This window comes from Actinomycetospora sp., from assembly GCF_036497585.1.
In the GTDB taxonomy this organism is placed as follows: Bacteria; Actinomycetota; Actinomycetes; order Mycobacteriales; family Pseudonocardiaceae; genus Actinomycetospora.
Genome location: NZ_DASXJD010000227.1, coordinates 1 through 57,671, shown reverse-complemented (window position 1 = coordinate 57,671; position 57,671 = coordinate 1). Strand labels below are relative to the sequence as shown.

General features: G+C 74.4%; 46 protein-coding genes, 1 tRNA gene and 2 pseudogenes (1 of these 49 running past the window's edge). 26 read left to right on the top strand and 23 right to left on the bottom strand.

The window, feature by feature from the left end; genetic code table 11:
- The 8 genes from VGH76_RS24160 to VGH76_RS24125 all read right to left on the bottom strand — a co-directional run.
- A protein-coding gene (locus VGH76_RS24160; protein ID WP_331559296.1) for an ankyrin repeat domain-containing protein crosses the window boundary here: on the bottom strand, positions 1–220 show its 5' portion. It extends 185 nt beyond the left edge of the window; the window shows 220 of its 405 coding nt (coding positions 1–220); it begins with the start codon at positions 218–220; its stop codon lies beyond the left edge, outside the window.
- A 33-nt stretch (positions 221–253) separates the two neighbouring features.
- On the bottom strand, positions 254–820 hold the full coding sequence (locus VGH76_RS24155; protein WP_331559295.1) for a hypothetical protein: 567 nt from the start codon (positions 818–820) through the stop codon (positions 254–256).
- A 111-nt stretch (positions 821–931) separates the two neighbouring features.
- Positions 932–2,155, bottom strand: a complete 1,224-nt coding sequence (locus tag VGH76_RS24150; RefSeq protein ID WP_331559294.1) for an alkaline phosphatase family protein — start codon at positions 2,153–2,155, stop codon at positions 932–934.
- A 94-nt stretch (positions 2,156–2,249) separates the two neighbouring features.
- Entirely contained in the window at positions 2,250–2,906 is a 657-nt protein-coding gene (locus VGH76_RS24145) for a DedA family protein (RefSeq protein WP_331559293.1), read from the bottom strand.
- A 116-nt stretch (positions 2,907–3,022) separates the two neighbouring features.
- Positions 3,023–4,684, bottom strand: a complete 1,662-nt coding sequence (gene mctP / locus VGH76_RS24140; protein ID WP_331559292.1) for a monocarboxylate uptake permease MctP — start codon at positions 4,682–4,684, stop codon at positions 3,023–3,025.
- Positions 4,681–4,995 (bottom strand): DUF3311 domain-containing protein, encoded by a 315-nt coding sequence (locus tag VGH76_RS24135; RefSeq protein WP_331559291.1) that lies wholly within the window; start codon positions 4,993–4,995, stop codon positions 4,681–4,683. Before VGH76_RS24135 ends, mctP begins: the two co-directional genes overlap by 4 nt.
- Before the next feature lie 151 nt (positions 4,996–5,146).
- Entirely contained in the window at positions 5,147–6,973 is a 1,827-nt protein-coding gene (locus VGH76_RS24130) for a phosphoenolpyruvate carboxykinase (GTP) (RefSeq protein WP_331559290.1), read from the bottom strand.
- 221 nt (positions 6,974–7,194) lie between these two features.
- Positions 7,195–8,097 (bottom strand): NAD-dependent protein deacetylase, encoded by a 903-nt coding sequence (locus VGH76_RS24125; RefSeq protein ID WP_414637803.1) that lies wholly within the window; start codon positions 8,095–8,097, stop codon positions 7,195–7,197.
- A 103-nt stretch (positions 8,098–8,200) separates the two neighbouring features.
- Between VGH76_RS24125 and VGH76_RS24120 the strand changes: the two genes are divergently transcribed.
- On the top strand, positions 8,201–9,769 hold the full coding sequence (locus tag VGH76_RS24120) for an FAD-dependent oxidoreductase (protein WP_331559288.1): 1,569 nt from the start codon (positions 8,201–8,203) through the stop codon (positions 9,767–9,769).
- 8 nt (positions 9,770–9,777) lie between these two features.
- Here VGH76_RS24120 and VGH76_RS24115 read toward each other — a convergent pair whose 3' ends face one another.
- The 6 genes from VGH76_RS24115 to VGH76_RS24090 all read right to left on the bottom strand — a co-directional run bounded on the left by VGH76_RS24115 (position 9,778) and on the right by VGH76_RS24090 (position 16,858).
- Positions 9,778–10,143, bottom strand: a complete 366-nt coding sequence (locus VGH76_RS24115; protein ID WP_331559287.1) for a hypothetical protein — start codon at positions 10,141–10,143, stop codon at positions 9,778–9,780.
- Positions 10,144–10,219: 76 nt separating this feature from the next.
- A complete protein-coding gene (locus VGH76_RS24110) occupies positions 10,220–11,659 on the bottom strand; it encodes a metallopeptidase TldD-related protein (RefSeq protein ID WP_331559319.1) in 1,440 nt (479 codons plus the stop codon).
- Between the two features lie 5 nt (positions 11,660–11,664).
- Entirely contained in the window at positions 11,665–13,236 is a 1,572-nt protein-coding gene (locus VGH76_RS24105) for a TldD/PmbA family protein (protein ID WP_331559286.1), read from the bottom strand.
- Between the two features lie 50 nt (positions 13,237–13,286).
- Positions 13,287–13,676, bottom strand: coding sequence for a DUF6802 family protein (locus VGH76_RS24100; protein ID WP_331559285.1), 390 nt, complete (start codon positions 13,674–13,676; stop codon positions 13,287–13,289).
- 77 nt (positions 13,677–13,753) lie between these two features.
- Positions 13,754–14,644 (bottom strand): hypothetical protein, encoded by an 891-nt coding sequence (locus VGH76_RS24095; protein WP_331559284.1) that lies wholly within the window; start codon positions 14,642–14,644, stop codon positions 13,754–13,756.
- Between the two features lie 720 nt (positions 14,645–15,364).
- A complete protein-coding gene (locus VGH76_RS24090; RefSeq protein ID WP_331559283.1) occupies positions 15,365–16,858 on the bottom strand; it encodes a dynamin family protein in 1,494 nt (497 codons plus the stop codon).
- Positions 16,859–17,070: 212 nt separating this feature from the next.
- On the opposite strand from VGH76_RS24090, the gene VGH76_RS24085 reads away from it, so the two are divergent.
- The 6 genes from VGH76_RS24085 (at position 17,071) to VGH76_RS24060 (ending at position 22,846) form a co-directional block, all read left to right on the top strand.
- Complete coding sequence (locus VGH76_RS24085; RefSeq protein WP_331559282.1) at positions 17,071–17,502, top strand: hypothetical protein; 432 nt, start codon at positions 17,071–17,073, stop codon at positions 17,500–17,502.
- A 150-nt stretch (positions 17,503–17,652) separates the two neighbouring features.
- Positions 17,653–18,351 (top strand): tRNA (guanosine(46)-N7)-methyltransferase TrmB, encoded by a 699-nt coding sequence (gene trmB, locus VGH76_RS24080; RefSeq protein ID WP_331559318.1) that lies wholly within the window; start codon positions 17,653–17,655, stop codon positions 18,349–18,351.
- Between the two features lie 44 nt (positions 18,352–18,395).
- Positions 18,396–19,106: an NYN domain-containing protein gene (locus VGH76_RS24075; protein ID WP_331559281.1), complete on the top strand. Its 711-nt coding sequence runs from the start codon at positions 18,396–18,398 to the stop codon at positions 19,104–19,106.
- A 149-nt stretch (positions 19,107–19,255) separates the two neighbouring features.
- Complete coding sequence (locus VGH76_RS24070) at positions 19,256–19,531, top strand: hypothetical protein (RefSeq protein ID WP_331559280.1); 276 nt, start codon at positions 19,256–19,258, stop codon at positions 19,529–19,531.
- Positions 19,532–19,589: 58 nt separating this feature from the next.
- Complete coding sequence (locus VGH76_RS24065; protein WP_331559279.1) at positions 19,590–20,906, top strand: amidohydrolase family protein; 1,317 nt, start codon at positions 19,590–19,592, stop codon at positions 20,904–20,906.
- A gap of 59 nt (positions 20,907–20,965) precedes the next feature.
- The gene (locus VGH76_RS24060) at positions 20,966–22,846 is read left to right on the top strand and encodes a propionyl-CoA synthetase (RefSeq protein WP_331559278.1); all 1,881 of its coding nucleotides are present in this window, start codon (positions 20,966–20,968) and stop codon (positions 22,844–22,846) included.
- A 70-nt stretch (positions 22,847–22,916) separates the two neighbouring features.
- Here the strand turns inward: VGH76_RS24060 and VGH76_RS24055 are convergent, their stop codons facing one another.
- Together VGH76_RS24055 and VGH76_RS24050 are read right to left on the bottom strand one after the other, a co-directional pair.
- Complete coding sequence (locus VGH76_RS24055) at positions 22,917–23,843, bottom strand: transglycosylase SLT domain-containing protein (protein WP_331559277.1); 927 nt, start codon at positions 23,841–23,843, stop codon at positions 22,917–22,919.
- Between the two features lie 453 nt (positions 23,844–24,296).
- Positions 24,297–25,232, bottom strand: a complete 936-nt coding sequence (locus VGH76_RS24050) for an alpha/beta hydrolase (RefSeq protein WP_331559276.1) — start codon at positions 25,230–25,232, stop codon at positions 24,297–24,299.
- Between the two features lie 99 nt (positions 25,233–25,331).
- On the opposite strand from VGH76_RS24050, the gene VGH76_RS24045 reads away from it, so the two are divergent.
- Both VGH76_RS24045 and VGH76_RS24040 read left to right on the top strand, forming a co-directional pair.
- Positions 25,332–25,568 carry a hypothetical protein gene (locus VGH76_RS24045; RefSeq protein ID WP_331559275.1) on the top strand — a complete coding sequence of 79 codons (237 nt, stop codon included), beginning with the start codon at positions 25,332–25,334 and terminating at the stop codon, positions 25,566–25,568.
- A gap of 177 nt (positions 25,569–25,745) precedes the next feature.
- A complete protein-coding gene (locus tag VGH76_RS24040) occupies positions 25,746–27,182 on the top strand; it encodes an FAD-binding oxidoreductase (RefSeq protein WP_331559274.1) in 1,437 nt (478 codons plus the stop codon).
- Positions 27,183–27,262: 80 nt separating this feature from the next.
- On the opposite strand, the gene VGH76_RS24035 is transcribed toward VGH76_RS24040, so the two are convergent.
- Positions 27,263–27,336, bottom strand: a tRNA-Gly gene (locus VGH76_RS24035).
- 269 nt (positions 27,337–27,605) lie between these two features.
- Between VGH76_RS24035 and VGH76_RS24030 the strand changes: the two genes are divergently transcribed.
- Both VGH76_RS24030 and VGH76_RS24025 read left to right on the top strand, forming a co-directional pair.
- On the top strand, positions 27,606–28,253 hold the full coding sequence (locus VGH76_RS24030) for a UDP-N-acetylglucosamine 2-epimerase (protein WP_331559273.1): 648 nt from the start codon (positions 27,606–27,608) through the stop codon (positions 28,251–28,253).
- Positions 28,254–28,508: 255 nt separating this feature from the next.
- The gene (locus VGH76_RS24025) at positions 28,509–30,224 is read left to right on the top strand and encodes a GGDEF domain-containing protein (protein ID WP_331559272.1); all 1,716 of its coding nucleotides are present in this window, start codon (positions 28,509–28,511) and stop codon (positions 30,222–30,224) included.
- A gap of 70 nt (positions 30,225–30,294) precedes the next feature.
- Here the strand turns inward: VGH76_RS24025 and dcd are convergent, their stop codons facing one another.
- The gene (gene dcd, locus VGH76_RS24020) at positions 30,295–30,867 is read right to left on the bottom strand and encodes a dCTP deaminase (protein WP_331559271.1); all 573 of its coding nucleotides are present in this window, start codon (positions 30,865–30,867) and stop codon (positions 30,295–30,297) included.
- A 210-nt stretch (positions 30,868–31,077) separates the two neighbouring features.
- Positions 31,078–33,708 carry a 4Fe-4S dicluster domain-containing protein gene (locus tag VGH76_RS24015; protein WP_331559270.1) on the bottom strand — a complete coding sequence of 877 codons (2,631 nt, stop codon included), beginning with the start codon at positions 33,706–33,708 and terminating at the stop codon, positions 31,078–31,080.
- 431 nt (positions 33,709–34,139) lie between these two features.
- Between VGH76_RS24015 and VGH76_RS24010 the strand changes: the two genes are divergently transcribed.
- The 10 genes from VGH76_RS24010 to VGH76_RS23965 all read left to right on the top strand — a co-directional run bounded on the left by VGH76_RS24010 (position 34,140) and on the right by VGH76_RS23965 (position 46,736).
- Entirely contained in the window at positions 34,140–34,451 is a 312-nt protein-coding gene (locus VGH76_RS24010; protein ID WP_331559269.1) for a hypothetical protein, read from the top strand.
- 5 nt (positions 34,452–34,456) lie between these two features.
- A complete protein-coding gene (locus VGH76_RS24005; protein WP_331559268.1) occupies positions 34,457–35,239 on the top strand; it encodes a hypothetical protein in 783 nt (260 codons plus the stop codon).
- On the top strand, positions 35,220–38,390 hold the full coding sequence (locus tag VGH76_RS24000; RefSeq protein WP_414637802.1) for an ATP-binding protein: 3,171 nt from the start codon (positions 35,220–35,222) through the stop codon (positions 38,388–38,390). The genes VGH76_RS24005 and VGH76_RS24000 overlap by 20 nt, the downstream gene beginning before the upstream one ends.
- Positions 38,387–40,432 carry a hypothetical protein gene (locus VGH76_RS23995; RefSeq protein WP_331559267.1) on the top strand — a complete coding sequence of 682 codons (2,046 nt, stop codon included), beginning with the start codon at positions 38,387–38,389 and terminating at the stop codon, positions 40,430–40,432. Before VGH76_RS24000 ends, VGH76_RS23995 begins: the two co-directional genes overlap by 4 nt.
- A complete protein-coding gene (locus VGH76_RS23990) occupies positions 40,416–40,997 on the top strand; it encodes a hypothetical protein (RefSeq protein WP_331559266.1) in 582 nt (193 codons plus the stop codon). The genes VGH76_RS23995 and VGH76_RS23990 overlap by 17 nt, the downstream gene beginning before the upstream one ends.
- 87 nt (positions 40,998–41,084) lie before the next feature.
- On the top strand, positions 41,085–42,089 hold the full coding sequence (locus VGH76_RS23985) for a C40 family peptidase (protein ID WP_414637801.1): 1,005 nt from the start codon (positions 41,085–41,087) through the stop codon (positions 42,087–42,089).
- Positions 42,090–42,257: 168 nt separating this feature from the next.
- Positions 42,258–44,108 (top strand): molecular chaperone DnaK, encoded by a 1,851-nt coding sequence (gene dnaK / locus VGH76_RS23980; RefSeq protein ID WP_331559264.1) that lies wholly within the window; start codon positions 42,258–42,260, stop codon positions 44,106–44,108.
- A 68-nt stretch (positions 44,109–44,176) separates the two neighbouring features.
- Entirely contained in the window at positions 44,177–44,860 is a 684-nt protein-coding gene (gene grpE, locus VGH76_RS23975; RefSeq protein WP_331559263.1) for a nucleotide exchange factor GrpE, read from the top strand.
- 98 nt (positions 44,861–44,958) lie between these two features.
- Complete coding sequence (locus VGH76_RS23970; RefSeq protein ID WP_331559262.1) at positions 44,959–46,227, top strand: DnaJ C-terminal domain-containing protein; 1,269 nt, start codon at positions 44,959–44,961, stop codon at positions 46,225–46,227.
- Positions 46,224–46,736: a heat shock protein transcriptional repressor HspR gene (locus VGH76_RS23965; protein ID WP_331559261.1), complete on the top strand. Its 513-nt coding sequence runs from the start codon at positions 46,224–46,226 to the stop codon at positions 46,734–46,736. Before VGH76_RS23970 ends, VGH76_RS23965 begins: the two co-directional genes overlap by 4 nt.
- A gap of 12 nt (positions 46,737–46,748) precedes the next feature.
- On the opposite strand, the gene VGH76_RS23960 is transcribed toward VGH76_RS23965, so the two are convergent.
- Positions 46,749–48,398, bottom strand: coding sequence for an FAD-binding oxidoreductase (locus VGH76_RS23960; protein WP_331559260.1), 1,650 nt, complete (start codon positions 48,396–48,398; stop codon positions 46,749–46,751).
- Between the two features lie 358 nt (positions 48,399–48,756).
- Here VGH76_RS23960 and clpB point away from each other — a divergent pair, with 358 nt between their 5' ends.
- Positions 48,757–51,354 (top strand): ATP-dependent chaperone ClpB, encoded by a 2,598-nt coding sequence (gene clpB / locus VGH76_RS23955; RefSeq protein WP_331559259.1) that lies wholly within the window; start codon positions 48,757–48,759, stop codon positions 51,352–51,354.
- A 149-nt stretch (positions 51,355–51,503) separates the two neighbouring features.
- Here the strand turns inward: clpB and VGH76_RS23950 are convergent, their stop codons facing one another.
- A complete protein-coding gene (locus tag VGH76_RS23950; RefSeq protein ID WP_331559258.1) occupies positions 51,504–53,153 on the bottom strand; it encodes an ABC-F family ATP-binding cassette domain-containing protein in 1,650 nt (549 codons plus the stop codon).
- Between the two features lie 119 nt (positions 53,154–53,272).
- On the opposite strand from VGH76_RS23950, the gene VGH76_RS23945 reads away from it, so the two are divergent.
- The 4 genes and pseudogenes from VGH76_RS23945 (at position 53,273) to VGH76_RS23930 (ending at position 56,441) form a co-directional block, all read left to right on the top strand.
- Positions 53,273–54,373 (top strand): hypothetical protein, encoded by a 1,101-nt coding sequence (locus VGH76_RS23945; RefSeq protein ID WP_331559257.1) that lies wholly within the window; start codon positions 53,273–53,275, stop codon positions 54,371–54,373.
- Positions 54,370–55,166: pseudogene (locus VGH76_RS23940) on the top strand (SDR family NAD(P)-dependent oxidoreductase). The gene VGH76_RS23945 and the pseudogene VGH76_RS23940 overlap by 4 nt, the downstream one beginning before the upstream one ends.
- Positions 55,167–55,203: 37 nt before the next feature.
- On the top strand, positions 55,204–55,791 hold the full coding sequence (gene pyrE / locus VGH76_RS23935; protein WP_331559256.1) for an orotate phosphoribosyltransferase: 588 nt from the start codon (positions 55,204–55,206) through the stop codon (positions 55,789–55,791).
- On the top strand, positions 55,788–56,441 hold the full coding sequence (locus tag VGH76_RS23930; RefSeq protein WP_331559255.1) for an RNA methyltransferase: 654 nt from the start codon (positions 55,788–55,790) through the stop codon (positions 56,439–56,441). Before pyrE ends, VGH76_RS23930 begins: the two co-directional genes overlap by 4 nt.
- 2 nt (positions 56,442–56,443) lie before the next feature.
- Here the strand turns inward: VGH76_RS23930 and VGH76_RS23925 are convergent, their stop codons facing one another.
- A complete protein-coding gene (locus tag VGH76_RS23925) occupies positions 56,444–57,190 on the bottom strand; it encodes a DedA family protein (RefSeq protein ID WP_331559254.1) in 747 nt (248 codons plus the stop codon).
- 42 nt (positions 57,191–57,232) lie between these two features.
- Positions 57,233–57,671, bottom strand: a pseudogene (locus VGH76_RS23920) (hypothetical protein); the annotation flags it as partial.

Sequence of the window (57,671 nt, the reverse complement as noted above, 5' to 3'; positions counted from 1 at the left end):
TGACGTCGGCCCCGCGCTCGACGAGGGCACGGACGGCGTCGGCGTGCCCGTGGTACGCGGCGAGCATGACGAGAGTGTCGCCCGCGTCGTTCGTCAGGTTCACCGGGACCCCGGCGTCGACGTAGGCGGCCAGCGACGCGGCGTCGCCGTCACGGGCCATGTCGAAGAGCCGACCGGCCAGCTCCGCGACCTCCGTCGGCGTCCCGGCGTCGTCGCTCATGCCCGACAGCGTAGGTCGACCGGCCGGACCCGCTCAGCGCGTGAGCGGTGCCGCGACGTCGGGGTCGGGCGTCGGCTCCGGCGCGTCCTCGTCGTCGTCGTCGCGCCCCCACCCGCAGTAAGGGCACCACGGCTCGATGCGGCGGTGCACGACGGTCAGCGCCATCGTCGCCAGCGGCAGGACGAGGACGAGGTCGCCCCACCCGGGCCGGATGAGCAGGCCCGCCGTGACACCGATCGCCGCGACGACGACCAGCACGACGACGCCCGCCGTCGTCGTCGCGGAGTGGAACAGCCGTAGCCAGGGCTTGCGGTTCTGGACGGCGCGGGCGGGGTCGGCCGGGCTCTCGGCGATGCAGCGCAGGCAGAGCCGGTCGTCGTGGGCGAGGGTGAACAGCTGCACGACGATGAAGACGACCACGGCGACGAGCGAGACGACGCTGCTCTCGCGCTCGCCGGCGAAGCCGGCCCCGATCGCCACGGCGATGAGCGGCCCGCCCAGCAGCAGCGGGTGGTGGGCGATGGCGGAGCGGGCGCGGACGAGGCGGGAGGGCCCCTCCGCGTCCGGCGTGGGCGGGACCCGGTGGTCGTGCCTGCTCATGCACACCCCCTCCTCGCGGCGGACCGCGAGACGTCGTGAAGGAAGCGTATGGCGCTGCCGGGCCGGATGCGACCGGCCGGGCCGGATCCGTCCCCTCGGCGCAGCGAGCGGTCAGCCGCGGGCCACCAGCAACGGCACGAGCTGCTCGGCAGACGTCAGCGACCCGTGGTGCCCGACGAGCGCCGTCTCGCGCGGCTCGATGCGCGACCGGACCAGCGTCCACTGCCCCCGGGCCGCGGCCACGACCTCGCCGATCCGTCCGCGGGCCACGTCGGAGACCGTCGGGCCGAACCAGCCGGCGTCGATGGCCTCGTCGCGGGCCAGCACCCACGCCCGGTCCCCGAGCTCGCCGCGCCAGGTGTCCAGGACGTCGCCGGCCGCGCCCGGTGCCGCGTGGACGTGCCGGACGCGGGTCTCGCCGGCCAGCCGGCGCACCCCGGAGAGCAGCGCCGGGGTGGTGTCGAGGTCCACGTGCCAGCCCCGGTCGGTCGCGACCATGCCGTGGTCGGCCACCACGAGCAGCACCGCGCCGGGGCGCAGGCACTCCGCGATCGCGGCGACGAGCCGGTCGACGATCTGCAGCTGCATCCGCCACGGCAGGCTGCCGGGCCCGTGCTGGTGGCCGATCATGTCGAGGTCGCCGTGGTAGGCGTAGCAGAGCGCGCGCTCCTCGTGCTCCACCGCGAGGCCATGCAGCAGTTCCGCGGCGAGGTCGCCGAGGGCCGAGACGCCGAGGAAGCGCCCGCCCCGCAGCGCCGCGCGGGTCAGCCCCGAGCGCCGCTGGACCTCGGGCGCCACCCGGGTGACCGCGACCCCCGCGTGCAGGGCGCGCTGCAGCACGGTCGGCTGCGGCTGCACCTGCTCGGGCGGGAGGTCGGCGAGCAGGTCGACCGGGTCGGCGGCGCCGTGGGCGCACCAGCGCAGCGTGTTGAGCACGACGTCGGCCTCGGCGGTCGGGTCCGCCGGCGGCGGCACGGCCATCGAGTAGCCCTCGATGCCGTGCCGGCCCGGGGTGAGGCCGGTGCCGAGCGAGGTGATGCTGACCGCGGTCGTGGCGGGGAAGCACGAGGTCAGCCGCCGCGAGTGCGGGGAGGTGGCGAGCTCGGTGAGGGCGGGCGCGTCGTGCGGGTGCGCCGCGAGCAGTTCGGCGCCGAGCCCGTCGACGAGCAGCACCCCCGCCGCGGTGACGTCCCCGCGGTGGCGGGCGACGCCGAGGGTGTCGGTGAACCCCTCGACGTCGAGCGCCGCCGCGGTGGAGGGCAACACCTCGGCGAGGGTGCCGTGGCCGTAAGCCGGGAGGAACGGCTCGTCAGCCGTGATCCGGCGCTCGATCATGGCGGGAGATCGTAGGGCGCCCGACGTCGGGACGACCCCCCGAAGCGCGGGGTGCCACCCGTGTCCCGACGACGAGGGCACCCCGGACCCCTTCTCAACGCTCCGAGGCGTTCTCCGTGGGCTCCGGCGCGGGGTCCCCGGGCGGCTCGCGGCGGCGCCGACGCCGCAGCTCGCGGACGGCGACCACCGCGGCGACCAGGACGACGACCGGGATCGGTCCCCACGCGAGGTAGCGCGCGACCTGGTGCAGGCTCGCCGCGAAGACGTAACCGAGCACCACGCAGGTGCCGCCCCAGACGATGCCCCCGACGGCGTTCCAGGGGAGGAAGGTGCGCAGGTAGGGCATGCGGGCCATACCGGCGAGGCCGGGGACCAGCGCGCGGAGCAGCGCGGTCCCGCGACCCAGGAGCACGGCCTTCCCGCCGTGACGGTGGAGGAACTCCTCGCCCGCCTCCCAGCGCTGGGGGCCGACGAGGCGTCCGAGCCGCGACCCCTGCAGCCGGGGACCGACCGCGCGCCCGACCTCGTAGCCCACGGAGTCACCCGCGATCGCGCACACGATCGCGACCACGATCATCGGGACGAGGGAGATGACGCCCTCGTGGGCCGCGAACCCCGCCACGAGCAGCGCCGTCTCCCCGGGCAGCACGACGCCGACCATGATCGCCGCCTCGGCGAAGGCGAGCCCGCCCGCGATCACGTACAGCCAGCCGCCGACGCTCTCGCCGATTGCGCGCAGGAAGTCGAGCACGCGGTCCATGGTGCCCGCTGCGGGTGCCGCGCGGACGAGGACCGTGGCACCCCCGGCCCCCGGCGCGACGACGTGGCCACGGAGCCGACGCGGTCCCCGACGCGCCGGTGGCCTGCTCACACGCTGGGGACGGTCTCCGGCGTGGTCGACTCGGGGACCTCGGTCGCGTGGTAGTCGTCGCCGCGGGTCGCGTCGCTCCCCTCGTCGACCCCGGTCGCCCGCAGCACGAGCGTGCCGACGACGGCGACGACGAGGTTGAGGATCAGCGCCACGAAGCCGACGTAGATCTGCACCTTGGACCCCTGCCACGGCGCCCAGCCGAAGAACGACAACTTGTCCAGCGCGAGCGCCGAACCGCCGAAGTGCTGCTTGCCGTTGGCCGGATTGGGGATCAGGAAGAGCAGGTACATCCCCCACGCCATGCCCGCGGCCCAGCCCGCGACCAGGGCCCAGCGGTGGAACCAGCGGGTGTAGAGACCGATCGCCACCGCCGGCAGCGTCATCAGGATGATCACGCCGCCGATGAGCTGGAGATCGATGGCGAACTGCGGGTCGACGGCGACGATGAACAGCACGGCGCCGACCTTGACCACCAGCGAGGCGTACTTCGCCTGCCGGGCCTCGTCGCGTGGGGTGGCGCCGGGGCGCAGGTACTCCTTGTAGACGTTGCGGGTCCAGAGGTTCGCCGCGGCGATCGACATGATCGCCGCGGGCACGAGCGCGCCGATGCCGATGGCGGCGAAGGCGATGCCCGCGAACCAGGACGGGAACTGGCTGCCGAACAGGACCGGGACGATCGTGTTGGAGTCCGCGCGTCCGGTGGAGCCGTTGACGAGCGGCTTCACCCCGGCGGCGATGGCCACGTAGCCGAGCAGCGCGATCAGGGCCAGCAGGAACGAGTACGCCGGCAGGGCGGCCATGTTGCGGCGGATCGTGCCGCGGCTCTTGCTGGAGAGCACGCCGGTCACCGAGTGCGGGTAGAGGAACAGCGCCAGCGCGCTGCCGAGCGCGAGCGTGGCGTACTGCAGCTGGTTGTTCGCGGTCAGCAGGATCGAGCCCGACGGTTGCCCGGTGGTGGGCGACGGCTGGGAGAGCTTCGCCTGGCTCGCGCTGAAGATCGGGCCCCAGCCGCCGAGCTTGAGCGGCAGGTAGATGATCGCGACGATGATGACGATGTAGATCAGCAGGTCCTTGACCACCGCGATCAGGGCCGGTGCGCGCAGGCCCGACTGGTAGGTGTAGGCCGCGAGCACGACGAAGGCCACGAACAGGGGCGCGTGCCCCCAGAACCCGCTCCCGTTGAGGCCGATCGTGCGCAGCACCGCCTCGAGCCCGGCGAGCTGCAGGGCGATGTAGGGCATCGTCGCGACGATCCCGGTGAGCGCGATGAGCAGCGCCAGCAGCGGGGAGCCGAAGCGGGCGCGCACGAAGTCGGCCGGGGTCACGTAGCCGTGCACGCGCGAGACCGACCACAGGCGCAGCAGCGGCAGCAGGACCAGCGGGAACGCGATGATCGTATAGGGCACCGCGAAGTACCCCAGCGCTCCGGAGGAGAAGAGCAGCGCGGGGACCGCGACGAAGGTGTAAGCGGTGTAGAGGTCCCCGCCCAGCAGGAACCAGGTGACCCACGAGCCGAACCTCCGCCCGCCCAGGCCCCACTCGTCGAGGTGCTCGAGATCCGTGGCGCGGCGCCACCGGCTGGCCGTGAAGCCCATGACCGCGACGGCCACGAAGAGCACCACGAAGATGACGAGCTCGACGATCTGGGAGGAGCTCATCGCCGGCCCTCCTCATCGGTGTGGCGGGTGAGCAGGTGGACCGCGAGCGTGCAGAGGACACCGACGGGGATGATCGCGAGCTGGAACCAGTAGAAGAACGGCATCCCGCCCAGCGTGGGGTTCTGCTGGTTGAACAGGAACGGCAGGATCGTGACCAGCGGGACGAGCACCAGGAGGTTCACCCAGCGGAAGCGGACATCGGTCCAGCCGGTCGACGGGTGCGACCCCGCGCCGCGGCCGGCCTCGGGCGCCCGCGACGTCTCCTCCGATGGCCTCGAGGGCTCCCCGGGTGGCGGGGTTGACGCCGTCATCGCCTACCTCCTCGTCATCGAGCGGTCACGCAGAGCCGCGTCATGCTAGTCCTCTGTCACACGGACGTGAAGTGATCGACGGCCGACGAACGCGAACGGCCCGTCCGTCACCTTCCGAAGGTGACGGACGGGCCGTCCGGGGGCTCTGCGGTCAGGCGCCCAGGCGCTGCTTGAGTGCCTCGAGCTCGTCACGCATCGACGTCGGCAGGCCGTCGCCGATCTTGTCGAACCACTCCTCGATCAGCGGGAGCTCCTCGAGCCACTCGTCGCGGTCGAACCGCAGCGACGCCTCGATGTCCTCGAGCGGCTCGGACAGCCCCTCGACGTCGATCTGGTCCGCGGCCGGGACGTGGCCGATCGGCGTCTCCGTGGCGGCCGCGTGGCCCTCGAGCCGCTCGATGATCCACTTGAGGACGCGGCTGTTCTCGCCGAACCCGGGCCACAGGAAGCGGTTGTCCTCGCCGCGGCGGAACCAGTTGACGTAGAAGATCTTCGGCAGCTGGGTGGCGTCGGCGCTCTTGCCCACGTTCACCCAGTGCTGGAAGTAGTCGCCGACGTTGTAGCCCAGGAAGGGCAGCATCGCCATCGGGTCGCGGCGGACCTGGCCCTTGCCGCCCTTGGCCGCGGCCGTCATCTCGCTGGACATCGTGGCGCCCATGAAGGTGCCGTGCTGCCAGTCGAAGGACTCGGTGACCAGCGGCACCGTCGTCTTGCGGCGGCCGCCGAAGAGGATCGCCGAGATCGGCACGCCCTGCGGGTCGTCCCACTCGGGCGCGACGACGGGGCACTGCGAGATCGGCACGGTGTAGCGCGAGTTCGGGTGCGCGGCCGGCTTGGCCGAGGCGGGCGTCCAGTCGTCCCCGGTCCACGAGGTGAGGTGCTCGGGGTCGCCCTCCAGGCCCTCCCACCAGACGTCGCCGTCGTCGGTCAGCGCCACGTTGGTGAACAGGGCGTTGCCGTGCTCGATGGTGCGCATCGCGTTCGGGTTGGTCTTCCAGTTGGTGCCGGGGGCCACCCCGAAGAACCCGAACTCCGGGTTCACCGCGTAGAGCCGGCCGTCGTCACCGAACCGCATCCAGGCGATGTCGTCGCCGACCGTCTCGGCGCGCCAGCCCGGGATGGTGGGCTGCAGCATCGCGAGGTTGGTCTTGCCGCAGGCCGACGGGAACGCCGCCGCGACGTAGTACGCCTTGTCCTCCGGGCTGATCAGCTTGAGGATCAGCATGTGCTCGGCGAGCCAGCCCTCGTCGCGCGCCATCACCGAGGCGATGCGCAGCGAGTAGCACTTCTTGCCCAGCAGGGCGTTGCCGCCGTAGCCGGAGCCGAAGCTCCAGATCTCCCGGGTGTCGGGGAAGTGGCTGATGTACTTGGTCTCGTTGCACGGCCACGCGACGTCGGCCTGGCCGGGCTCGAGCGGCGCGCCGATCGAGTGCAGCGCGGGCACCCACTCGGAGTCGCCGGCCTCGAGGCGCTCGTACACCGCGGGGCCCATGCGGGTCATGATGTGCATCGAGGTGACGACGTAGGCGCTGTCGGAGATCTCGACGCCCAGCTTCGGGTGCTCCGCGTTCGTCGGGCCCATGCAGAACGGGATGACGAACATCGTCCGACCACGCATGCAGCCCCGGTAGAGCTCCGACATCGTGGCCTTCATCTCGGCCGGGTCCATCCAGTTGTTGGTGGGCCCCGCGTCCTTCTCCCGGACCGAACAGATGAAGGTGCGCTCCTCGACGCGGGCGACGTCGTCGGGGTCGGACGCGGCGTGGAACGAGTTCGGCTTCTTCGCGGGGTCGAGACGTGTGAACGTCCCGGCCTCCACCAGCTCATCGGTGAGGCGCGTCCACTCCTCCGGCGAGCCGTCGCACCACACCACCCGGTCCGGAGTGGTGAGCTCGGCGACCTGAGTGACCCAGTCCAGGACCTCCTGGCGCTGCAGCGGCGGGTTGTCGAGCCCAGGGATGGTCGGTGCGGCCGTCATGCGTCGTGTCACTCTCCGATCGTCTCGCCGGTCTCCGAGCGACGACCGTCCGGTCGCCAGGTGACGGGGGCACGCCGCGTCGGCGGACCGAACACGGGTGACGGTCTGCTGCACCACGCCGTGAGGCCCCGTCGGGAGTACTCCGACGTTAACGACAGATGTTGCCGACGGAACCGCTCGACGGTGTCGAAGGCACCACTTCCACGATCAAGCTGAACGATTCAGGCCCGGAGCGCGCTGACCAGCGCCGGAAGGGCCTCACCCAGGGGAGACGCGAGCCGCAGGGAGGCCAGGTCGTCGCCCCGGCTGGGCCCCGCAGTGATGATCGTTACGGGCGTGCCCGCCCGGTGCGCGGCGCGGGCGAACCGCAGGCCGGACATCACCGCGAGGGAGGAGCCGAGCACGAGCAGCGCGCGGGCTCGCGCGACCCGCTCGAAGCACGCGGTGACCCGCGGGCGCGGGACGGACTCGCCGAAGAACACCACGTCCGGCTTGAGCGGGCCCTCGCCGCAGGTCGGGCACGCGACCATCGTGAACCGCTCGACGACCTCGGCGGGGAGCTCGGCGTCGCCGTCGGGGTTGACCTGGGTCGAGCGCAGCGCGGCCACGTCGGTGTCGAAGGCCCGGTTCACCGCGGCCAGCCGCTCCTGGACCTCGGTGCGGTCGTGGGTCGCGGCGCACCCGAGGCACACCACCCGGGCGAGGGCGCCGTGGAGCTCGACGACGTCGCGGGCGCCCGCGGCCTGGTGCAGCCCGTCGACGTTCTGGGTGATGACGTCGGTGACCAGGCCGGTGCGCTGCAGCGCGGCCACGGCGGCGTGGGCGTCGTTGGGCCGGGCCCGCGCGATCTGCGGCCAGCCGACGTGGCTGCGGGCCCAGTAGCGGTGCCGGGCGTCGGGGTCGGAGACGAAGGAGGCGTAGGTCATCGGGGCGTGCCGCCGGGCCGCGCCCGACGGGCCGCGGTAGTCCGGGATGCCGGAGTCGGTGGAGATGCCGGCCCCGGAGAGCACGCACACCCCACCGGAGCCCACGAGGGTCGCGACGTCGCCGAGGTCGCCTCGGCGGGGGACCTCGGCCTCCCAGGCGGCCTGGGTGACGGTCCCGGGCGCGCCGGGGTAGCGCATCACCACTCGTCCCACGGTTCCATGGTGCCCGTGGGCCGGACCCGCGTGCTCCTTGCGGAAGAGCCGTCGTTTGTCCCGCTCACCCCGGTGGCACCACCAGCCCATGCCCGCCACCACACCGCAGCTCCCGGCCCGCCACCGTTCGGCGTGGCTGGACCGCGCCGGGTCCGCCGCCAGCCACCCCGAGCTGCTCGGTGAGCTGCGGGTCGACGTCGCCGTCGTCGGCGCCGGGATCACCGGCCTGACGACGGCGGTCGCGCTGCACCGCGCGGGCCTGTCGGTGGCGGTCCTCGAGGCGCGCCACCTCGGCGCCGTCGCTTCGGGCAACACCACCGCGAAGATCTCCATGCTGCAGGGCACCCGCGCGGCCACCCTGGCCCGCAAGCACCCGCGCGAGACCGTCGAGGCGTACTTCGCGGCGCACCGCGCCGGGTTCGACTGGATCGCCGAGCGGGCCGCGGGCGTCGACTGCGGCTACGAGCGCGCCCCCGCGGCGACCTTCTCGACGGCAGGTCGTTCGGGCTCGGCCGCCGAGCTGGTGCGGGAGGAGGCCGAGGCGCTGCGCGCGGCCGGCCTCCCCGCGACCCTCGACACCGACCTCGGCCTGCCCTTCGGCGTCTCCGAGGCGGTCACCCTCGCCGACCAGGCGCAGTTCGACCCGGTGCCCTACCTGCACGACCTCGCCCGCGAGCTCGTCGACGGCGGCGCCGCGGTCTTCGAGGGCACCCGGGTGCTGGGGGTCTCGCTGTCCGCCTCGCTCGGCGCGTCGCCGCGGCTGCGGACCCCGCGCGGCATCGTCCACGCCGACCGGGTGGTCCTCGCCACCGGCCTGCCCGTGCTCGACCGCGGCCTCTACTTCGCGCGCGTCGAGCCCGCCCGCTCCTACGCCCAAGCCGTCCGGGTGCACGACGAGGACACCCTGCCGGAGGGCATGTACCTCTCCGCGGACTCCCCGACGGTCTCGATCCGCACCGCGGTCCTCGACGGCGAGCGGCGCCTGCTCACCGGCGGCTTCGGCCACCGCGTCGGCACGAGCGCCCCCATGTCGCACCAGGAGCACGAGCTCGCGGCGTGGTCCGCGGCCCGCTGGCCGGTCGCGGAGATCACCCACCGTTGGTCCGCCCAGGACTACGAGCCCGAGGACGGGCTGCCGTTCGTCGGACCGATGCCGCTGCAGCCGCGGGTGCTCGTCGCCACCGGCTTCGCGAAGTGGGGCATGACCGGCGGCACCGCGGCCGGGCTCGCCCTCGCCGACCACGTGCTCGACCGCGACAACGCGTGGGCGCCGACGTGGGCGGCCGACCGGGTGCCCCGGCTCAACTCGGTGCCCTCGCTGGCGAGCTTCAACGGCCAGGTCGTCCGGTACATGGCCACCGGGTGGGCCAGCCCGGACCTACCGTCGCGCCGCCCGCTCGCCGAGGGCGAGGGCCGGGTGGAGACGACGGCCCGCGGCAAGGTGGGGCGCTGCCGCGTCGGCGGCGTCGAGCACGAGGTCGGCGCGGTCTGCCCGCACCTCGGCGGCATCCTCGAGTGGAACGACGCCGCGGCGAGCTGGGACTGCCCGCTGCACGGCTCCCGCTTCGCCCCGGACGGCGACGTGCTCGAAGGGCCGGTCACCGAGGGCCTCGGCACGCCCCCCGGGCTGAGGCGGGTCGTGGCGCCGCGCGGCTGACCGCCGCGTCAGGCGAGCCCGGAGCGCGGCCGCGTGAGCAGGCGCAGGAGTCCCACGACCACCCCGCCGGCGATCAGCCACACCAGCGCCGGCAGCCCGTAGGACACGACGACCTGCACGGTCGGGTTCGCGAGCACGAACAGGTCGCCCAGACCCAGGGTCAGCGAGTCCGCGAGCCCGGCGATCGCCCGGGCCACCGCGTTCGCGGGGTTCGCCCCGAGGACGACCAGCACGATGTGCACGACGAGCACGGCGACGATGAGGCCGATCACCAGGCGGGCGAGCACACCGAGGACGCCGAGGACCCCGCGGACGAGGCCCCCGGCCCGCTGCCCCACCGTGGGGTGGAGGGAAGGACGCCCGAGATCTGCCATACCGACGACGGTCCACGCTCCGTGGCGCCGAATCGGCCTCGCCCCGGTCACGGTTCGATCGAGGGGCCGGGGCCGCTCAGCTCGCCTGCGACACCGACGACATGTTGAAGTCCGGGATTCGCAGCGGCGGCATCGCCGCGAGCGTGAACCAGTCCTTCCACTCGCGCGGCAGCGTGCGCTGCGTGGCCCCGGCCTCGGTGGCGCGGCGCACGAGGTCGAGCGGGGACTCGTTGAACCGGAAGTTGTTCACCTCGGCGGTGACCTCGCCGTCCTCGACGAGGTAGACACCGTCGCGGGTCAGCCCGGTCAGCAGCATCGTCTCGGGGTCGACCTCGCGCATGTACCAGAGGCATGTCAGGAGCAGCCCGCGCCCGGTGGACGCGACCATGTCCTCGAGCGTCGCGCCCGACCCGCCGGTGAGCAGCAGGTTCTCCGACGGCGGGGCGAAGCGGGCGCCGTCGTCGGCGAACTCCGCCGCCGCGGCGCGCGGGTAGGCGAGCTCGCCGACCCGACCCTCGCGCAGCCACTCCACCCGCCGGGTCGTCGCGCCGTTGTCGAATACCGACACCTCATCGCCGGAGCTCGTCGTCGCGAGCACCGGTTCGTAGGCCAGGCCGGGGAAGCCGGGTGCATCCGGGTCCCCGGCGAGGGTGAGCGGCAGCGTCGTGAGCTGTTCGCCGACCCGGGTGCCGCCGGCGCGGGAGAGCGCGCTGCGGCCCTCCTGGGCGGGCCGCCCGCCCATCGACCAGGCCAGGTAGATCATGAAGTCGCTCACCGCCGACGGTGGCAGGATCGTCTCGTAGCGGCCCGGCTCGGCCGCGACCCGCCGCCGCCCCCACACCAACCGGCCGCGCAGGTCGGTGAGCAGGCCGGGCAGGTCGACGTCGGTGAAGTCCCGGGAGCTCCGACCGCTCCACACCGACGAGCCCGTGGCCGGGTCCTTGAGGTTGATCTCCACCGCGCCGCCCGGGCTCTCCCAGCGCCGCCGGACCCCGGCCGTCGTCCCGAGCCAGGTGGTGATCACGTGGTGGTCGGCGAACCCCGCGGAGCGGTCGGTCCCGAAGGACCCGCCCAGCGCCGCCGCGAGCGTGGTGAACACCGCCGCCGAGGTCTCGCCGGCCCCCGCGTCGAACGTGGTGTCCGCGGGGCCGGCGGGCGATGGGAGCTCGGCGGCGTCACGGGCCGGACCGGAGCGCTCGGCGGCGACGACGGCCTCCCGGACCGCCGCAGTGAGGGCGGCGTCGGCGGCGCCGTGGTCGTCGGACGGGCCCAGCAGCCGGTCGGGCGCCGAGAGGCGCACGACGCCGGCCCCGGTGCCGCCGGTGGGGAGCGGGAGGAGCAGGACGATCCCGACGGTGCGGTCGGTGGTCGCGCCGTTGGTGGTCATCGTGGAGTTCGCCCAGCGCAGCACCGCCTCGGACGTCTCGCGTACCAGCACGGCGGCTCCGGCGTCGGGACGCACCCGGCGCGCAATCTCCAGGGTCCGCTCGACGAGGGCCCCCGGGCTCGTCGTCATCGTGGTCACCGGCCCGCCTCCTCGGCCGTGTTGAGCACGCTGATTCCGCGGAAGAGGGCGCTCGGGCAGCCGTGGCTCACCGGCGCCACCTGCCCGGGCTGGGCCTTGCCGCAGGTGAAGGCGCCGCCGAGTCGCCACGTCGACGGCCCGCCGACCGCCTCCAGCGCGCCCCAGAAGTCGGTCGTCGTGGCCTGGTAGGCGACGTCGCGGACCTGTCCGGCGAGCTCGCCGCCGGAGATCCGGTAGAAGCGCTGGCCGGTGAACTGGAAGTTGTAGCGCTGCATGTCGATCGACCAGGACCGGTCCCCGACCACGTAGATCCCGTCCTCCACCCGCGAGATCAGCTCCGCGGTGCTGGTGTCGGCGGCGCGGTCGGGGGAGAGCGACACGTTGGCCATCCGCTGCAGCGGCACGTGGCCCGCCGAGTCGGCGTAGGCGCAGCCGTTGGACCGGGGCAGGCCCAGGCGCGGCGCGAAGGACCGGTCGACCTGGTACCCGACGAGCACGCCGTCGCGGATCAGGTCGAAGGGGCCGGTCTCGGCGGTGGCGACGCCGTCGTCGTCGTAGGCGACGCTGGCCAGGCCGTGCGGCTCCGTGCGGTCCCCGGTGACGTGCAGGACCTTGCTGCCGTAGCGCAGCGTGCCGAGCTGGTCGGGCGTGGCGAAGCTGGTGCCGGCGTAGTTGGCCTCGTAGCCGATCGCGCGGTCGTACTCCGTGGCGTGGCCGATCGACTCGTGGATGACCAGCCAGAGGTTGGTCGGGTCGATCACGAGGTCGGTCGGGCCCGCCGTGACCGTGGGCGCCGCGAGCTTCTCGGCGAGCAGGCCCGGGAGCTCGGCGAGCTCGGCTCCCCAGTCCCACCCGGTGCCGGTGAGGTACTCCCAGCCACGTCCGGCCGGGGGGGCGACCGAGCGCAGCGACTCGAAGCCGCCGCCCGCGCGGTCGACCGCGGTGATGGTGATCCCCGGGTCGACGCGCACCCGCTGCTGGGTGGTGACGGTGCCCGCGAGGTCGGCGTAGAAGACCTGCTCCTTGACCTGCAGGCACGTCGCCTCGACGTGGTCGACCCCCGGGGCGGCGAGCAGCGCGGCCGACCGGTCGGTGAGCAGGCCGATCCGCTCGCCCGGGTCGACCTCGAAGGGGTCGAGGACGTGGGGCGAGACCCACGTGACGTCGGCATGGACGGGCTCGGCCGCGAGGTTGACCGACTCCCGGGCCACCGGCGCGAGGGTGGCGGCGACGTCGAGGGCGCGGCGGGCGGTGGCGGCGGCGCTCCCGGCGGTGAGGTCGACGTGGGCGGCGAACCCCCACACCCCGTGGCGGAGCACCCGGACGGCGAGCCCGACCTCGTCGGTGTCGGAGGAGGACACCACGCGGGCGTCGCGCAGCTCGAGCGCGGCGCTGCGGATCCGGTGCACCCGGACGTCGGCGTGCTCGGCGCCCCCGATGCGCGCAGTCTCGAGCGCGGCGGCCGCCAGCTCGCGCAGGGGCAGGGCGAGGAAGTCCGCGTCGACCTCGCGTGACGGGCCGGTGCGACCGCCCTCGGGGCGGCCCGCGCGCACCCTCTCGATCGGCACGGCCGGACCGTACCCGAGAGCCCCGACAGCGTCCGGCCGCCGAGCGAGGGCTACCCGCGGGTCCACGCGCCCGTGCGCGGGTCCACCCACGACGGCGGGGGCGGCGGCGCGTCCCACGGGGGCTCCAGCTGCTCCTCCGCCTCCCCGGCCCGCGCGGTGACGACGGCGTCCGGGCCGATGCGGGTGACCGCGTCCGCCCGGCCGTCGTGGTCGAGGTCGGTGGCGAGGACGAGCTCGTCGGAGACCTCGGCGACCGTCGTGTCGGTGACGCCGTCGGCGTCGGAGTCGACGGTCGGGCCGCCGAGGACCGGCGCGCCGGGCACCAGTTCGTCGGTGAACATCGCGGTCCTCGCGAGGGATTGGCCAGGCGGCGCGGGGTCGGGGACGGCGACGTCGGGGTGGTCCGGCATTGGCAGGTCCGGGGCGGCGAACTCGGGCACGTCCGGGACGCTAGGCGGCTCCTGTCGGCCGTGGGTGCGGTTTCGGGGATCCGCCCACCCGCTCCCGGCGAACCGACCTACGTCCGGTCCCGGGCCAGGGCGAGGCGGGCCAGCACCGCCTCGCCGCGCGCGGCGACCCGGTGGGCGTGCTCGGCCCGGGCCGCCTCCCGGGCGCGGACGTCGGCCTCGCGGCGGACCTGCTCGCCCGTCCCGCGCAGCGCGGCGTCCACCTCGGCCGCCCGCCGGTCCAATGCGCGGTCGAGCGCGAGCGTGATCTCCCGGTCCGCGGCGATGAGCGCCTCGCCGAGCACCCGCTCGAGGTCCCCGCGCGCCTGGGCCAGCGCCTCGGACAGCCAGGCGCGGGCGTGCGCACGCTCCGCCGCCCGCCGCCGCGAGCGCGCGAGCCAGCCGGCCGCCCCGAGCCCGATGCCCACCGACACCGGCACGAGGGTGGCCCCGACGACCGGCGCGACCGGCACCGCGAGCAGCGGCAGCAGGGCCAGCCGGGAGAGCCCGAGCCCGCCGGAGGCGCCGGCCACGACCAGCAGCCGGTCGGGCCGGCGCGGGCTCGGCACCGGGAGGTCCGGGCGCACCTGCGGTGGCGGGATCCGCAGCGCGGCGAGCTCCTCGGGCGGCAGCAGGGACCCGAGGGTCCCGACGACGAGGCCCCGCAGCCGCTCCCCGAGCCCGGCGACCACCGCCTCGGCCTCCGCCGCGACGTCGGCCGCGACGGTCCCGGGGAGGTCCGCGAGCTCGGCCCGGGCGGCGCCCTCGAGGCGGTCGCGGTGGCGGACCCCGAGGGCGCGCAGCCGCCGGGCGAGGTCGTCGACGACGGCGAGGCGGACCGCCGCCAGCTCCGAGCGCCACCGCACGTGGTGCTCGCGGCGCCAGGAGGAGCGGGCGGCAGCGAGGGCGGCACGCCGGGCACGGAGCCCGTCGACGGTCGGGCCCGCCGCGGGAACCGGCACCGCCGGCCGTCACGCCCGCCCGCAACGCGTTCGCCTCGTCGAGCATCCGGCGCCGCCGCGCGAGGAGGGCCTGCAGGTGGCGTTGCAGCGGGGCGATCCCGGCCCGGCGGCGCAGTGGCTCGCCGTCGGTGCCGGTGCCGCGGGCCCGGGCGGCCAGCACCGGCGACACCGGGAACCACGCCGCGTCCGCGAAGCGCGGCACCCGCTCCGCGACGAGCTCGCGGTCCGCCCCGAGCACGGTCCGCCAGCCGCGGTGGGCCTCGGTGCCGACCAGAGCGAACACCGCCGACTCCACCTGCCCGGCCGCGGCCGCGAGCGCGTCCAGCTCGGCCGCGTCCATCGGCGACCCGGCCCCGACCACCACGAGGAGCGCCGACGCGTCCGGGCCCGGGTCCCAGCCGCCGTCGCGCGGGCGGGGCGGCACGGTCAGCGCGAGCTCGTCGAGCAACGGCACGTCGACGAGCAGCAGCCCCGGAGCCGGCGGGCCGGCGCCGATCCGTGTCACTGCCGGCCCGACGCCGTCGGGCGGGAGGTCGACCAGCGCCGCGGCGACGGCCCGCCTGCCCCGCCCGGGGGCGCCGACCAGCGCGGCGACCGGCGGCCCCACGCCGGGTCCGGATGGGCGCACGGGGACCCCCGCCGCGGTGAGCGCCCGCTCGACCTCGCGCCGCGCGTCCGCCACCTCGGCGGGCAGCGACTCCGCGGCCGCGACGGGCCCGCTCACGTCGTCAGCTCCCCCCACACCCGGGCCCAGCCGCGGTGGACGAGCCCGGCGACGTCGGCGCGCGCGGGCGGGCTGCCCCAGGTCGCGTCGGACCGGCAGGCCGCGGCACGACGGGCGGCGTGCCCGCCGACCTCGCCCGCCCCCGCCGCGGCACCGAGCCCGACCCGCCCGGCGAGGGCCGTGAGCCGCGCCCGGTCCGGGTCGGCGAGCCGGGCGCCGGCGAGGAGGTCGAGGTCCGCGGCCAGGTCCTCGGGGAGCTCGACGGCGCCGCTGCGGGCGCGGTCGGCCGCCTCGACGACGGCGAGCTCGAGGTGCAGCGGGCGGGCCCGCAGGTCCTCGAGCAGGTCGGTGAGCCGCGTGAGGTCGCGCGTCCCGGCGCCCGGCGTCCGGCCCGCCCGGCGGTCCGCGCGCACCGCCGCCCGCTCGGCCCCGAGCAGCTCGGCCACGCGTCGCTCGCCCGCGGCCGCGGCCAGCAGGTCGGCGCGCGCGCGGACCTCGGTGCGCAGCCGCGCGACGACCGCGTCGAGACCGGACGCGGCGAGCAGGCCGGCACACAGGTCGCCGACACCGGCGTCCGGGCGCTCGCGCAGCATCCCGACCGCGAGCGCGATTCCCCGCCGATCGAGCAGGTCGAGCAGGCGTGCCCGGACGGCGGCGGGGACACCGAGGTCGGCGTGGGTGAACAGCTCGGGGTCGGCGAGCGCGTCGTCCACCCCCGCCGCGTCGGCGCCGGCGAGCGCGGCCAGGGCGTGCCGATCCTCGGCCCGCAGGGCACCCGTCGTCGCGGTCTCCGCCAGCAGGCCGACGACGGGGGTCACCTCGCCCAGCCGCGCCCCGAGCCGGCGTCCGAGGGTCGCGGCCACCGTCTCGGCGTCCGCGGCCGAGCCGACGGTGTCCGCCCGGCCCAGGACCGCGACGATCCCCGCCGGGCCGTGCCGCGCCGGCCCGGCGAGCTGCTCCACCTCGTCCGGGCGCGCCGAGGCCGGCAGCACGACCAGCGCGGCCACGGCGTCGTCGGCGGGGCTGCGGCCCCCGACGGGCGGCCGTCGCCGCGCGGAGCCGGTGCCCGGGGTGTCGACCACCGTGAGCCCGTCCAGGGCGTCGCTGGTGAGCGTGACGAGCAGGTGGTCGACGTCGGCCGGGTCGACCCCGAGCCGGTCCCCGACGGCGGCCGGCACCCGCCCGCCGTCGGCCAGCGGCAGCGGGCGCCGGGCACCGTCGGCGAGGACGACGTCGAGGCGGTCCACCGGCCCCCGCACGTAGCGCGCGACGAGCCGGGTGCACTCGCCGGCGCCGGTGGGCGCGACACGGCGTCCGACCAGGGCGTTGACCAGCGTCGACTTCCCCGAGGACACCGGGCCGGTGACGACGAGGGCCGGTGTCGCCCCGGCGCGGGCCGCCGCCGCGTCCAGGGCATCGGCGGTGGGGAGCGCGACGCCGGGCGCGACCTCGCGGCAGGCCCGCGCGGTGTCCTGCGCCCAGTGGCCCACCCCGCCACCTCCCTCGTCGTCGGCGTCGTGCGGCAGCGTAGGGAGCGGATCCGGGCCGCAGGGCCCGTTCCGGGGAACCCGTGACCACCCCACACGCCGCACCCGTCACCGGCGTCACGTGGGCTACGGGGTTTCGCCCGATCACCGATCCGGGGATGCTGGATACCGCCGGGACGTCACCGGCGTTCACGGGACCGCAGAAGGGGCCGAGTGTGACCACGCCGGACACGGGCACGTACCTGCTCATCGTGGTGATCGGGCTCATCGTCACGGTGATCGTCGGACGCATCCTCATGCGGACCGGTCTGGGCTTCCTGCGCGACGTCTTCGGGGATCAGGACGTCGCGCAGTCGATCACGCGGCTGCTCGGGGTCGGCTTCCACCTGGTCGCGCTGGGCTTCCTGGCGCTGATCTCCACGTGGCAGCCGTTCACGGTGCAGGGCACCGTCCAGCTCGTCGTCACCCGCGTCGGGGGCATCCTGCTGTTCCTCGGGGTCCTGCACGTCATCACGCTGATCGTCCTCACGCGCGTGCGGAACAACGCCCGGGCCCGCCAGGTGGCCGCGTCGCTGCGCGGCGGCGGCCGGCGACCCCCGCCGGAGGGTCGCGACCAGACGAAGGTCATCGAGTCGGGGTCCGGCTGACCGCCGGCCGCCGCCTCCCCGACGCCGCCGTGTGAGGATCGGGCGGTGGGTCAGGAGCACACGGGACCGGTCGCCGTCGCGGCCGGGATCGAGGAACGCGCGACGGCGGCGCGGCGAGGCATCGTCAGCTTCGCCGACCGCGGCGGGCGGATGACACCGGGGCAGCAACGGGCCTGGGACCGGTCGTGGGAACACCTCGGCGCGGATCTCGCCGACCTCGCGCCGGGCGGGCGCCGCGCGAACCTGCTCGAGGCCGACGGCCGGCTCGACCCGGCGGCGTGGTTCGGGCGCGACGCGGGCCTGCGCGTGGAGATCGGGTCCGGCATGGGGGAGACGACGGCGGCACTCGCCGCCGCCGAACCGGAGGTCGACCACGTCGCGGTCGAGGTCTACCCGCCGGGGCTCGGGCAGCTGCTGATGCGCATCGAGGCCGCGGGGCTGGAGAACGTGCGCCTGCTGCGCGGCGACGCCGTGGTCGTCCTGCGCGACCGCATCGCGCCCGGCTCGCTCGACGGCCTGCGCGTCTACTACCCCGACCCCTGGCCGAAGCGCCGGCACCACAAGCGCCGCCTCGTCCAGCCCGAGACGGTGGCGCTCATGGCCTCGCGGCTGCGCCCCGGGGCGACGCTGCACCTCGCCACCGACGTCGCCGACTACGCCGAGTGGATGCTCGAGGTCACCGACGCCGAGCCGATGCTCGAGAACCCGCACGGCGGCTTCGCGCCCCGACCCGCCTGGCGACCGCGGACGAAGTTCGAGACCCGCGCCGAGGCCGGTGGACGCCCGAGCCGCGACCTCCTCCTCGTGCGCCGTGCCGGCGGCCCCGCGACCACGGACGGGGGCTCGTGATCGCGAGGCGCACCCGTCACCGCCGGGCGGTTAGAGTCGGCCCCGTGGCGCCCTCCCCCTCGCCGTCCCCGGCCGACCTCGCGCACGCCGCGACGCCGCCGGACACCCTGGCCGGGGGGTCGACCGACGTCGCCGACGTCCCCGTCGTCGAGCCCACGGGCCCGCCGCGCACGCTGCTGGTCTGGGACGCGCCGAACATGGACATGAGCCTCGGCTCGCTGCTCGGGACGCGCCCGACCTCGGCCTTCCGGCCGCGGTTCGACGCCGTCGGTCGGTGGCTGCTCGGGCTGGCCGGGCCGGCGGGCGTCGCCGAGGCGACGGTGTTCACCAACGTCGTGCCCGGCTCCACCGAGATCGTGCGCCCGTGGGTCGAGGCGCTGCGCAACGTCGGGTTCGCGGTCTTCGCGAAGCCGAAGTCGACGGACGACTCCGACGTCGACGAGGACATGCTCGCCCACATCGAGAGCCGGCAGGCCGAGGGCACGCTGACCCACGTCGTCGTCGCCTCCGGGGACGGGCGGGCCTTCAAGGAGCCGCTCGAGGAGCTCGTCGAGCAGGGCGTCCGGGTGACCGTCATCGGGTTCCGGGAGTACGCGGCGTTCGCGGTGGCCTCGGACGTCGTCGCGTTCCTCGACCTCGAGGAGATCGAGGGCGTGTTCCGCGAGCCGCTCCCCCGGGTCAGCCTCGACACGCTGCCTCCCGGTGGTGCCTGGCTTCAGCCGCTCCGGTCGCTGCGCTCGCTGCTGGACCGGTAGGACCCTTCCGAGCGAAGGGCACCTTCGGTCGACTAGATCGGCCGTGGGCGCCCCTCGCCGGAACGCCGCACACTGCACGGCGTGGACGCGCCGGAGCACGGGGGACCTCGTCGACCGAGCGCGCCCGCCCCACGCCCGCCGACGCCCTCGTGCCCGCCCCCGTCGCCCGCTGGACCCGCGCGACCACGAGCCCGCGCCTGCTCGTGCTCTTCGTGATCGACTCCTTCGCCCACGGCGAGCACGTGACGATCCGTCGACGCCGTCGCGGCGCCGCCGGCCCCGTCGCCGAGTTCGCGATCACCTACGCCGTGCGTCCCGACGGCCCGGCCGCACCCGCCTCGTCGCGACCGTCGTGCTCGACGGGACCCGCGGCGTCGTCGGGACCCTGCTCCGGTACGCCCTCGCGTGGGGTGACCTCGTCATGATGCGCCGACAGCTGACCCGTCTGGCCGCCCTCGCCACCGACTCACCAGACTGGGACCCATGAGCGCCCGGCGACTCCACGCCCCGATCGTCCTCACCTGTGCGCAGGGCGCGGGGATCCGGCGCGACGCCGTCGTGGACGTCGACGACGCCGGTCGCATCACCCACGTCGGCCCCCGCGCCGACGCCCCCGCCACCGACGTCCCGACGACGACGCTGTCCGGCCTGCTCATGCCCGGCCTGGTCAACACCCACGCGCACACCCCGCTGGCGCTGCTGCGCGGGATGGGCGGCGACCTGCCGCTGATGCGCTGGCTCACCGAGGTCGTCTGGCCCGCCGAGGCCCGCCTCGAGGCGCCCGACGTGCGCGCCGGGATGCTCGCCGGCGGCCTGGAGATGCTGCGCCACGGCGTCACCACCTCGACCGAGATGTACTTCTGGGCCGACACCGTCGTCGACGCCGTGCTCGAGCTCGGCTCCCGCGTCGTCATGACCCCCGGGATCATCACCGCCCCCGGGATGGACCGGCTGGGCACCTGGGAGCAGATGCGTGACGCGATCTCGGCCTGGATCGACGCCGACGGGCTGCGGTTCGGGCCCGGCGAGCGCGTCGAGCTCGGGTACGGCGCCCACTCGGCGTACACCCTCAGCGCCGATGCGGTCGCGACGACGGCGGCCGCGGCCCGTGAGCGCGACGCGCTGCTGCACATCCACGTCGCGGAGGCGCAGGGTGAGGACGACGAGGTCCGCGCCGTCTACGGCTCGGTGCCCGCGATGCTCGAGACGACCGGGAGCCTCGACGGGCGGGTCCTCGCCGCGCACGCGATCCAGCTCTCCGACCAGGACCTGGAGATCTTCGCCCGGCACGACGTCGCCGTCGCCCACTGCCCGGGCTCGAACGCGAAGCTCGCGGCCGGTGTCGCGCGGGTCGCCGAGATGCTCACCGCGGGTCTACGGGTGGGTCTGGGTACCGACTCGCCGGCCTCGAACGACGACCTCGACCTGTGGGAGGAGCAGCGGCTCGCGTCGCTCTTCGCCCGCCAGCGCGGGGCGGACGCCACCGCGCTGACCGCCGCCGACGTGCTGCACCTGGCCACCGCGGGCGGCGCCGAGGCCCTCGGCCGCGACGACCTGGGCCGGCTGCGGCCGGGTGCCTGGGGCGACGTCGTCCACGTGGACCTCGACGACCCGGCGTTCGTCGATCCCGACGACGACGCCCAGCTCGTCTCCAACCTGGTGTGGTCGGCGGGTGCCCGGGCGGTGCGCGACGTGTGGGTGGCGGGCGAGCCGGTGCTGGCCGACCGCGCCCCGACCCGGGTGGACCCGGGGGAGATCCTGGCCGCCGCCCGGACCTCGGGGCGCCGCATCAAGGGTTGATCGACGACGTCCGTCCGGACGGGTGCGCCACGTCACCCGTCGTGGCAGCCTCGTCGTCCATGAGCGGCGAGTACCGGCAGGCCTACCAGCGGAGCATGACGGACCCCGACGGGTTCTGGCGCGAGGCCGCGTCCCTCATCGACTGGTACACCGAGCCCGAGACGATCATGGACGCCTCGGCACTGCCCTTCTCGCGCTGGTTCGCCGGCGGCGAGCTGAACACCTGCCACAACGCGCTCGACCGCCACGTCGACGCCGGCCGGGGCGACCAGGTGGCCCTGATCCACGACTCGCCGGTGACCGACAGCCGGCAGAAGTACACGTACTCAGAACTGCGCGACCTCGTCGCGCGCTTCGCCGGGGTGCTGCGCTCGGTCGGTGTCGGCAAGGGCGACCGGGTGATCATCTACATGCCGATGGTCCCCGAGGCGGCGATCGCGATGCTCGCGTGCGCGCGGCTCGGCGCGATCCACAGCGTCGTGTTCGGCGGGTTCGCGGCGCGCGAGCTGGCGGTGCGTATCGACGACGCCACACCGTCGGCGATCGTGTCCGCCTCCTGCGGCATCGAGGGCAAGCGGGTCATCGAGTACAAGCCGCTGCTCGACAAGGCGATCGAGCTCGCCGAGCACGACCCCGGGCGCTCGATCGTCCTGCAGCGTCCCCAGGCGCAGGCGGCGATGACCGACCGCGACGTCGACTGGGCGCAGGCCATGCAGACCGCCGAGCCCACCGAGTGCGTCTCCGTCGCCGCGACCGACCCGCTCTACGTCCTCTACACCTCGGGCACCACCGGCAAGCCCAAGGGCGTGCAGCGCGACAACGGCGGGCACGCGGTGGCGCTGCGCTGGTCGATGGAGGCCATCTACGACGTCGGGCCGGGCGAGGTCATGTTCACCGCGTCCGACGTCGGATGGGTCGTCGGCCACTCCTACATCGTCTACGCGCCGCTGCTCACCGGGGCGACGACGGTGCTCTACGAGGGCAAGCCCGTCGGGACCCCCGACGCCGGCGCCTTCTGGCGGGTGATCCAGGACCACGGGGTGAAGGCGCTGTTCACGGCGCCCACCGCGTTCCGCGGCATCAAGAAGGAGGACCCGGACGCGGTCCTGCTGGCCGACTACGACATCTCCTCGCTGCAGACCCTCTTCCTCGCCGGGGAGCGCCTCGACCCGGAGACGTGGACCTGGGCCTCCGAGAAGCTCGGCGTCCCGGTGGTCGACCACTGGTGGCAGACCGAGACCGGCTGGCCGATCGCGGCGAACCTCCGAGGGCTCGAGCCGATGGAGCTCAAGGCCGGCTCGCCCTCGGTGCCGGTGCCGGGCTACCAGGTGGAGATCCTCGACGTCGATGGGTCCAAGCTCCCCGCCGGCGACGAGGGGGCCATCGTCATCAAGCTCCCGATGCCGCCGGGCTGCCTGCAGACCCTGTGGAACGACGACGAGCGGTTCCGCGAGTCCTACATGTCGCGCTACGAGGGCTACTACCTCACCGGCGACGGCGGCTACCTCGACGAGGACGGCTACGTCTTCGTCATGGGCCGCACCGACGACGTCATCAACGTCGCCGGCCACCGGCTCTCCACCGGGTCGATGGAGGAGGTCCTCGCCGGGCACCAGGACGTGGCCGAGTGCGCGGTCATCGGGGTGGCGGACTCGATGAAGGGCCAGGTGCCGCGCGGGTTCGTCGTGCTCAAGGCGGGCGTCACCCGCGGCGAGGACGAGATCGGGCCGGAGCTCGTGGCGCTCGTGCGCGACGAGGTGGGCGCGGTGGCCTCGTTCAAGGACGTCTCCGTGGTGCCGGCGCTGCCAAAGACCCGCTCGGGGAAGGTGCTGCGCAAGACGATGCGCCAGATCGCCGACGGGCAGGACGCGATGGTCCCCTCCACGATCGACGACGCGACGGTGCTCGACACGCTGCGGCCGATGCTGCAGAAGGGGTAGGTGCGCTGCGCGCAGGTGAGCACTTTCCGGGGTTATAGCCCCGGAAAGTGCTCACAAGGCCGAAGGCCACCTACGAGGCGCGACCCAGCCCGTCGTCGGGGAGCTTCGCCCCGCCGTAGCCCATGTAGCTGCCCGAGGAGTTCGTGAGCCCGCCGTTCTCCACGGCGCTGATCCCGTGGTTGGCGATCATGGTGCGCACGCCCGCGGTGATGTTGGCGACCGGGTCGAAGATGCCCTTGTCGGCCAGCGACGGGAGCACCGAGTTGCGGAACGTCGTGTCGATGAGCTGCATGAGGCCCTTCGACGGCGTGCCGGCGGCGGCGTTCGTGTCCCACCCGTTGACGGCGTCGGCGTTGCCCGTCGACTCCCGCATGATGATCTGCTTGACGCCGGGGGCGAGCTTCTGCGGCAGCCCCATCAGGCCGAGGGCCTTGGCGATCTGGCCGTTGAGCGTGCTGTCGTTGCCCGCGGAGTAGGGGCGGCCGAACTCCAGGGGCCCGTTCTCGCGCGCGATCGACATCGCCTTGCTGATGTCGTCGACGCCGGACGCGGCCGGCTTCGCGGCCGCCGCGAGCTCGTCGGACGACATCGCGACGGTGGAGACGTCGCTGATCGCGTGTCCGCCCGACGACGCCGACGGCGCCGACGGCGCGGAGGCGGCCGACCCGGCGGCGCCGTGCTGCGCCGCCAGCGACATCTGCGCCGCTGAGAGCTGCGTGGTGGCGGACTCGGCGTCGGCACTGTGCGAGTTGTCCATCATCTGCACGGCCGGGACGACGGCGCCGGCGGCCACGGCCGCGACGAGGATCTTGCCCGAGGTGGCCGGGGAGAGGGAGCGCGGCGCCGACCGGGGCGCGGCCGGACGGGGGTCGTGGACGGTGACGCGGGACGGCATCGCGCGGGTGGGCGCGGGCGCGGCGAACGCGGGCGTGTAGCCGTAGGCAGGGCGGGTAGCCCAGGAGCCAGGGGTTCCGGCCGGGATGCCGTGTCGCGCCACGTGGTCGCCCTTCGCCGCAGGGGGATCGCATCGACGCGGCCGCTGGGGAGCGTGACAACCGGCGGGATGTCGTGACCTCGTCGTGATCTGGACCGCTGGAACATAGCGGGGTCCTGCTCGGCGGCGACGGCGAGGGCCCGCGTCCGACACGTTTCCCGACGACGTGGTCGGACCCGCCGTGTTCGGCGGCGAGGTCGGGCGGCGAGAGGGCGCCGCCCGGCGCATCGATCGGCCGGGAACCCCCCGTTCCGGGGCGGTGAACGGTCAGGGCTCCTGCGCGTCCGGCCGGTGGGCGGGGTCGATGGCGGACCAGTCACACGTCCCGACCTCTCGGCGACCCGAAGAGGCGACTCGTCGTGGTCGGCGCGTCCGGGTGTGTCACGCACGGCATCCGGACGATCCGCCTCAGCTACGGCTCAGGTCGACGGGCCCGATGGCGGGAGGTGGCCGCGATCAGCCGGTCGCGGCGAGGAGCTCGGCCAGGGCCGCCAGCGCCCGGTCACCCTCCGCCCGCGCGGCGGCCGAGGCCGCCGCCAGTCCGAAGTAGCCGTGCACGAGGCCCTCGCCGTGCAGTACGCGGACCGGCACGCCCGCGGCGCTCATCGCGGCGGCGTGCGCGAGGCCCTCGTCGCGCAGCGGGTCGAACTCGGCCGTGGCGACCACCGCCGGCGCCAGCCCGTCGAGCTCGCCCAGGCGCGCGGCCTCCCCGAGGTTCACCGACGGGTCGAGCCGCGCGTGCTCGTCGGGCACGTAGCGCTCCCAGAACCAGCGCATGTCCTCAGCGGTGAGGAACGGGCCGTCGGCGTTCTCGACCACGCTGGGGTGCGACATCGTCGGGTCGACGCCCGGGTAGAGGAGCAGCTGCGCGTCGAGCTGCGGGCCCCAGTCGCGGGCGAGCAGGGCGGCCCCGGCGGCGACCCCGGCGCCGGCGCTGTCCCCTCCGACCACCAGGCGCCCGCCGACGTGCCCCGACGCCCAGCGCAGGGTGGCGTGGGCATCCTGCAGCGCCGCGGGGTGGGGGTGCTCGGGTGCGAGCCGGTAGTCCGCCGACACCACGGTGGCCCCGAGGGTGGTGCAGACGCGGCGGGCGGCGGCGTCGCCGGTGTCGAGGTCGCCGACCACCCAGCCCCCGCCGTGCAGCCAGACCACCGTGACGTCGCGGGGTGCGTCGGGCGTGTACACGCGGACCACCACGTCGGCGTCGGGGCCCGTGACCACGTCGTCGTGCACCGCGGCGACCGGCTCCTGGCCCGCGCCCCGCCGGATGAGCGCGAGGTCGCGGTAGTTCCGCCGCGCCTCCTCGACCTCGGGGCGGGTGATCGGCAGCCACCCGTCGGCGGTGAGGCGCTCGATGGCCGCGGCGAGCTCGGGGTCCAGGACGCTGGTCACATCGGGAGAGCCTGGCACCGACCTCCGCGATCCGCTCCCTGGTCGATCACGCGCAGGAGCGGGCACCCCGGGGACGATCACACGGTGCCGGGAGGTCGGATGGCCGACGACGACGTCGAGGGCGGGGCGGGTGGCGACGACGCCGAGCTGGGTGCGGCGGTCGACGACGCGGTGGCCGACGAGGTGAAGCGGATGCGGGCACGGTTCGTGGCCCAGATCCTCGGGGTCGACCGCGCCGAGGGCGTGGGGCGGGGCGAGGAGCACTGGAACGAGAGCCTGCGCCGGGACACGCACCGCGACGTCGGGGTGGAGCCGCCGGACGACGCCGAGCAGTGACCTCGCGCGAGGGCCCTGTAGGTGCGCTTCCCATCTGAGGCCGCCACGTGACGTGTCGGTTCTCCTGCGTCAAGCGGCCGAAAGGGGGACGTATCGATCTCGCGGCGGCCCCTACCGTCACTACGGGTGGTCGACGACGACCGCCATCGCGCTGGGGGCGAGGAGAGGTGACGGGTCATGACGGTGACGGCGGTCAGGCCGGACGGGTCTCGGGAGCAGCTTCCCGAGAACGTGCTGGAGGAGCTCCGGGCGCACCTCCGGGGCCAGGTCGTAGCTCCCGACGGCGCCGACGTCGCCACGGAGCCACGCGTGGCCTGGAACGCCATGCACCCGGAACGGCCCTCGATCTCGACCCGGTGCACCGGCACCGCGGACGTCGTCGACGCGGTGGGCTTCGCCCGGGAGCACGGGCTCCTGGTCGGGGTCCGGGGTGGCGGGCACTCGGTGGCCGGCCTGTCCTCGGTGGGCGAGGGCATGCTCATCGACCTGTCGCTCATGCGCGGCGTGCAGGTCGACCCCGAACGCCGGCTGGCCCACGTCCAGGGCGGCGCCCTGCTCGGTGACGTCGACCGCGAGACCCAGGCCTTCGGGCTGGCCACCCCGCTGGGACGGGTCTCCGAGACCGGCGTCGCCGGCCTCACGCTCGGCGGCGGCTACGGCCACCTCAACGCGAAGTACGGCCTGGCGTGCGACAACCTCGTCGAGGCCCAGGTGGTCCTGGCCGACGGCCGGGTCGTCACCGCCTCCGCCGAGCAGAACCCCGACCTGTTCTGGGCGCTGCGCGGCGGCGGTGGGAACTTCGGGGTCGTCACGTCCTTCACCTTCCGACTGCACCCCGTGGGACCGGTCGTCGCCTTCGCCGGCGCGTTCTACCCCCTCGGAGAACTCGGCCGGATCGAGCGCGGCTGGCGCGACTACGTCGTCGGGGCACCTCGGGAGGTCACCTCGTTCATCGTGACGATGACCTTCCCGGCCGCACCGGGCATGCCCGAGGTCATCCACGACCGGCCCGTGGCCATCGTCGGCGCGGTCCACTGCGGGGACGTCGACGACGGGATGACGACGCTGCAGCCGCTGCGGGAGCTCGGCACCCCGCTGTTCGATCTGTCCCAGCCCATGCCCTACACCGCCGTGCAGACGGCGTTCGACCCCTTCTTCCCGCGGCAGGCGCTGCGCGCGTACTGGAAGTCGCAGTACCTCGATGAGCTCACCGACGACGCGATCGACGCGATCGCGGCCCGCGCCGCGGACCGGCCGGGGCCGATGAGCCTCGCCAACACGTTCCACCTCGGCGGCGCGGTGCACGACGTCGGCGCGGAGGAGACGGCGTTCCCCGAGCGATCGGCGCCGTTCATGGTGTCCTTCGACAGCATGTGGAGCGACGCCGCCGACGACGCCTCCGCGATCGCGTGGACCCGGTCGGCCTGGCAGGAGATGACGCGCTACGGGAACGGCACGCCGTTCCTCAACTTCACCGGGCGGGACGACGAGCCGCTCGACGCCGACGTAGCGACGGCCTTCGGGCGCAACCTGCGGCGGCTCGCCGAGATCAAGGCCGTCTACGACCCGGAGAACTTCTTCCGGCTGAACAACAACGTGCTGCCGCGCGCCTGAGGTCGGGACCGCGCAGGCCTGAACGACGACGGCCCGCCTCCGGTTCACCGGGGGCGGGCCTGTGACCTGCGCTTTCCTCGTGGAGCGAGTGACGGGAATCGAACCCGCGTTCTCAGCTTGGGAAGCTGATGTTCTACCATTGAACTACACTCGCCTGATCGTCGACGACGATACACCGGCTTCCGCGGCGGTTGATCCACCCCCTGCCCGCCGCGACGTCCGAAGCCGCATACCGCAACGACATGTGTGCAACTCACTCGGATCACGTCGTGGTCTCGGTGAGATCGCAACCCTGAGGGTGACACAGCGTGAATCTGATTGCGCCCAAGCGGTAATCCTGGAGCAGTCGTCTGTCCCGCAGGGACGATGTGGTGTGTGCTGGGCCCGTGGGTGAACCGCGACGGACGGCGAGGTAGGTGAATCATGACCCAGCGTGAGCACGCGGTCGGCGGACTTGCCGACGGGACCGCGACGGTGACACCGGAGCTCGTGGTGGTCGTCGCCACCGCCGAGGACGCTGCGGTCCTCGCGCCGCTCGGACGCGCCGCCCACGCCGGTCACGAGCAGGAGATCGATGGTCCGGTGCAACCGGTCCTCGTCGCCACCGGCCCGGATCCCCTCGGCGTGGACGAGGCGCTCGACGACCTCGGCGCCCCCGCCGGACGGCTGCTGCTGCTCGACGGCCCGTGCGCGACCTGGGCCGAGGAGGCCGCCCGGATGGTCGTGCGCCTCGACACGCTGCTCGCCGAGGAGCCCCCGGCCGGTGTCGTCGTCCGGGGTGGCACCGAGGCGGCCCTCGCCGCGGCCCGCAGTGCGGTGCGGCTCGGCGTCCCGGTGCTGCACCTGGCCGCGGAGCAGGAGAGCTCGGAGCGGGCCGCCACCCAGGCCGCCGTCGCCGAGCTCGCGGCCTGGCAGACCTCGCCCTCGGGAGGCGTGCCCTACCCGACCGAGATCGACCTGCTGGTGCACCGTCTCCTCACGCCGCAGCAGCCGAGCCGGCACCGCGCGGCCGACCCGACGGTCGTCCGCATGCCCTCGGGGCGGGGTCCCCGCGGGTCGATGACCGCCTGACCGAGCACGCTTCCTCGGCCGTTCGGCCTACGCACTACCCCTTACGGGTCCCGTCCGGGGAGGACGGTCTCAGCTCGGGCACAAAGAACCTGTGCCCTGTTCCCCGAACCGGCTAACGTCATGCCTCCGAGTGGTGATGTGCAGGGGGAAGGTTCCGGACATCCGTCCGGAGCCGCGTGGGGCTAGGACCCTCGGAGGGGCGTGGGCGGGTTGAGACGGGCACCGAGGTTGATCACCGAGGTCCAGCGTCTCGGCATGACGGTCTCCGTCGCCGCCCTGCTCATCGTCCTCCTCGTCGTGTTCCGGGTCCTCTACAGCGCCGCGGTGACGCAGCCCGCGGACGACCGGCTGCAGGCCGGACTGCTCGCCGTCGAGGACTCCCACCAGGCGATGCTCGAGATGGACTCCGCGCTGCGGGGCTACCTGGCGACCGGGGACCGGTTCTTCGCCGACGAGGCGACGAAGGCGAGTCCCGCGCTGGCGTCCGCGGACACCCAGATGGTGAACCTGCTCGAGGAGCCGGCGCTGCGGCAGAGCGTGCTGCAGCTCCTGCTCGCCCAGCAGCGCTGGCGCACCGAGTGGGCCGACTCCGCCCGCCAGATCCCGCCGCCGGGTGGCACGGAGGCGTTCCTGCTGCAGGGCAAGGCGCTCTTCGACTCCTACCAGGGCCGCAAGGCGGACACCCGCGCCGCGACGCTGGAGGCGATCGACGACAGCCAGCGGACGTCGACGATCACCCAGTGGGGTGTGGGGGTCCTGCTCGTGCTCGTCGGGCTGGCCACGCTCGGTGTCGCGCTGCGTGGTCGGAGACGGCTCGAGCGCCACGTCGTCGCGCCCGTCGACGGCCTCCTCGCCTCGGTCCGGGGGATCTCCGAGGGACGGCTCCATCCTCCCGAGCCGGTGGCGGGCTCGGCCGAGCTCGTCGCCCTGCGTGACGGTCTGGCGGACATGACCGTGGCGCTGCGCCACCAGCACGAGGAGACCACCGCCCAGGCGGAGCGCCTCCAGGCCCAGACGGACCGCCTGCGCACGATCCTGATCATGACCCGTGAGATCGCGGGGTCACTGAACACCCGCTACGTCGTCGACTCGACGGTGCAGGCCGCGGTGGCGGTCACCGACGGGCGGGTGCTGCTCTGGCTGCTCGACGAGGACGGCGGCGGGCTGGAGCTCGCCTACGACTCGGACCGTGGAGCCGTGCCGCCGCTGGAGTCGCACTGCAACCTCGGGGTGGGCGTCGTCGGCCGCTCCGCGCGCTACGGCCAGATCTCCCGGGGCGACCCCGATACCGACGACGAGCCGGCGGTCGCCGTCCCGCTCGTGGTCGGTGCGCGCGTCATCGGGGTGCTCGAGTGCTTCGACGGCGTCGAGGGCGAGGTCGACGGGCAGGCGCTGTCCGCGGTCGAGATGCTCGCGACCCTCGCCGGGTCGGCCATCGAGGCCAGCCGGCTGCACGCCGCCACCGAGCGGCTCTCCCAGTTCGACCCGCTCACCCAGCTGGCGAACCGTCGTCGGCTCGGCGCCGATCTCGACGCCGCGGTCGCGAACGCCAAGCGCCACGGCCACCCCATGTCGGTGATCATGCTGGACCTGGACCACTTCAAGGAGCTGAACGACCGCTACGGCCACCAGCAGGGCGACGTCGTGCTCCAGGAGGTCGCGAGCACGCTGCGCGCCTCGATGCGCGAGGGCGAGACGGCCTACCGCTACGGCGGTGAGGAGTTCGCCATCCTCATCACCGAGGGGGCTCCAGACGACGCCGCCGCGCTCGCCGAGCGTCTCCGTGAGCGGGTCGAGGCCGACTTCAAGCGGAGCGGGCGCCAGCTGGTGACAGCCTCGTTCGGCATCGCGACGCTGCCCGAGCACGCCGGCGACGGGGAGGGCCTGGTCTCCGAGGCCGACCGGGCGCTCTACTCGGCGAAGAACTCCGGTCGGAACCGGGTGCACCGCGCCGGCCAGCTGGTCGGGTAGGTGCGCTTCGCGCTCGTGAGCACTGATCCGTGTCATAGGGCGGATGAGTGTTCACGGGGGCGAAGCGCACCTAGAGACCGCGGCGGAAGTTGACGTACGAGCGCGACGGCGTCGGGCCCCGCTGGTCCTGGTAGCGCGAGCCGTACACCGGCGAGCCGTAGGGCTGCTCCGAGGGCGACGAGAGCCGGAACAGGCACAGCTGCCCGACCTTCATCCCCGGCCACAGCCGGATCGGCAGGTTGGCCACGTTCGAGAGCTCCAGCGTCACGTGGCCGGAGAAGCCGGGGTCGATGAAGCCCGCGGTCGAGTGCGTCAGCAGGCCCAGACGGCCGAGACTCGACTTTCCTTCCAGCCGACCCGCGACGTCGTCCGGGAGCGTGATCACCTCGTAGGTCGATCCGAGTACGAACTCGCCGGGGTGGAGGACGAACGCCTCGTCGTCAGGGGGCTCGACCATCCGTGTCAGGTCGTCCTGCTGCAGCGCCGGGTCGATATGGGTGTAGGCGTGGTTGTTGAACGTCCGGAAGTGCCGGTCCAGCCGCAGGTCCACGCTCGAGGGCTGCAGCAGCGTCTCGTCGTACGGGTCGAGCGCGACGCGTCCGGCGGCGATCTCAGCGCGGATGTCGCGGTCGGAGAGCAGCACCAGCGCACACTATCGGCGCCGTCGGGCCGAGCACCCGGGCCGGGCATGATCGCGATCTCGGGAGCGACACGCCCAAGGTTCGATGCGACACGCTCACGACGTTCGGATCTTCTTCCGGGACTGCGAGGGTCCGGAACGAACGAAGGGCCCCTTCGGTCGATCTACTCGACCGAAGGGGCCCTTCGCTCAGAACAGCATGGACGCGGCTCGCTACTCGCCCGGGTTCTTCACGTTCGCCGAGGTGGCGGCCGTCGACGGGTCGGAGTCGCCGGGACCGTCGGTCTCCGCCTCCGGCGTGGGCTCCGAGCCCTCGCCGACCTCCGACACGGCCGTGGTCTCCGCGTCGACCGACGAGACCGCGGTGGTCTCCGCGTCGACCGACGAGACCGCGACCGTCTCGGCCTCCACGTCGGCGGCGGGCGCCGGCGTACCCCGCTTCACCGCGGCCAGGAGCATCTGGGAGACGTCCATGACCTCGGTGCCGACCGCCTTCGACTCGCTCTGCCGCTCGGTCAGCCCGTCGGTGAGCATGACGCGGCAGAACGGGCAGCCGGTCGCGATCGTGTCCGGCTCGGTGGAGATGGCCTCGTCGACGCGCTCCATGTTGATGCGCTTGCCGATGTTCTCCTCCATCCACATCCGCGCACCGCCGGCGCCGCAGCACAGCGCCCGGTCCGCGTGACGCGGCATCTCCTTGAGCACGGCACCCGCGGCCTCCACCAGCTCGCGCGGCGGGGTGTACACCTCGTTGTGGCGGCCGAGGTAGCACGGGTCGTGGTAGGTCACCGTCTTCGGGCCGGACCCGCCGTGGCCGCTCGAGGGGCGGTTCGAGTGACCGTTCGACGACGACCCGTCCTTCTCCGCGAGCGCGACGGCGGCCGGCGCGGCCTGGTCCTCGGGGTGCGAGCCGGTGCTGTGGCCGTTGGCCTTGACCAACCCGGGCTCGGTGCCGTCGTTGTGCGGCCCGTGGTACTGCAGGTTGGTCGAGGGCCGGATATCGAGCTTCGCGGTGGGCACCGGCGAGGGCTCCGGCGCCACCGGCACCAGCTTCTTCTCCCGGACCAGCTGGTTGAGCAGCTGGGTGTGGTGGACCACCTCGTAGTGGCCGTCGAGCTGCGGGTACTCGCGGCCGAGGGTGTTCATACAGTGCGGGCAGGTGGTGACGATCTTGCGCGTCCCCGGCCCGCGGCCCTCGAAGACGCTGTCGAGCATCTCCTTGGTCTGCATGGCCATCATCTGGAAGAGGAACTCGTTGCCCGAGCGCCGCGCCGGGTCGCCGGTGCAGCTCTCCTCCTTGCCGAGCACGACGTAGTCGACGCCGGCGATGTGCAGCAGCTCGGCGGTCGCGCGCACCGTCTTCTTGGCGTTGTCGTCGAACGCGCCCGCGCACCCGATGAAGAAGAGGTACTCGGTCTCGGGACGCAGCTCACCGTCGAACTCCGGCACCTCGAAGGGCAGGTCCTTCGCCCAGTCCATGCGCGAGGAGTTGTTCTGGCCCCAGGGGTTGCCCTTGTTCTCCAGGTTGCGGAAGAGCACCCCGAGCTCGCCGGGGAACTCCGACTCGATCATGACCTGGTTGCGGCGCATGTCGACGATGTGGTCGACGTGCTCGATGTCGACCGGGCACTGCTCGACGCAGGCGCCGCAGGTGGTGCAGGACCAGAGGACCTCGGGGTCGATGACACCGAGCTGCTGGGCGGTGCCGACCAGCGGGCGGACGGCCTGGACGTCGTCCGTGCCGGGGTGGCGCTCGTACCCGGACTCCGGCACGCCGTGGCCGCCGTGCTCGTTCTTGCCGAGGCTCGCGTCCATGTCGACGCCGCCCTCGTCGGGCATGTCCTTGCCGCCGATCATGTACGGCGCCTTCGCGAGCATGTGGTCGCGCAGGTCCATGATCAGCAGCTTCGGCGACAGCGGCTTGCCGGTGTTCCATGCGGGGCACTGCGACTGGCAGCGGCCGCACTCGGTGCACGTCTCGAAGTCGAGCATGCCCTTCCACGTGAAGTCCTCGATCTTGCCGCGACCGAACGAGGCCTCCTCGGGCGGGTCCTCGAAGTCGATCGGCTTGCCGTCGTGCTCGAGGGGCTGCAGCGGGCCGAGGGCCTTCGGCAGGCGCTTGGCGGCGACGTTGATCGGCGCGATGAAGATGTGCAGGTGCTTGGAGTAGAGCACCTGCACCAGGAAGATCAGCGCGACGCCGATGTGGAGCAGCACCATGATCGTCTCGAGGACGAACAGCGTCGACGGGGAGAGCCCGGTGAACAGCTGACCGACCCCGATCGAGACCCAGGCGCCCGAGGTGTAGGGCAGGTTGCCGGCCGCGGACTCGATGCCGCGGAAGACGAACAGCGTCCACACCACGTTGAAGATCAGGAAGAGGACGATCCAGGCGCCGCTGGTGTGCGAGCCGTAGAAGCGCGAGGACCGCTCCTTGCGCTCCGGGTCCTGGCGAACGCGCATGATCGCGAAGGTGATGATCGAGACGAGGACCATCACGGCGATGAAGTCCTGCAGGAAGCCCAGGATCGGGGAGTGCCCGATGCCCGGGATCGCGAAGTCGTCCACGAACAGTGCGCCGTAGGCCTCGATGTAGACCGTCAGCAGGATGATGAAGCCCCACATCGTGAAGAGGTGGGCGAGACCGGGGATGGACCAGCGCAGCAGCTTGCGCTGGCCGAAGACCTCGACGAACTGCGCGCGTACGCGGCCCCCGAGGCCCTCGGCGCGCTTCGCGTCGGGCTGGCCCGAGCGGATGAGCGTGAAGAGCCACCACGCCCGCCGGGCGGCGATGGCCCCCACGGCGACCGTGAGCGCGAGCCCCAGGATCAATCGGACGAGCACTGTTCGACCTCCCAGCGGACCCCTGCCCGGGCGGCACGGGTCGACAACCGTCGTTCGGCGCACTGTATCGGCTGGTCGTGACGGCGTCCCGACGAGCGCGATGAGAAACTACTCATCGGTAACCACCGACCCACGAACGCCCGTCGCCGACACCCGGTAGCCGCCCGTGCTCACCCTGTGGTGACCCCTGGACGACGTCCGGCGGTGCGGTCGGGCGCGCGTCCCCCCACACGCCTCATCTTGGGGCCACCATGAGCCGCGGTCGTCGTGACCCGCGCGCGGGGTCCACGGCACACGGTGACCCACCGTGTGGCAGTCGGTCGCACCCCGCGACGAGAGGGGGTGGTCAGGTCCGGCGGCCGCCGTGTTTACTCGACCGGTCGAGATCGGCCGAGGACAGTGCCATCGAACGTCCGGGGAGGACCACCGCCATGACCGTCACGACCCTCGGCGCGCAGGTGGTCGGCGCGGTACCGATCCCCGATCTGCACGCGTACGGGTCGGCCGTCGTGGCGCAGGGGCTCGGCACCAACGGCCTGCAGGGCTGGATCCGCGACAACATCGTCCCGCTGATCCTGTTGGGCATCGCCGTCATCATGCTGTGGATCGGTGGTCGTGGCGACAACGCCGGCGTCGCCCGCCGCGGGGTGGGGCTCCTCGTCGGTCTGGTCGCCCTGGGTATCGCCGTCTCGGGCCAGGGCCCGGCGGTCGGCCAGTTCCTGGCCCAGTTGATCACGGGGTGACGCGGGTGCAGATCCGCACCGACGACGACGTGTACCGGGTCGACGCCGTCTGGCTCGGCCCGCCCCGCGCGACGTTCCCGTGGCGTGCCCGGTACTCCAGCTACGGCGTCGGGCTGATCGTCATGATCGTCGTGATGTTCTTCCAGCGGCGCCTCGGCATCCCGATCGGCTTCTTCTCCGTGGCGTGGGCGCTGCTCATCACCGTCGTCGTGGTCCGCTTCGTGGCCAAGCGCATCGACGAGGACCGTCCGCTGCTCGAGTGGCTCACCCTCTTCTTCCACGAGCTGCGCGGCCCGCGCCGGCGCACCCGGGGCCAGGGCAGCCGCGTCGGCACCGGCCACGTCGCGATCGAGGCCGCCCGCCCGCGCCGCGCCCTCCCGGCCGGCCGCACCGACCCGCACGGCGCGCTCGCCGTCCGCGATCGTGCCGCGAGGCGCACCGGGACGCCCCCTCCGGAGGACCCGGAGGCGCGCCGGCCCCGGCGTCGCACCCGCCGCTCCTGGACCACCCGGGGCGGCCGGACCGTCCCGACCCCACCCCCGCGCCCGACGACGGGTGCGGGGTCGCCGCCCGGCGACGACGACAGCGTGCTGCACGTCACCGCCCGGCGCGCCGACCGCCCGGGGGCCACCACCCGGACCCGCCCCGCGCGCTCGCGCCCCGCCTCCGGCCCCCGTCGCTACGGCCCGAGCGCGACGGCGGCCTCCCCGACGTCCCCGCCCGAGCGCCCCGAGACGCCCCTCCCGCGCGACGAGGAGGGCGACGGTGCTGCGCCGGCGCGGTCCTGACGCCGGCCGCCGGCCCGAGTCCGGCCGCCGTCGCTCGTCGTGGTCCACGCCATGGCCCGAAGCCCGGGAGGATCGGCCGGAGCCCGGGGAGCCGGGCTGGGGGACCTTCCCGGGGTGGTCCGCGTCACGGCCGGCCGAGATCGTCCCGGTCGACCGTCCGGAGCCCGACGACGATCCCGGCGACGACGACCTGCTCGACGCCTTCGGCGACGCCGCGGAGCCGGAGCGCCCCGAGCGGGACGAGCACGACGACGCCGAGGAGCACCCCCGCGCCGCCGCCGGGCTGCGCACCGGCCCGACCCGCCGTCGTCGGGGACGGGCCCTCGCGGGCGCCTCGTCCACGCCGTCGTTCCGCTCGGACATCGCGCTGCGCTCGATCGACGGCAACATCGCGCGCACCGCGTCCACGGTCACGGCCTGGTACCGCCTGGCCCCGCAGCCGTGGAGCTTCCGGTCGGACTCCCAGCGCGAGGCGCTCATCCGCCGCATCGCCAACCAGCTCGGCGAGCTGCAGGGCCGCTGGTGCCACCTACGCGTGACCAGCCGCCCCTACCCGGTCGCGCGGTGGGCCGAGGCCTTCGACCGCAACTCCCCGGGACGCCTGCCCGACGTCGGGGGCGCGCTGGGCTGGGAGGACTTCCTCACCGGCGAGCAGACCCACCTCATGGGCCTGTCGATGGCCGACAAGGAGGTGTTCCTCGGCGTCGAGGTCTCCGGGCGCTCGCTGGTGGACCGCTGGCTGGAGTCCGCCTCGCCGCTGCTGCACCGCGTGCTGCCCTCCGCCGCGACCGCCGAGCTCACCGCGCTCGAGACCGAGATCGCGCACGTGGACGCGCTGGTCTCCGGGCCCGGGCTCGACGGCGTCCCCTGCACCGCGGAGGACATGGCCTGGCTCATGCACCGCTCCTGCGCGCTCGGGCTCCCCGCGCCGCGCTCGGTGCACGCCGAGGCCGGGGTGGCCTGGGAGAACGAGGACCTCGCCGCGTTCACCGACGGCGTCGCCATGTACCAGGAGCCCTACGCGCCCACGGTCACCGTCCAGGGCCGGCACGGCCTGCAGCCGGTGTCGCGCCACGTCGCGGTGCTCTCGGTCGGGCTGATGGACTCGCTGCGCATCCCCGAGGCCGACGACCCGTGGATGCAGCGCAGCGACCGCCTCCCCTTCCCCGTCGAGTGGTCCGCGCGCATCTACGTGCGCCGCCCCGAGGAGGTCACCGGGGAGCTGCAGCGCCAGATGGGCAAGGTCCGCAGCCAGATCCGGCACTACACCCACGACCACGACCTCGACCCGCCGAGGTCCCTGGAGCGCCAGGCCGACCGGGTGCTCCAGATCGAGGACGAGCTCTCCGGCGGGCTCACCCAGCTCAACACGCGCGTCTACGGCTGGTGGCGGGTCGCGGTGTCCGGCCGCGACGAGTCCGAGGCGCTCACCCGTGCCCAGCAGGTGCTCGACCTCTACCGGCCGCGGGTGGCCCTCGAGCACCCCGAGGCCCAGTACGCCTACGCGCGGGAGTTCATCCCGGGCGAGCCGCTGGCCTCCACCGCCTACCGACGCCGCGGCTCGGTGACCTGGGTGGCCGCCGGGGTGCCCGCCGCGTCGGCGAGCGTGGGCGACCGGCGCGGGGTGCTGCTCGGCGAGACCTGCACCGCGACCCGCCGCCCCGTCGCGTGGGACCCGTGGATGGCGCAGGAGGTGCGGCGCGCGTCCGGCCTCACCGCGGTCGTCGGTGGGCTGGGCTCGGGGAAGTCCTTCCTCACCGGGCTGATGGTCTACAAGACGCTGCGGGCCGGGGCGCGCTGGACCGTGCTCGACCCGTCAGGGCCGCTGGCCGAGCTCACCCGGCTGCCCGAGCTCGCGCCGTTCTCACGGCACATCCACCTGCTCGGCGCCGACCCCGGCATCCTCAACCCGTACCGCGTCGTCGCCGAGCCCCGCCGCGACCACTTCCTCGACGAACCCGACCCGGAGAAGGCCTGGCGCCGCGAGCGCTCGCTCGCCGCGGCCACCCGGCGCCGGCTCGTCCTCGACGTCCTCACCGGTCTGCTGCCCTACGACGTGGCGCGCCTGCCCCACACCCGCATCGTCCTGCTGCGCGCGGTCCGCGAGGTCGGCGGCGGACAGCACCGCGACCCGGGCCAGGTCATCGCGACCCTGCGCCGGCACGCCCGAGAGGGCGAGGAGCACGCCGACGTCGTCGCCGACTTCCTCGAGGAGCGCCGCGAGCTGCCCCAGGCCGCGCTGCTCTTCCCCGAGCACACCCCGGACCCGGCCGACCCGCGCGGCCCGGACGAGAGGGCGGGCGGGGGAGCGACCGGCGATCCCTCGATCCTCGACGAGGAGGACTACCGGCTCACCGTCCTGACGATGCAGGGGATGTCGCTGCCCCGCCCCGGCAGCCCGCGCGAGGAGTGGACCGACGGTGAGTCGCTGGCCGTGGAGCTGCTCAACCTCGCCTCGTGGCTGACCCAGCGCACCGTCTACACCGCCGACCGGGACCTGCGGAAGGGCGTCGCGCTCGACGAGACGCACTTCCTGTCCCAGATCCCCACCGGCAAGGTGCTCATCGACCGGCTCGCCCGCGACTCCCGGAAGTTCAACGTCCGCGCGCTGTTCGCCTCGCAGCTGGCCGGGGACCTGCTCCGCGTGCCGGGGTTCGCCTCGCTGGTCGACGCGGTGTTCGTCGGGCGCACCGACGACGCCGAGGCGCAGGCCGAGGCACTGCGGCTGCTGCGGGTGCCCACCGACGTCGGCTACGAGGAGATGCTCGGGACGCTCTCCCCCCGCCCGACGGCGTCGCGCTCGATGGGCGACCACGACGACGACCCGGACGACACCCCCCGTCAGTTCGTCTTCTCCGACGGCCACGGCGGCGTCGAGAAGATCCGCGTCGACCTCGAGGGCCACCACCTGTCGCACCTGCGCACGGCCCTGGACACCAACCCCGACGCCCGCCGCGCCCACCTGCCGACCCCGCCACGGCGCACCGCCCCGGAGGCCCGCGAGCCCGGCGACGATCACCCCGGACCCGGCCCGGCCGCGCGCACCCCGCGGGAGCCGGTGTCCGGGAGCGACGGCGACGGGTCCGGCGGCTCCGGCGATGACGGCGTCGCGGTCGGCCGCGGGCCGGGACGGGGCGGAGGCGACGGGTGACCGTCGTCGTCGCCATCGTCGTCGCGGCGCTGGTGATCGGGTGGCGGCGGGGCTCGCGGCGCGTGGCGGCCCGTCGTGCCGGTGGCAGCAACGGCACGTTCCTGGCGTCCAGCGAGAGCACGGCGCCGTTCACCCGTTTCCTGTGGTCGGTCCTCCGCGGCAGCAACGGCACGATGCCGGCGTCAGACGCCAGGACGGCGCGGCTCACGCACCGGCGGCGGCCCCGCCTACCCCGGCTGTCGCTTCCTCGGACGGGCCGGACCCGGGCGCTGCTCGTCGTCGGGTCGCTCGTCGCCGGCCTGGTCCTCGTCGGCGGCACGGCCTCGGCCCAGGCGTTCGACTGCAAGGCCCCGCCGGACCCCGACCGCCCCGGCACCGGGCTCGTCGGCTCGCTCGACCCCGCGCCGATCGGCGTCGGGACCCCGGGCAGCGTCTACGACCAGGTCGGCTACGCCGGCCAGGTCTGGTGGACCTACGACCTCGGCTGCGGCCCCGGCGGCGCCCGCGACCCCGCGGCGGCCACCGACACCTGGCTGGGCAACCAGGTCTTCGACGTCGCCAAGCTCATCGTGGGCGGCGTCGACTGGGCCCACTACCTGATCGCGCGCGGCTCGAGCCTGCTCACGCCGCTGGACAGCGTGATCCAGACCGGGACGCGGGCGATGTACCAGGCCGTGTTCACGACGTGGGTCGGGGTCGCGCTGGCAGCGCTCGCCGTGATCATGCTCGTGCTCGCCATGCGTGGCGACCTCTCCCAGCAGGCCCGCCGCGGGCTCGTCGCGGTCCTCGCGCTGGGCCTGGCGGCGGCGGCGTACGCGGCGCCGATCCAGTGGTCGCGGGCGCTGGACGGGGTGCTGCTGGACGGCGTCACCGCGATGCAGCAGGGCTTCCTGCGCCAGGTCGGGGTCGGCGACCAGAACACCCTGCCCACGGTGCTCACCGACCAGATCGTCTACTCGAACTGGCTGCGCGGCGAGTTCGGCTCCGCCGACGTGCCCCAGGCCCGCGACCTCGGCCGGCCGCTGCTCGAGGCCCAGACGTTCACCAAGGTCGAGGTGGCGACGGGGCAGGACGGCCAGGCGCAGGCCGACGCCAAGAAGCAGCAGTTCACCGACATCGCCAACAAGGTCGGCGACCGCTACTCCTACTTCCAGGGCCGGTCGGGCTCCCGGGTCGGGGCCGGCGCGCTCGCCCTGGTCCAGGCCGCCTGCATCGCGCTGTTCCAGCTCATGAGCAAGGTGCTCGTGCTGGTGTCGATGCTCATGATCCGGCTGCTCGTCATGGTGGCGCCCGCGCTGGCGGTGGTCGCGCTGCTCAAGCCCGAGGTGATGCCAGCCATGCTGCGCATCGGCGGCGCGGCGCTGGTGAACACGCTTCTGGTCGGGGCCCTGGCCGGCCTGCACTCGCTGCTGGTGATCTCGCTCTTCCGGCCCGGCTCCGGGGTCGACACCTGGCTCGGACTGCTGGTCACCGGCGTCGTCACGGTCATCCTCTGGGCGGTCTCGCGGCCCTTCCGGCGGCTCACGTCCATGGTGACCCTGACGCGCGAGCAGGTCGGCGGGATCTTCCCGGCCGCCGGGACCGGCGCGCTGGGCCGCGCCTTCGGGCGGCTGCGCGGCCCCGACGGCCAGGAGGACACGTGGTGGGGCGACCGGGCGGAACGAGGCCGCGGCGGCCCGGTGCTGCGCCCCGAGGAGTCGGTCGACGACGCGGGCCGGGCGCGGCCCGTGCGTACCGTGCACGTCGACTCGCAGGTCGTCCGGCCGGCGTCCGGCGCGGCGGGGGAGGGCGGGGTCCCTCGCCGCGAGATCGACGCGTCCCGCCCAGCCCTGCCGCGGGCCGCGCCCCGCGTCCCGGAGGTCGACGGGGCGCCGTCGCAGCGCCTCTACCGGCCGTCGCGACGCATGGAGGGCCACGGCCAGGTCGTCGAGGGGCGGGTGCTCGAGAGCCGGGTCGACCATGCCCCATCGGACCCGTCCGGCTCGGCCGCTCAGGGCGGTCCGGCCGTGACCCCGGGAGCGACCCGTGCCGATCCGGACTAGGCGTGGGCGCTCGGGGGCCTACCGCGGGCTGTGGGAGTGGCCGCTGCACTCCCCGGTCCGGTTCCTCGTCGTGCTCGTCGCCCTCGCGGCCGTCGTCGCCGGCGTCGCCTACCTCGGGACCTGGGCCTCGTCGCGCTCGGGCCACTCCTCGAGCGCCCTCGCGCCGGTCCCCGACGTCCCGACGGTGACCGCGGTCCCGAGCGCGGCCGCCCCGCCACCGGAGCTCACCCCCACGAACCTGCCGCTCTCGGCGGCGCCGCAGGCCGCCCTGGGGGTCGCGCAACGCTGGGCGACCGCGTGGGCCGACCACCCGGCGGGCGTGACCGGCGCCGCGTGGAGCCAGCGGCTCGCGCCGTACACCACCGACGAGTACCTGCCGGTGCTCGCGTCGGTGGACCCGTCGAACGTGCCGTCCTCGCGGGTCACCGGGCCGCCGCAGGCCGTGGAGGTGCACCCGGACTCGCTGCGCGTCGACGTACCGACCGACGCGGTCACCCTCCAGCTGCTCGTCGTGCAGGTCGGCGCGGCCGACTGGCGCGTGGCCGGCTACGACCGGGCCTCGTGAGGTCCCGCCGTGTCCACCCTGGTCCCACCGCCGCAGCGTGAGCGCGACCGCGCCCGGATCCCGCAACTGCCCGTCCGGCTGCGCTTCCTGCGCCTGCTCATCCCCGTCGGGGTGCTCGCGCTCGCCCTCGTCATGGTGCTGCTCGGCGGCCTCCTCGTCGTCGGGCAGTTCACCGGCGGCGGCGACCAGGACGCGGCCGGGACCTGCGACGCGGGCGGGCGGGCCGCCGTCGGGGTGCCGCGCACCGCCGCCGACCTCCAGCCGGTGCAGCGCCAGGCCGCGGCGACGATCGTCGGGGTCGCCAAGGGCATGGACGCCCCGCCGCGGGCCTGGATCGTCGCGCTGGCGACGGCGATGCAGGAGTCCCGGATGGGGGTGTCGGGGATGGACGTCGCGGTCGACCACGACTCGCTCGGCCTCTTCCAGCAGCGCCCCAGCCAGGGCTGGGGCACCCCGGACCAGGTCCGCGACCCGGTCCACTCCACCCAGACCTTCCTCACCCACCTGCTCGCGGTCCCGGGGTGGGCGGACATGCCGGTGACCCTGGCCGCGCAGACGGTGCAGCGCTCGGCGTTCCCGGGCGCCTACGCCAAGTGGGAGCCACTCGCGGCGAGCCTGGTCGGCGACCTCGCGGGCGTCACCAGCGCGATCCGGCCCTGCGCCGAGGGCCCGACGGCGGGCGTGGCCACCTCCCTCCCGCCGGGCGTCGCGAGGAGCGCCATCGACTTCGCGGTCGGGGAGAGCGGCAAGCCCTACGTGTGGGGCGCCACCGGGCCGTCGAGCTTCGACTGCTCGGGGCTCATGCTGCGGGCCTTCCAGTCCGCGGGAGTGGTGCTGCCCCGCGTGGCGCGCGACCAGTACGGCGCGGGCGCCCACGTCCCGGTGGCCCAGGCCCAGCCTGGTGACCTGCTCTTCTGGGCCTACGACAGCTCCGATCCGGACTCCATCCACCACGTGGCCCTCTACCTCGGCGGCGGGAAGATCATGGAGGCGCAGCAGACCGGCGTCCCGCTGGGCGTCCGCCCCGTCAGCTTCACCGAGAAGGGCATCGTCCCGCTCGCGACCCGCCCCGGCACCGCTCCGCGGGCATAGTTGAGCGCACCGGGAACAAGTCCGGGACGTCGCTCGTTGGCGGCAGTGAGAGCAAGTTGAGCGCACAGGGCTCACCCCCGGGTCGCCCCGACGATCAGGGTCGGTAGACTTGAGCGCGACGGGCTCACAGCAATTTTCGACATGGACTCATCGAGAGGAGTCGTCAGCATGGCGCGAGCGGTCGGCATCGACCTCGGCACCACCAACTCCGTGGTCGCGGTCCTGGAGGGCGGCGAGCCGACGGTCATCGCCAACTCCGAGGGCAGCCGCACCACCCCGTCGGTGGTCGCCTTCGCCCGCAACGGAGACGTGCTGGTGGGCCAGTCGGCCAAGAACCAGGCCGTCACGAACGTGGATCGCACCATCCGGTCGGTCAAGCGGCACATGGGTTCCGACTGGACCACCGAGATCGACGGCAAGAAGTACACCGCGCAGGAGATCAGCGCCCGCACGCTGATGAAGCTCAAGCGCGACGCCGAGTCCTACCTCGGCGAGGAGGTCACCGATGCGGTGATCACCGTCCCGGCCTACTTCGAGGACGCGCAGCGCCAGGCCACCAAGGAGGCCGGTCAGATCGCGGGCCTCAACGTGCTGCGCATCGTCAACGAGCCCACCGCGGCCGCCCTCGCCTACGGGCTGGAGAAGGGCGAGGCCGAGCAGACGATCCTCGTCTTCGACCTCGGCGGCGGCACGTTCGACGTCTCGCTGCTCGACATCGGCGACGGTGTGGTCGAGGTGCGCGCCACCAACGGCGACAACAACCTCGGCGGCGACGACTGGGACGAGCGGATCATCACCTGGCTCGTCGACAAGTTCAAGAGCTCGCAGGGCATCGACCTGTCCAAGGACAAGATGGCGATGCAGCGGCTCCGTGAGGCCGCCGAGAAGGCCAAGATCGAGCTGTCCAGCTCGGCCTCCACGAGCATCAACCTGCCCTACATCACGGTCGACGCGGACAAGAACCCGCTGTTCCTCGACGAGACGCTGTCGCGCTCGGAGTTCCAGCGGATCACCTCCGACCTGCTCGAGCGGTGCCGCAAGCCGTTCAACCAGGTCGTGAAGGACGCCGGCATCTCCGTCGGGCAGATCAGTCACGTCGTGATGGTCGGTGGCTCCACCCGCATGCCCGCCGTGTCCGATCTGGTCAAGGAGCTCGCCGGCGGCCGCGAGCCGAACAAGGGCGTGAACCCCGACGAGGTCGTCGCGGTCGGCGCCACGCTGCAGGCGGGTGTCCTGCGCGGTGACGTCAAGGACGTCCTGCTGCTCGACGTGACCCCGCTGTCCCTGGGCATCGAGACCAAGGGCGGCGTGATGACCAAGCTCATCGAGAAGAACACGACGATCCCCACCAAGAAGTCCGAGGTCTTCACGACGGCGGAGAACAACCAGCCGTCGGTCCAGATCCAGGTCTTCCAGGGCGAGCGCGAGATCGCGGCCTACAACAAGAAGCTCGGCATGTTCGAGCTGACCGGTCTGCCGCCCGCCCCGCAGGGCGTGCCGCAGATCGAGGTCACCTTCGACATCGACGCCAACGGCATCGTCAACGTCTCGGCCGTCGACAAGGGCACCGGCAAGTCGCAGGCGATGACCATCACCGGCGGCTCCGCGCTGTCGAAGGACGAGATCGACCGCATGGTCGCCGACGCCGAGGCGCACGCCGACGAGGACCGCAAGCGTCGCGAGGAGGCCGAGACCCGCAACCAGGCGGAGTCGCTGGTCCACCAGACCGAGAAGGTGCTCTCCGAGAACGGTGACAAGGTGCCCTCGGAGGTCAAGGACAAGGTCCAGGGTTCGCTCGACGACCTCAAGAAGACCCTCGAGGGCGACGACACCGAGGCCGTGAAGTCCGCGGTGGAGAAGCTCGCGACCGACTCCCAGGAGCTCGGCCAGGCGATCTACGCCCAGCAGCAGCAGGGCGGCGACGCCGGGGCCGCGGGTGCGGCCGACGGCGAGACGGGTGCCGGCGGCGACGACGACGTCGTCGACGCCGAGATCGTCGACGACGACAAGAAGCAGTGACCAGGCCGGACACCGATGCCGCGCCCGGCCCCACGGCCGGGCGCGGCGGACCCGAGGAGGAGGTCTCCGTGGAGCAGCCGGCCCAGGAGTCGGTCGAGGACCACCGGGAGGAGTTCGGTGCCGGTCCGGACGCGCCGGGCGGCACGACCGTCGAGGGTGTGCCCGCGGACGGCGACCAGGCTCCGGACGCCGCCGTGGGCGGCGTCCCGACCAGCGGCACCGCGACCGCGGACGGCGTCGAGGGTCCGGAGGGCACCACACCGTCGGACCCCGAGCTGACCCGCCTGCGCACCGATCTCGAGGAGCGCACCGCCGACCTCAAGCGGGTCTCGGCGGAGTACGCCAACTACCGGCGCCGCGTGGAGCGTGACCGCGAGGCCACGGTCGCGGGCGCCAAGGCCCAGATCGCCGGCGACCTGCTCACCGTGCTCGACGACGTCGAGCGCGCGAGCACGCACGGCGACCTGACCGGCCCTTTCAAGGTGGTGGCCGACCGGCTCACCGAGACCCTGACGCGGGCCGGGCTGACCGGGTTCGGCGAGGTCGGCGACGCGTTCGACCCGTCGGTGCACGAGGCCGTCGCGCACGGCACCTCGGCGGAGGTCGACGGCCCGACCGTCACCACCGTGATGCGCCGGGGCTACCGCTTCGGCGAGAAGGTGCTCCGACCGGCGATGGTCGAGGTCACCGACCACGATCCCGACGCGGTGCCCGCGAACAGCGGCTCCACCGGCGGGAACGAATCCGCGTGAGTGGCCGGACCGGGACTCCCGGTCCGGCCCCGCGCGAACCACACTGACGGGAGTGCCCGGGCGCACGCCGGGCTCGCGGGAGGGAGGACGAACCCACGATGGCGAATCGTGACTGGCTCGAGAAGGACTTCTACCGCGAGCTCGGCGTCGACAAGGACGCCTCGCAGGACGACATCAAGAAGGCCTACCGCAAGATCGCGCGGGAGAACCACCCCGACACCAAGCCCGGCGATGCCAAGGCCGAGGCGAAGTTCAAGGCCGCGGGCGAGGCCTACGGGGTCCTCTCCGACCCCGAGAAGCGCAAGGAGTACGACGAGGCCCGCAGCCTGTTCGCCGGTGGCCGCTTCGGCGGCCTCGGCGGGGGCGGGTTCGGTGGCCGCGGCGCGGGCACCGGGGCCACCGGCGGCTTCGACGTCAACGACCTCTTCGGCGGCGGCCGGTCCGGGGGCGCGGGCGGTGGCCTCGGTGACCTGCTCGGCGGCATCTTCGGCGGCATGGGCGGGGCCGGCACCACGACCGACCCGACCGGCGGCGTGGGCGGCATGGGCGGAGGTCTCGGCGGGACGACGAGCCCGCGCCGCCGCCGCGGCGCCGACGTCGAGACCGAGGTCCGCATCGACTTCGCCGAGGCCGTCAACGGCGCGACGCTGCCGTTGCGGCTGACCTCGCCGATGCGCTGCGGGACGTGCGAGGGCTCGGGCGCCAAGCCGGGCACCACCCCGCGGACCTGCCCGCGCTGCGGCGGTGCCGGGCTCGTCTCGCGCAGCCAGGGCGCGTTCGCCTTCAGCGAGCCCTGCCCGGACTGCCGCGGGACCGGTCACCTCGTCGACGACCCCTGCCCGGAGTGCGGCGGCGACGGCGTCAGCTCGCGCCCCCGGACGCTGACCATCCGCATCCCGGCGGGCGTGGAGGACGGCAAGCGCATCCGCCTCGCCGGCAAGGGGCAGCCCGGCCCGAGCGGCGGGCCCTCCGGTGACCTCTACGTCATCGTGCACGTGGCCCCCGACGCCGTGTTCGGTCGCTCGGGCAAGAACCCCGACGACCTCACGCTGGCCCTGCCCGTCACCTACCCGGAGCTCGTCCGGGGCGCCACCGTCACCGTGCCGACCCTCGACGGCCGCATCTCGCTCAAGGTGCCGCCGGGCAGCTCCGCCGGCCGCACGCTGCGGGTCCGCGGACGCGGGGTCAAGCGCAAGGACGCCACCCCCGGGGACCTGCTCGTCACCCTCGAGCTCGCCGTCCCCTCCCGGATCTCCGCCGAGGCCGACGAGGCCCTCGACGCGTACGCCCGCGCGACGGCCGGCGAGGACCCCCGCGCCCACCTCCTGGATCGGGCGGAGGCCGGTCGCAGGGAGGCGGCGTCGTGAGCGCGCGGCGAGGGGCCCGGGGTGCCGACGGGACCGCGGGCGGCTCGTCGATCCCCGGTCTGCCGGCGTGGGCCGACGAGGACACCCCGGTCTTCGTCATCTCCATCGCCGCCGAGTTCTCCGGCATGCACGCCCAGACGCTGCGCTCCTACGACCGCATCGGCCTGGTCCGCCCCGGCCGGGCGAGCGGCGGCGGACGCCGCTACTCGGTGCGCGACATCGCGCTGCTGCGGGAGGTGCAGCGGCTCTCGCAGGAGGAGGGCGTCAACCTCGCGGGCATCAAGCGGATCATCGAGCTCGAGCGCGAGGTCGACCAGCTGACCGACCGGCTCGCCGAGGTCACCGACGAGCTCGCCCGCGCCCAGGTCCGGCTCCAGGCGCTCTCCGAGCAGCGCGGCGGCCGCGGTGACCTGCTCCCGGTGCGGCGCACCCAGTCCGTCGTCGTCTGGCAGCCGGGCCGCCGGTCGGGCCGCCCGGAGCCCGAGCAGCCGGAGGAGGACGAGACCTGACCCGCCGGGTCGTCAGTCCTCGTCGTCCTCGGTGAAGGGGTCGTAATGGATCCGGTCCAACGGGACGCCGTCGACCAGCAGCGCGGCCGTGGTCGCCCGGATCATCTCGGGGGACCCGGCGATCACGACGTCGTGTTCGAGCCACGGCCCGGAGCGGGTGACCGCCTCCACGACGGTGCCCGGCGCGAGCTCGAGGTCCAGCGGGTCGGACTCGCAGGCCCCCACCACGGCCAGCCACGGCGCGTCCTCGGCGATCACGGCGAAGTGGTCCAGCGAGTGCAGGTCCTCCGGGGTCCGGCCGCCGACGACGACCGTGGTGGGTCGGACGTCGACGCCCCGGGCGGCCTGGGCGTGGAGGTCCTCGCAGAGCGCCAGCGCGACGGCGGCACCCGTGCCGCCCGCGACGACGAGCAGCTCCCGCTCGGCGGCGGCGTCGGCGGTGAGGTCGCCCTCGGCGGGCCCGATGTTCCAGCGCTCTCCGCACTGGCTGTGCGCGACGATGCTGCGGCTGACCCAGCCACCCTGCACCGCCCGCACGTGGAACTCGAGGTGGCCGTCCGCGCGGGGCGCCCCGGCGGGCGTCAGACGCCGCCACATCCGCGGGCGCTGCGGCACCTCGACGGTGACCCACTGCCCGGGCCGGTAGTCGACGAGGGTGTCGGGCGCGACCGTCACGACGGCGAGGTCCCAGCTCAGCCGCCGGTGGGCCACGACGGTGCCGGTGACGACGCCGGGCAGGGTCGCCGCCCGACGTCGGGCGGGCTCGGCCGCCAGCGAGTACGCCAGGACCCAGGCGGCGTCGGCGCCCGGCGCCCACAGCTCGCCGGCGAACTCCCGCACCGCCCCGACGAGGGCGACGCCGACGGGCTCGTCGGCGGTCGCGTCGAGGCCCAGCGCGCGGGTCTCCTTGGCCAGCCCGCCGACCGCGGCCGCGAGCTCCTGCGGCCGGTCGACCGCGGACATCGCGGCGATCGCCGCCCGCAGCAGGCGCCGTGCCGCGCGGTCGGCCTGGGTGGGGAACTGCGCGCGCAGCCCGGGTGCGAGGCTGAACAGCAGCGCCGCGAACCAGTGCGCGAGGTCGGCCTCCTGGTCGTCGAGGCGGGACCAGATGGCGCGCACGGCCTCGCCGGCCAGGGCCACGTCGGAGCGCGGCGCCGTCAGGGGGGTCGTGACGCCGGGGCGGACCGCGGGGGCCGCGGCGGTCGGCGCGGGCTCGGCCCGGGTCGGCCGGGGCTGCTCGGCGGGACCGGCGGCCGGGACCTCGCGGGTGAGGGCCTCGGGGGCCTGCTCCTCGGGGGCCTGCTCCTCGGGGGCCGGGGCCTCGGGGGCCGGGGCCTCGGGAGCGGGGGCCTCGTCGGGTGCGGGCTCCGCGGGGACCCGCGGCACGATGGTGGTTCGGGCGTCGTCGGGGACCTGGCGCGGGGCGGACGCCACCGTGCGCGGAGCGGGCGAGGGCAGCGGGGCGGTCGGCGGTGCCTCGGGGGGCGGGGGCACCGTGGGCGGCGGAGCCAGAGCGGTGGGGCGGGCCGCGGCCGGGACCAGACGCAGCACACGGCCGGGCTCGGACCCACTGGCCGGGGGCACGGGGCCGGCGGGCGGTGGGGGGTCGGCGGGGCGCTCGGCGCGGGCGGGGGCCTCGTCCCCGCTCGTGCCCTCGCGCACAGCCCTACCCCTCGGCACGGCTGGGCCGATCGGCTCGGCAGCTTCCGCCGACATGCCGAACTCCCCTCGTCGCCCGGCGAAGTCCCGTCCCTCGCCTGGGTCGGGGCCATCATGACAGAGCGTGCCGCGCGACAGCCAACCGTCCCCGAATCGTCACTCACAGTGCTGACCGGGATGTCCGGAACGTCGAAACCACCATGAGTTGAGCGGAAGAGACTCAACTCTCGGGGCGTTGCCCCGGGAGAAGGGTCACCGAGCACGCGTCCCGGCGCGTCGAGGACCGACCCACCCCCCGACCCCGCACGATCACCAGCACGCGAGACCCGGCCACCACCGGGTCACCAGAAAGGCCACGCAGATGGACTTCTCGCCGACGACGCGCACCCAGCAGGCGGTGTCCGCCGCGGTCCGCACCGCCACCGCGTCGGGGAACCCGCAGGTGTCCCCGGCCCACCTCGTCGTCGCCCTCCTCGACCAGACCGACGGCATCACCACGCCGCTGCTCAAGGCGGTGTCGGCCGACCCCGCGGCGGTCCGCGGAGAGATCGAACGGCTGATCGCCTCGATGCCGAGCGCGACCGGGTCCAACGTGTCCGCGCCGCAGTTCGACGGCGACTCGGCGCGCGTGCTGACCCACGCCCAGCAGCTGGCCGCCGACATGGGCGACGAGTACGTCTCCACCGAGCACCTGCTGGTCGGTGCCGCCGCCGCGGGCGGGCGCACGAGCGAGATCCTCAAGCGTCACGGCGCCACCCCCGAGGCGCTGCAGGAGGCCTTCGGCAAGGTCCGGGGCTCGGGGCGCATCACCTCGGCCGACCCCGAGGGCACCTTCCAGGCCCTGGAGAAGTACGGCCAGGATCTCACCGAGCGTGCCCGCTCCGGCGCGCTCGACCCCGTCGTCGGGCGGGACGCCGAGATCCGGCGCGTGGTGCAGGTGCTGTCGCGGCGCACGAAGAACAACCCGGTGCTCATCGGCGAGCCCGGCGTCGGCAAGACCGCGATCGTCGAGGGCCTCGCGCAGCGCATCGTCGCGGGCGACGTCCCCGAGTCGCTGCGGGACAAGAAGGTCGTCGCGCTCGACCTCGGCTCGATGGTCGCGGGCGCCAAGTACCGCGGGGAGTTCGAGGAGCGGCTGAAGGCCGTGCTGGGTGAGATCACCGACTCGGCCGGCCAGGTCATCACCTTCATCGACGAGCTGCACACCATCGTCGGCGCCGGCGCGACCGGCGAGTCCGCGATGGACGCCGGCAACATGATCAAGCCCATGCTCGCGCGCGGCGAGCTGCGGATGGTCGGCGCGACGACGCTCGACGAGTACCGCAAGCACATCGAGTCCGACCCGGCGCTGGAGCGCCGCTTCCAGCAGGTCCTCGTCGGGGAGCCGTCCGTCGAGGACACCGTCGGGATCCTGCGCGGGCTCAAGGAGCGCTACGAGGTCCACCACGGCGTGCGCATCACCGACGCCGCGCTCGTCGCCGCCGCCACCCTCTCCGACCGCTACATCACCGCGCGGTTCCTGCCCGACAAGGCGATCGACCTCGTCGACGAGGCCAGCTCGCGGCTGCGCATGGAGATCGACTCGCGGCCGGTGGAGATCGACGAGGTGGAGCGCGCCGTGCGCCGCCTCGAGATCGAGGAGATGGCGCTGGCCAAGGAGTCCGACGCCGCGTCGGCCGACCGGCTGGTCGCGCTGCGCGCCGAGCTGGCCGAGAAGCGCGAGGAGCTCGACGCGCTGACTGCCCGCTGGACCGGCGAGAAGGAGTCCATCAACTCCGCCCGCGACCTCAAGGAGCAGCTCGAGGCGCTGCGCGGGGAGTCCGAGCGCGCCGAGCGCGACGGTGACTACGCCAAGGTCGCCGAGCTGCGCTACGGCCGGATCCCGGCCCTGGAGAAGGAGCTCGAGGCCGCCGACGAGGCCTCGGCCGCTGCCGGCCCCGTCATGCTCAAGGAGGAGGTCGGGCCCGACGACGTCGCCGACGTCGTCTCCGCCTGGACCGGCATCCCGGCGGGGCGCCTGCTCGAGGGCGAGACCCAGAAGCTGCTGCGCATGGAGGACGAGCTCGGCCGCCGCGTCGTCGGCCAGGCCGAGGCGGTGCGCGCGGTGTCCGACGCGGTGCGCCGCACCCGGGCCGGCGTCTCCGACCCGGACCGGCCGACCGGCTCGTTCCTCTTCCTCGGGCCCACCGGGGTCGGCAAGACCGAGCTGGCCAAGGCGCTGGCGGCGTTCCTGTTCGACGACGAGCGGGCCATGATCCGCATCGACATGAGCGAGTACGGCGAGAAGCACTCGGTCGCGCGGCTCGTCGGGGCGCCCCCCGGCTACGTCGGCTACGACCAGGGCGGCCAGCTCACCGAGGCCGTCCGGCGCCGGCCGTACTCGGTGGTGCTGCTCGACGAGGTGGAGAAGGCCCACCCGGACGTCTTCGACGTGCTCCTGCAGGTCCTCGACGACGGCCGCCTCACCGACGGCCAGGGCCGCACGGTCGACTTCCGCAACACGATCCTCGTGCTGACCTCGAACCTCGGCTCGGCGGCGCTGACCGACCCGTCGCTCGACGACGCCGGGCGACGCGAGCGGGTCATGGAGGTCGTCAAGCGCTCCTTCAAGCCCGAGTTCCTCAACCGGCTCGACGACGTCGTGGTGTTCCACGCGCTCTCGACCGAGGAGCTGACGTCGATCGTCGACATCCAGGTGCAGCGGCTGGCCTCCCGACTCGCCGGTCGCCGGCTCACCCTGGAGGTCAGCGAGGCCGCGAAGGAGTGGCTGGCGCTGCAGGGCTTCGACCCCGTCTACGGGGCGCGGCCGCTGCGCCGGCTGGTGCAGTCCGCGATCGGGGACCAGCTCGCCCGCGAGCTCCTCGGCGGCGAGGTCCGTGAGGGCGACACCGTGCGGGTCGACCTCGACAAGGACGCCGACGTCGGGGCGGGCACGCTCACGGTGTCGCGGGCCGAGTAGGGCCGGCCCCCGGTTTTCCGAGCGAAGGGCACCTTCGGTCGACTAGATCGGCCGAGGGCGCCCCTCGCCGGAACCGCCGGCCCGGCCCGGATTCCGACCGAGGGGCACCTTCGCTCGATCCATCTGAGCGAGGGTGCCCTTCGGTCGGTTCAGAGTTCCCGCACCTGCCCGGCCTCGACGTGCCAGTGCCGCGTCGTCGACACCGCCGCGAGCATCCGGCGGTCGTGGGTGACCAGCAGCAGGGTCCCCTCGTACGCGGCGAGCGCCGACTCCAGCTGCTCGATCGCGGGGAGGTCGAGGTGGTTGGTCGGCTCGTCGAGCACCAGCAGGTTGACCCCCCGGGCCTGCAGGAGGGCGAGCGCGGCGCGGGTGCGCTCGCCGGGGGAGAGCGAGTCGGCGCTGCGGTGCACGTGCTCGGCGCCGAGCCCGAACTTCGCGAGCAGGGTCCGCACCTCGGCGGTGGGCCACCGGTCGACCTCGGGCTCGCGGGAGAAGGCATCCAGGAGCGACGTCCCGGACGACAGCACCTCCCGCGCCTGGTCCACCTCCCCGACGACGACCCCGGACCCCAGCGATGCCGACCCGGCGTCGGGGGCCAGCCGGCCCAGCAGCAGGGCGAGCAGCGTCGTCTTCCCCGCGCCGTTGGCGCCGGTCACCGCCACCCGATCGCCGTAGTCGAGCTGCAGCGTCACCGGCCCCAGCCGGAACGGGCCCCGCCACACCACCGCCCCGGACAGGGACGCCACCACCGTCCCCGACCGCGGGGCCGCCGCGATCGCCATCCGCAGCTCCCACTCCTTGCGGGGCTCCTCGACGACCTCGAGCCGCTCGATCCGCCGCTGGGTCTGCGAGACCTTCGAGGCCTGCTTCTCGGTGGCCTCCGCGCGGAACTTGCGGGCGTTCTTGTCCGAGTCGGCCTTCGCGCCCTTGCGGCGGGCGTTCCGGACGCCGTGCTCGAGCCAGTTGCGCTGCTCGTGCATCCGCGACGTGAGGGCCTCGCGCTTGTCCGCGTACTCGTCGTAGGCCTCGCGCGCGTGTCGGCGGGCCACCTCCCGCTCCACCAGGTACGCCTCGTACCCGCCGCCGTAGCGCGCCACCTGCTGCTGGGCGAGGTCGAGCTCGACCACCTCGGTGACGGTCCGCGCCAGGAACTCGCGGTCGTGGCTGACCAGCACCGTCGGGGCGCGCAGTCCCCGCACGAAGCGCTCCAGGCGCTCCAGGCCGGCGAGGTCGAGGTCGTTGGTCGGCTCGTCGAGCAGGAACAGGTCGAAGCGGGCGAGGAGCAGCGCCGCCAGGTTCACCCGCGCCGCCTGGCCGCCCGACAGCGCCGTCATCGGCGTCCCGTCGGCCAGGGCGAGCCCGAGGTCCTCGGCGACCGCCGGGACGCGCTCCTCCAGGTCGGCCCCGCCGAGGGCGAGCCAGCGCTCGAGCGCGTCGGCGTAGCGCTCGTCGGCGCCCGCCTCGCCCTCGCCGAGCGCCGCGGTGGCGGCGTCCAGCTCCGCCTGCGCAGCGCCGACCCCGGTCCGGCGGGCGAGGAACCCCGCGACCGTCTCACCGGGCCGTGGCGCCGGCTCCTGGGGCAGGTACCCGACGGTGGCCGTGGGCGGCGCGAGCTCGACGGTGCCGGTGTCCGGCGCCGTGCGCCCGGCGAGGATGCGCAGCAGGGTGGACTTGCCCGCGCCGTTGGCCCCGACGAGGCCGACGACGTCGCCCGGGGAGACGGTGAGGTCGAGCGCGGAGAAGATCGTCCGGGCGCCGTGCGTGGCCGAGACGCCCCGCGCGACGAGGGTGGCGCTCACCCGATCGACCCTAACCGCGCCGGCACCGCCCCTGAGCAGGCGCGTCGCCGGAGAGAAAGGCGACCGCGCCCCGAGTGTCGTCCGCCGGTGGGGTCGGGGGCAGGCCGTACGCTCGCCGGGTGCCTGCCTGGATCTGGTTCGTCGTGGCGCTCGTCGCCGCAGCCGGCGGCGCGCTGCTGCTCTGGTACGACCGCGCGCGCCCGTCCCGCCGGGGCAACGGCCGGCGTGACTGGGCGGCGGCGAAGGGCTGGGAGTTCACCGACGCGCTGTCCTCGCCGCCGCACGCCTGGCGCTACGGCACGCTGCGCGGCGAGGGCCCCCGGGCGGCGTACGACGTCGCCACCGGCGCGGTGCCCGGCCCCGGCGGTCGCCGGCTGGGCTGCATCTTCGATCAGGAGCAGGACGGCGTGACCGTCGCGACGGTCGCGGCGGTGCGGGGCACGATCGCGGTGCCGGTCGCGATCGAGCTGCGGCTGCCCGAGTCGCCCCGGCCCGACGACGACGAGCTGGACAACCTCGGGCAGGTCGGGCGCCGCTACGCGTTCGTCAGCAACGCCCTCGAGGGCCGCAAGCTGCTGACCCGTCAGGTCACCGACGCGGCCGACCGGGTGGGCGCCGACGTCCCGCTGGTGTGGGCCGAGGACACCTGGGTGCTGGCGTCGATCGAGCCCGAGGCCGCCCCGGACCGTGTCGAGGGCCTCATCGAGTCGCTGGTCGACGTGTCCGCTGCGATCAAGGAGGCCGTCGAGGGCGGCGGCTCGCCCGGGTCCGGCGCCGCCGGCAGCCCCGCCGACGAGGCCCCGACGGCCGTCGTCGCCGGGCGGGCGCGCGAGGGCCCCGCCGTCGACGAGGCCCCGACGACGACGGGGCGCGGCACCCGCGAGGACGAGGCACCGACCACGACGGTGCCGCGCGCCACGGACGAGGCCCCGACCACCACCCTCGGCGGTCGCGGACCGGGCCGGGGAGCGGGCCGGACCGCCGGTGCCCGCGACGAGGACGAGGACCTCGAGTACGACGAGGAGCTGGAGCGGTTCGCCTCGGGCGACGAGGACTCGGGCCCCTTCACCCGCGGCGGCTCGGAGCCCACCCACCGCGACCGCCCGGGCGACATCCCCTACGACCTCGAGCAGGACGACCCCGGTTCCGACGCGCCGTCGGAGGGCCCGCGGTCGTCGAAGGGCGCCACCTGGCGCAGCGGCCCGTTCCGCGGGCGATGACAGGGACGATCACCCGGCCGGTCGCGCTCGTGACCGGCGCCAGCTCGGGGATCGGCGCCGAGTTCGCCGAGCAGCTCGCGGGCCGGGGGTACGACCTCGTGCTCGTGGCGCGCGACGAGGCCCGCCTCGACGCGCTGGCCCGGCGGCTCGGGGAGCGCGGCGCCCGGACGCAGGTCCTCGTCGCCGACCTCGCCGACCCGGCCGCGCGCGCCCGCGTCGAGCGCCGCCTCGCCGAGCCCGGCGACGACGAGGCCCCGGTCGACCTGCTCGTCAACAGCGCCGGCTACGGCACGGCGGGCGAGTTCACCAAGACCGCCCCGGCCGTGCTCGCGGCCAACCACGAGGTCAACGTCACCGCCGTGATGCTGCTGTGCCGGGCCGCGCTGCCGGGCATGGTCTCGCCCGCGGCCGGGGTGGAGTCGTCAACCTGTCGAGCGTGGCGGGGTTCCTGCCCGGCCGCGGCTCGGTCTACGGCGCGGGCAAGGCCTACGTCACCGCGCTCTCGCAGAACCTCTTCATGTCGGTGTACGGCACCGGGGTGCACGTCATGGCCCTGTGCCCGGGCTACACGAAGACCGAGTTCCACCAGCGGCTCGGGCAGGGCCGGCCCGGCCCGGGGTTCCTGTGGCTGGAGGCCGACCGGGTGGTGGCCGACGCGCTCGCCGACTTCGACCGGCGCCGGGAGCTCTCGGTGCCGAGTGCGGTGTACAAGGCGATCGTGGCCGGCAGCCGGCTCGCCCCGCTGCGGCTCGTCCAGCGGCTCGCCCGGCGCAGCGCCTCCGGCCGGGGCTGAGCGGACCCGTGTCCGTCTCGGGCGGACAATGGCGCCCATGAGCGACGCCACGACCACGCGGGCCGCCGTCGGCGGCGGCCCGGACGTGGATCCCGCCGCCCGCGACCGTCTCGCCGCCCTGGCCCGCGAGCTCGCCGTCGTGCACGGCCGCGTCACGCTGTCGTCAGGCCGGGAGGCCGACTACTACGTCGACATGCGGCGGATCAGCCTCCACCACGAGGCCGCTCCGCTGATCGGCCGCCTGCTGCGGGAGATGACGGCGGACTGGTCCTACGACGCTGCCGGGGGGCTGACGATGGGCGCCGACCCGGTGGGCGCGGCGATCATGCACGCCCCCGGACCGCCGGTGGACGCGTTCGTCGTGCGCAAGGAGGCCAAGGCCCACGGCATGCAGCGGCGGATCGAGGGACCCGACGTGGCCGGCCGGCGCGTCCTCGTCGTGGAGGACACCTCGACCACCGGCGACAGCCCCGTGACGGCGCTGGACGCGCTGCGGGAGGCAGGCGCCGAGGTCGTGGGCGTCGCGACGATCGTGGACCGGGCCACCGGCGCGGCCGAGGTCATCGAGGGGCGCGGCGTGCCCTACCGCTCGCTGCTCGGCCTCGCCGACCTCGGCCTGGGGTGACCGACCCCGGCGAGGACGCTCCCGGACCCACCGAGTGGAGCGCCGGGGAGGTCGGCGTCGGCCCGTGGCCCGGCGGGCCCGAGGCGTGGCCGGCGGACCCGCGGCTGGATCCGGAGCTGCTCAGGGCCGGTGACCGGCGCAACGTCGTCGACCGGTACCGGTATTGGCGGCGGGAGGCGATCGTCGCCGACCTCGACGGCCGCCGGCACCCCTTCCACGTCGCGATCGAGAACCTGCGCCACGACGCGAACATCGGAACCGTCGTGCGCACCGCCAACGCGTTCCTGGCCGCGGCGGTGCACATCGTCGGACGACGCCGCTGGAACCGGCGAGGTGCGATGGTCACCGACCGGTACCAGCACGTCATGCACCACCCGGACGTCGCCGATCTCGCCGCCTGGGCCCGCGCCGAGGGGCTCACGGTGGTCGCGGTCGAGAACGGGCCCGGCGCGGAGCCGCTGGAGACCACCGAGCTCCCGCGCCGGTGCGTCCTGCTCTTCGGGCAGGAGGGTCCCGGGCTCACCCCGGAGGCGGCCGCCGCGGCGGACCGGGTGGTGTCGATCGCGCAGTTCGGCTCCACCCGGTCGATCAACGCGGGAGTGGCGGCTGGGATCGTCATGCACGCGTGGGTGCGCGCCCACGCGACCTGAGCTCAGCGCTGCGGCGGGCGCGGGATCCGGGTGGTCGGCGCGTCGTCGTTCGCGCCGTCGAGGGTCTCCTCGGCCAGGTGCGAGGCCCCGAGCTTGCGCTCGCGGCGGGCCTGCAGGGCCTCGATCCCGATGGGGACGAGGGAGAGCAGGACGACCAGGATCAGCATCGCCTCGATGTTGTTCTTCACGACGTCGAACTGGCCGAGCACCGCCCCGAGCAGCGTCACGCCGACGGCCCAGGCCACCGCGCCGATCGCGGAGAACACCAGGAACCGGCGGGCCGCCATGCGCCCGACGCCCGCCATGACCGTGATGAAGGTCCGCACGATGGGCACGAACCGGCCGAGCACGATGGCCCGGTTGCCGTACTTGTCGAAGAACTTCTGGGTCCGGTCGACGTTCTCGCGCTTGAACAGGCGGGAGTTCGGCTTGTCGAAGATCGCCGGGCCGGCGGCACGGCCGATGTAGTAGCCGCACACGTTGCCCGCGAACGCGGCCACGGCGAGCACCGCGCACACCAGCCACAGTGGGGCCCCGATGAGGCCGGTGGTGGCCGCGAGGCCCGTGATGAAGAGCAGTGAGTCACCGGGCAGGAAGAACCCGACGAGCAGACCGCACTCGGCGAAGATGATGAGGGCCACGCCCAGCAACGCCCAGGGGCCGAGGCTGGAGATGATGTAGCTCGGGTCCAACCACTGCGGCCCGAGGGCGAGGTACGTGGTGGCGTCGGCGGGCGGCACGTCGACCACGGTACTGGCCGCGCGTGAGACGACGATGTGCGCCCGGGGGGCTCAGGCCGGCAGCAGCAGCGACAGCACGCCGATGGCGCCGCCGACGACCCCGCCCGCGAGCACCGCGACGGCGCTCCACCAGGCGACGGTGACCGCGCTCCACGGCACGTAGCCCGTGGGGGCCGCGCCTGCCGGGGCGGGCCGCGCCGCGGGCGGGGGCAGCGGCCCGTAGCCGTAGCCCGGTCCGGGAGCACCCGGCGCCGGGGCGGTGCGCACCGGAGTCGTGGGCGGGGCGGGCGGCATCGGCCCCCGTGCGTAGCCCGGCGGGGGGAACGCCCCGGAGCGCGGCGCCGGCACGTCGGGGCGCGGTGCGTGCTCCGTCGGGACCCCGTCGGGACGGGCCTGGTCGGGACGGACCTGGTCGGGACGGGGCTGGTCGGCACGGACCTCGTCCGCGGCCTGCTCGGGGCGCCGGACGCGGCCGAGGGGGCGGAACCGC

Excerpts from the sequence above, each read along its gene's own strand:
- trmB (WP_331559318.1), top strand. The coding sequence starts at position 17,653 with ATGACACCGGGGCAGCAACGGGCCTGGGACCGGTCGTGGGAACACCTC.
- mctP (WP_331559292.1), bottom strand. The coding sequence starts at position 4,684 with ATGAGCTCCTCCCAGATCGTCGAGCTCGTCATCTTCGTGGTGCTCTTC.
- VGH76_RS24120 (WP_331559288.1), top strand. The coding sequence starts at position 8,201 with ATGCCCGCCACCACACCGCAGCTCCCGGCCCGCCACCGTTCGGCGTGG.
- VGH76_RS24150 (WP_331559294.1), bottom strand. The coding sequence starts at position 2,155 with ATGATCGAGCGCCGGATCACGGCTGACGAGCCGTTCCTCCCGGCTTAC.
- clpB (WP_331559259.1), top strand. The coding sequence starts at position 48,757 with ATGGACTTCTCGCCGACGACGCGCACCCAGCAGGCGGTGTCCGCCGCG.
- dnaK (WP_331559264.1), top strand. The coding sequence starts at position 42,258 with ATGGCGCGAGCGGTCGGCATCGACCTCGGCACCACCAACTCCGTGGTC.
- VGH76_RS24060 (WP_331559278.1), top strand. The coding sequence starts at position 20,966 with ATGAGCGGCGAGTACCGGCAGGCCTACCAGCGGAGCATGACGGACCCC.
- VGH76_RS24130 (WP_331559290.1), bottom strand. The coding sequence starts at position 6,973 with ATGACGGCCGCACCGACCATCCCTGGGCTCGACAACCCGCCGCTGCAG.
- VGH76_RS24040 (WP_331559274.1), top strand. The coding sequence starts at position 25,746 with ATGACGGTGACGGCGGTCAGGCCGGACGGGTCTCGGGAGCAGCTTCCC.
- VGH76_RS24155 (WP_331559295.1), bottom strand. The coding sequence starts at position 820 with ATGAGCAGGCACGACCACCGGGTCCCGCCCACGCCGGACGCGGAGGGG.
- VGH76_RS23970 (WP_331559262.1), top strand. The coding sequence starts at position 44,959 with ATGGCGAATCGTGACTGGCTCGAGAAGGACTTCTACCGCGAGCTCGGC.
- VGH76_RS24045 (WP_331559275.1), top strand. The coding sequence starts at position 25,332 with ATGGCCGACGACGACGTCGAGGGCGGGGCGGGTGGCGACGACGCCGAG.
- VGH76_RS24125 (WP_414637803.1), bottom strand. The coding sequence starts at position 8,097 with ATGCGCTACCCCGGCGCGCCCGGGACCGTCACCCAGGCCGCCTGGGAG.
- VGH76_RS24025 (WP_331559272.1), top strand. The coding sequence starts at position 28,509 with ATGACGGTCTCCGTCGCCGCCCTGCTCATCGTCCTCCTCGTCGTGTTC.
- pyrE (WP_331559256.1), top strand. The coding sequence starts at position 55,204 with ATGAGCGACGCCACGACCACGCGGGCCGCCGTCGGCGGCGGCCCGGAC.
- VGH76_RS24110 (WP_331559319.1), bottom strand. The coding sequence starts at position 11,659 with ATGACGACGAGCCCGGGGGCCCTCGTCGAGCGGACCCTGGAGATTGCG.
- VGH76_RS24010 (WP_331559269.1), top strand. The coding sequence starts at position 34,140 with ATGACCGTCACGACCCTCGGCGCGCAGGTGGTCGGCGCGGTACCGATC.
- VGH76_RS24030 (WP_331559273.1), top strand. The coding sequence starts at position 27,606 with ATGACCCAGCGTGAGCACGCGGTCGGCGGACTTGCCGACGGGACCGCG.
- VGH76_RS24065 (WP_331559279.1), top strand. The coding sequence starts at position 19,590 with ATGAGCGCCCGGCGACTCCACGCCCCGATCGTCCTCACCTGTGCGCAG.
- VGH76_RS24115 (WP_331559287.1), bottom strand. The coding sequence starts at position 10,143 with ATGGCAGATCTCGGGCGTCCTTCCCTCCACCCCACGGTGGGGCAGCGG.
- VGH76_RS24135 (WP_331559291.1), bottom strand. The coding sequence starts at position 4,995 with ATGACGGCGTCAACCCCGCCACCCGGGGAGCCCTCGAGGCCATCGGAG.